Here is a 56,987-nt window from a genome sequence, read left to right as displayed (position 1 = left end):
GCGCCTCCGCGCGCGCAGGCGCCGGCAGGTCCGGACACGGAGCCGGCCCTCGAGGAGAGCATCCTCGAGGGCCGGGCGGCGCGGCTCGACAGGCCGGGGCGGATCAGCGGTTGACGCAGTTGTTTCCGAAGGCGGGGTTGAGCAGCCCGACGACGCTCACGGTGTTGCCGCAGGCGTTGATCGGCACGTGAACCGGAGCCTGGATCACGTTGCCCGACACGACGCCCGGCGACTGCACGGCCTGGCCCCCCGTGTGCCCACCGGTGGTGGCGGAGGCGACGCCGGCACCCGCGGCGACGATGCCTCCGGCGATCATGGTGACGGCAGCGGCCTTCTTCAGGTTCTTCACTTCTCTTGATCCTCCTAGCGATTGCCGCGGCCAATTGCCGCAGCACGCCATGGAGAACGGCCGACCGCCGTTCAGGATGCGCCACATGGGTGACATCCACCCGACAGTATGAATCTCAGCCCGCAAAGGAGACGGTCGGATTATTCGCTCGCGCCGTGCCGTACGGCCCACAGCGCCGCCTGCGTGCGGTCCGCGAGGTCCAGCTTCATCAGGATGTTGGAGACGTGCGTCTTGACGGTCTTCTCGGATAGCACCAGAGCGCGGGCGATCTCCCGGTTCGAGCGGCCGTCGGCGATCAGGGCGAGTACCTCCTTCTCCCGCTCGGTCAGCGCGGCCCCACGCCCCTGTGCGCCGGGCGCCTCCTCCTGGGAGAGCAGCGCGCCCGCCACCTCGGGCTGAAGGAGTACGTGCCCGGCGTGCACGGAGCGGATGGCGCCGGCCAGGGCGTCCGGGTCGACGTCTTTGTAGAGGTATCCCGCGGCACCCGCGCGCAGAGCGGGCACGGCGGTGCGCTGCTCGGTGAAGCTGGTCACGATCAGCACCTTGGCCGGATGGTCGAGCGACCGGAGCTTGCGCAGGGCCTCGATGCCGTCGGTGCCGGGCATCTTGACGTCCATCAGGACCACATCGGGCCGCAGTTCCTCGGTGCGCGCTACCGCCTCCGCGCCGTCCGCCGCCTCCCCCACCACCTCGATGTCGTCCTGCACCTCGAGGAACGTCCGCAGGCCACGCCGTACGACCTGGTGGTCGTCGACGAGCAGCACGCGAATGCTGCGGCCGGGCTCAGCCACCGGGCACCTCCATCTCGATCACGGTGCCCTCGCCGGACACCGACTCCACCGTGAGACTGCCGCCGACGCCGCTCGCCCGGTCGCGCATGGACACCAGACCGAGATGGCGGCCGGCCCGGCGCACCGCGGACGGGTCGAAGCCCTGGCCGTCGTCCGCCACCCTGAGCACCGTGCCCGGGCCGCTCCGGGTGAGGGACACGTCGACGTTCGCGGCGCCGGAGTGGCGCAGGGCGTTGTGCAGGGCCTCCTGGGCGACCCGCAACACCGCCTCCTCCTGAGCGGCGGGCAGTGCTCGTACGTGCCGGGCGGCGAAGGTGACCCGGGCGGTGTGGGCGCGGTCCAGGACCTGTATCTGGGTGCGCAGGGTGGCGACGAGGCCGTCCTCGTCCAGGGCCGCCGGGCGCAGCTCCACCACGGCGGCGCGCAGCTCGTCGGCCGCTTCGGCGGCGAGCCCGGCGACCTGCTGCAGCTCGCCCTTGGCCCGGACGGGGTCGCGGTCGATCAGGGCGGCCGCGGCCTGGGCCGTGAGCCGGAGCGAGAAGAGCTTCTGTGCGACGGCGTCGTGCAGTTCGTGCGCGAGCCGGGCCCGCTCGCCCGCGATGGTCAGTTCGCGGCTGCGCTCGTACAGCCGCGCATTGGTCAGGGCGATGGCGGCGTGCTGGGCGAGGATGCCGAGCAGCGCCTCGTCCTGCTCCGTGAAGCCGCAGCTGCCCTCGGGGTGCGGGCACTTCTTGTTCGCGAGGAAGAGGGCGGCGAGGACCTCGTCCCCGTCGGCCACCGGCAGGCCGATGAAATCGGACAGTTCGGGGTGAGCGCTGGGCCAGCCTTCGAAGCGCGGGTCCTTGCGGACGTCGCCGAGCCGTTGCGGCGTGGCCTCCTGGAGCATGGCCGCGAGGATGCCGTGCTGGCGGGGCAGCGGGCCGATGGCCTTCCACTGCTCGTCGGTCACCCCGTCGACGACGAACTGGGCGAAGCCGCCGTGGTCGTCCGGTACGCCGAGGGCGGCGTACTCGGCGTCCAGCAGCTCGCGAGCGGACGTCACGATCTTCTGGAGCACTTCGCGCACCTCGAGGTGCCGGCTCATGGCGAGCAGCGCGGCGCTCACCGCGGCGAGTCCCGACTGGGGTACGGGGCCGGTGGTCATGCTCTCACCGTACCGGCGGTGTGACCTGGGCGTATCCGGCCATCGGAGGGTCCGGCACAGGTCTACGGCCCTAGGTCGGAGACCTCTCCGGGGCCGCGAGTGATGACCGAACTGTCGCTTTCTATCCCTATTTCTAGCATTTGCCCTGGTCAGCGCCTCATTTCAGGCCTTCACGTTGTGTGCCACAGCGAATCCGCGGGGTGAGACCGCGCCCCACCCAGTGTGAGCCCGCGCACAGGACTTATATCACTTACGAGTCCCCGTAGTGGATCCGTTAAGACCGTTGACCGGGGACGAAAGGCGCGTGGACGGGCCTTTCCGGCCCCTGCTTCCACGATCTGGGGTAGTACGTCACACCTTTGCCACAAAGTTTTGCTGCCGTTAAGAATCATCTCCGTCGCAAGGCGCCGCAGATCGAGGCGGCGCTTTCTGCCGGAACGGCGACTCCCCGACTGGGGACCCTCGCATGCCGTGACCGCCCCGGCTCTGCGGCACCGAGCGATTGGAACCACCCGCATGCCCGTCCCCACGTTTTCCGGTTATCGCCGCCCGACCACGGCCCACAAGCTCTCTGCGGCCGGTATCGCCGCCACAGGAGTCGCGGCCCTGGCTTTCGCGGTCGTTCCCGGTTTCGCGGCCGAGCAGGCGCCGCCGGCCGCCAAGGCGCTCTCTGCGAATCCGGTCACCGAGCCTTCCGGCAAGCTCCAGAAGGAGAGCCTGACCGAGCAGTCCGCGCAGGCCGCGAAGAAGGCCGCAGAGGCCAAGAAGAAGGCCGAGGCCGAGGCCGAGGCGCGCCAGCGGAAGGCCGCCACAGACATGGCCCAGAAGAAGGCCGCGTACGCCAAGGCCCAGAAGGAGCGCGCCGCCAAGGAGGCCGCGAGCCGTGCGCAGGCCCGCAAGCCGGTCGCGCCCGCGTACCCGAACAACCTCGACGGCTGGATCCGCGAGTCGCTGGCCATCATGAAGCAGCACGGCATCCCGGGCTCCTACCAGGGCATCCACCGCAACGTCATGCGGGAGTCCGGCGGTAACCCCCGTGCCATCAACAACTGGGACGTCAACGCCCAGAACGGTGTGCCGTCGAAGGGCCTGCTCCAGGTGATCAAGCCGACCTTCGACGCCTACCACGTCTCGGGCACGCCCTGGGACCAGTACGACCCGGTGGCCAACATCACCGCCGCGTGCAACTACGCCGCGGACCGCTACGGCTCGATAGACAACGTGAACTCCGCGTACTGATCCGCCCCCAGCACCACAAGGGCGGCGGCACCCTCAGGGGTGCCGCCGCCCTTGTCGCGTGATCACTTGCGCATGACCTCCGGCTCATGCCGCCGCAGCAGCCGTGCGACCGCTACGCCGCATGCGACGCCCAGCAGGATCAGCGCCAACATGTCGATGCTCCACTGCCCGACGCTGTGTTCCCACAGCGGGTCGAGGTCGGTCGGTTTCTTGGCGTCCCAGGGCGCCATGGTGTGCGAAAGGTCCAGGGTCGCGCCGGCCGCGCCTATCGCCCAGCGGGAGGGCATCAGCCAGGCGAACTGCTCGATGCCCGGGGCGCCGAACACCTGGAAGAGCACACCGGTGAACACGACCTGGACGATGGCGAACATCACCAGCAGCGGCATGGTCTTCTCGGCGGTCTTCACCAGCGAGGAGATGACCAGGCCGAACATCATCGAGGTGAAGCCCAGAGCGATGATCACCAGGCAGACCTCCGCTGCCGGAGCCATGATCAGCCCTTCTTCGGGCAGTTCGCGGACCGAGAAGCCGATGGCGCAGATGATGATGCCCTGAATCGCCGTGATCAGGCCGAGGACGATCACCTTCGACATCAGGTACGCGGAGCGGGACAGGCCGGTGGCGCGCTCCCGCTCGTAGATCACCCGTTCCTTGATCAACTCTCGTACGGAGTTGGCGGCGCCCGAGAAGCACATGCCGACCGCGAGAATCAGCATGATCGTTCCGGCGTCCTGGTTGAACCGCGCCTTGCTGGTCGGGGGCGGTGGGGCCAGGCCGAACTCGGCCGGGATCACACAGCTGACCGCGCCGAGGACGGCCGGCAGGATCACCATCAGCCCCATGAAGCCCTTGTCCGAGGCGATCACCGACACATACCGCCGGATCAGCGTCCACAGCTGGGCGCCCCAGCTCTGCGGCTTCGGCGGCCGGGTCGTCGCGGGAAGCACATGGACGGACTGCGGGGCGACGGCGTCGATGTCCGCCGCGTACATCTGGTAGTGCTGGGAGCCGCGCCAGCGGCCGGCCCAGTCGTAGTCGCGGTAGTTCTCGAAAGCCGAGAAGACATCCGCCCAGGTCTGATAGCCGAAGAAGTTGAGCGCCTCCTCCGGCGGGCCGAAGTACGCCACCGAGCCCCCCGGCGCCATCACCAGCAGCTTGTCGCAGAGCGCCAGCTCGGCGACGGAGTGGGTGACGACGAGCACCGTGCGTCCGTCGTCGGCCAGGCCGCGCAGCAGCTGCATGACGTCCCGGTCCATGCCCGGGTCCAGACCCGAGGTCGGCTCGTCCAGAAAGATCAGCGACGGCTTGGTCAACAACTCCAAGGCGACCGACACCCGCTTGCGCTGGCCACCGGAGAGGGAGGTGACCTTCTTCTCCTCGTGGATGTCGAGCTTGAGCTCGCGCAGCACCTCGTCGATCCGGGCCTCGCGCTCGGCCTCCGCGGTGTCGCCGGGGAAACGGAGCTTGGCGGCGTACTTCAGCGCGGTCCGAACGGTCAGCTCCTTGTGCAGGATGTCGTCCTGCGGGACCAGACCGATGCGCTGTCGCAGCTCGGCGAACTGCTTGTACAGATTCCGGTTGTCATAGAGGACATCGCCCTGGTCCGCGGGCCGGTAGCCGGTCAGCGCCCGCAACAGCGTGGACTTGCCCGAACCGGAAGGACCGATCACCGCAATGAGCGACTTCTCCGGAACCCCGAACGACACGTCCTTCAGAATCTGTTTGCCGCCGTCCACCGTGACCGTCAGATGACGGGCCGAGAAGGAGACCTCACCGGTGTCGACGAACTCCTCGAGCCGATCCCCCACCAGCCGGAAGGTGGAGTGACCGACGCCGACGATGTCGTTCGGACCGATGACCTGGCGCTGGACCGGCTGGCCGTTGACGTACGTGCCGTTGTGGCTGCCGAGGTCGACGATCTCGAACCGGCGGTCCGGCGTCGCCCGGAACTCGGCGTGGTGGCGCGATACCTGGAGGTCGGAGACGACGAGCTCGTTCTCCAGCGCACGCCCGATGCGCATGACCCGGCCGACGGCGATCTGGTGAAAGGTCGTCGGACTGCGGTCACCGTAGACCGGCGGCGCGCCCGCACCGCCGCGCTGGTGCGGCACCTGCGCCGCCGGGGCCTGTTGCTGCCACCCCGCCCCCGCCTGCTGCGGCTGAGCGGCCCAGCCCGCAGGGGACTGCTGGGGTGCAGACATCGCAGCCGGGGCGGTGACGCCGGAGAAGCTCAGCCGCGGGCCGTCCGTCGCGTTGCCGAGGTGCACCGTCGAGCCCGGGCCGATCTCCATGTGGTGGACTCGCTGCCCCTGCATATACGTGCCGTTGGTGCTCCCCTGGTCCTCGATGACCCAACTCCGGCCGCCCCAACGGATGATGGCATGCCGCCAGGACACTCTGGCGTCCTCGGCGACGAGGCCATTCTGCGGATCACGGCCGACGGTGTACGACCTGGACGGATCCAGCGTCCAGGTCCGTCCGTTCAATTCCAGTACGAGTTCCGGCACTCCATGCCCCACTAGTCGTCCCCCGAATGACACCCGGAACGGGGAGTCTACGAACGTCGTGACGAACTATTCCAGGCTGAGTCCCCCGACCGAAAGTCGGGCCCAGCTACCTCCCCCAGACTCCGTCTGGGAGGTGCCCCCAGGGGTGCTCCCCAGCTCCCCGTGCGCGCTCAACTCATCCGAGCCCGCCCCACGGCCCCACCAGACCTGTGCACTAACCCGGCCTTCGGCGCCGGGGGGCGTCTCCCACCCGCCCACCCGCTTCCGTAGGTGCCAACGCTGAGGCACCCACGGCCCAGCGCGTCACCCTCGCCGCTCCGCGGCCTCAGGGCCACGGCCCCCGAGACCGGCAGACCCGTGGCCTGCCGTGAGGGCCACCAACGGCTGGAGCGTCGACACGTGGCCACCGGCAGGAGGGGACGGGTGGCGCTGGGGTTCCCCATGCCGAAGGCCAGGGGCGGGTGGGGGTTCTGGACGCTGACGTGTATTTGTGGGCCGGCCAAGGAACCAACCCCGCACCCGACCGACAACCGAGCCGGCCCGTAAATATACGGTCCAGAACCCCCACCCCGGAGGCCCCGGCCCCGACACCCAAACGCACCCGCGCGCGAAGCGCCCCCGCCGCGGAGCGGCCACCGCGGCGAGCGGAGCGGTCGGGGCGACATATACGGTGGGAACACCATGAGCGCATCGCAGAACCCACCCCCCACCGCCGTCCCCGGTGACGACGTCCCCACCCTGCTCGTCAAGATCTTCGGCAAGGACCGCCCGGGCATCACCGCCGGGCTCTTCGACACCCTCGCCGCCTACTCCGTCGACGTCGTCGACATCGAGCAGGTCGTCACCCGCGGCCGGATAGTGCTCTGCGCCCTGGTCACCGTCCCCACCGGGGACGGTGTCACCGAGGGTGAGCTGCGGGCCACGGTGCACAACTGGGCCGAGTCGCTGAAGCTCCAGGCGGAGATCATCTCCGGCCGGGGCGACAACCGCCCCCGCGGCACCGGCCGTTCCCATGTCACGGTCCTGGGCCACCCCCTGACCGCCGAGCAGACGGCGGCCATAGCGGCCAGCATCACCGGCACCGGCGGCAATATCGACCGGATCTTCCGGCTCGCAAAGTATCCCGTGACCGCCGTGGAGTTCGAGGTCTCCGGCACCGAGACCGAGCCGCTGCGCACCGCGCTCGTGACCGAGGCGGCAGCATCCGGCATCGATGTCGCGGTGATCTCCTCCGGGCTGCAGCGCCGCGCCCAGCGCCTGGTCGTGATGGATGTGGACTCGACGCTGATCCAGGACGAAGTGATCGAACTCTTCGCCGCGCACGCCGGCTGCGAGGAGAAGGTGGCGGAGGTGACCGCGGCCGCAATGCGCGGGGAGCTGGATTTCGAACAGTCGCTGCACGCGCGCGTGGCGCTGCTCGAGGGGCTCGACGAGTCGGTGGTCGACAAGGTGCGGGAAGAAGTCCGGCTCACCCCTGGCGCCCGTACCTTGATCCGCACCCTGAAGCGGCTCGGCTACCAAGTCGGCGTGGTCTCCGGCGGCTTCACCCAGATCACGGACGACCTCAAGGACCGGCTGGGCCTGGACTTCGCCTCCGCGAACACCCTCGAGGTCGTGGACGGAAAGCTGACCGGCCGGGTGATCGGCGAGGTGGTGGACCGCGCGGGCAAGGCACGGCTGCTGCGCCGATTCGCTGCGGAGGCCGGCGTACCGCTCGTCCAGACCGTCGCCATCGGTGACGGCGCCAACGACCTGGACATGCTGAACGCGGCGGGGCTGGGTGTGGCCTTCAACGCCAAGCCGCTCGTCCGCGAGGCCGCCCACACCTCCGTGAACGTGCCCTTCCTCGACACGGTGCTCTACCTGCTGGGCATCACCCGCGAAGAGGTCGAGGCCGCGGACACGCACGCCGACTGAGCGTCGGCGGCTGTCCCGACCGTATCCAGACGACGCCGGCGGTGCTGGCGCGAGAAGGCCCCGGCGCGCGGCCGGGGCCTTTCGTCTCACGGAGCGTGCAGCCCGCAGGCCTACTCGTGCGGAGCCCAGTACTCCAGCAGCGTGCCGACTCCATGCTCCACGGACTTCCACGAGCCGTTGAAACCGACGACCGCTATCGCAGCCGTGGGGAACCCGCCCCGGCTCATCCGCGCCAGTGCGTCCCCCTCGGCCTCCCCCGCAAGGGCGTCTGCCAGCGCGTGCATCCCCGGGTTGTGCCCCACGACCAGGAGATCCCGCACCTCGTCGGACGTCTCGTTGAGCAGGGCGATGAGCTCGCCCAGCGAGGCCTCGTACAACCGCTCCTCGTACACGGTCCTGGGCCGCTGCGGAAGCTCGTGCACGACCAGCTTCCACGTCTCACGGCTACGGGTCGCGGTCGAGCAGAGGGTGAGGTTCGGACTGATGCCGGTACCGGCGAGCCAGCGGCCGGCGACCGGTGCGTCCTTGCGGCCGCGCTCGGCGAGCGGCCGCTCATGGTCGGACACCTCGGGCCAGTCGGCCTTGGCGTGCCGGAGAAGGACGATCCTGCGGCTTTCCGTGGGTTCGATAGTGGCTTCGCGGGATGGTGCGGGGTCGCTTTCGCGGGAAGTTGCGGGGTCGCTCATGCGTCCCAGCTTCGCATGAAAACCACCGCGTGGCGCAGGGTGTTGGAGTGCTCCCCCGGCACGTGTGACCGGCGCACCCGCGTACCCGTCCTAGGGTGGCGCCGCAGCGGCAGCCCACCGCACCGCATCACGGGCTCGTGTGGTGCAGCACCTCCTGGATCCAGCTCAGGACCTGCCCGACTCCCGACGGCGAACCGGTGGCCGCATGCGCGTCGCCCGGACCGAGCAGGAGCAACAGCGCGACGAAGGCGATCACGGGGAGGGCCAGGGCCCACCACGGCAGCCGCACCTGGTAGGAGGCCTGCTGGGGAGGGGTGGACCAGCGCTGTGTACGGGCCGACATGGCGACCGCCTCCGTGAGGTCGGGTGGCGCGACGCGGCCGTCTGCCACGGCCGCGTCCACCGCTCCGTCGCGGTGTACGTCGAACCTACGGAGAGCGGGATGGCGGTCCCATCCGGTGATCCACCTACTGCACCCTGACCCTGGCCCTTAGGGGCTGGTGGGTTCACGGGTGCGGGCGGGCCGGCGCCCGACAACCCCAGGCCTGCCCCGGGGGATCCGCCCGGGCTTCTCAGGGCGAGGCGATGCTTGCGATCACGCCGACGACGACGGTGATGGCGAGCATCACGCCGAGTATGGCGAGCAGCTTCTTCTGGCCGTTGCGAGGCTGTGGGTCGAGCACTGGCATGCGGCCAGTCTCGCACCCTGCGGTCAGGACCCTGCTCGGACCCCTGCCCGGACCCCTGCCCGGGCTCCTGCCCGAGACTGCTGGAGGGTCCTCCCCCGAAGGCCCCCGCCCAGCCCCCTCGCCCCCGGATTCATGTGCCTCTCCGATCGTGGGTCACCCACACGTCGCGTATCTCCATCCAGCAGCGCCCGCTCAGCACGACGGTCCTCGCGGGCCCGGCCTCCACGGGCTTCCCGTCCACGTCCGGATCCCACCAGCGTCGGCACTCTATGTGCAGCTGGACCATGTCGCTGTCGGGGTACGGGTTGTGGCAGCTGGCGGTCACCCTCGAACCCTGGATGCTCGTCCGGCACTCGGCCCCGAACGGCGACCGGTCCGGCGACCGCTCGGACGCTCGTACGGGCGCCCGTAGCGGCGCTTGCCCGGACGCTTGCCCGGACGCGCGATCTGATACCGCCTGCTGGGCGACGGCTGCGGGACAGGCCAGTCCGGCGACGACCAGTGCCGCTGCCGCTAGACGACGGGGAGTGAGCACTGCTGAACCTCCTCGGCCGTACTGCGGCTGAGCCGCCGCTGCTGCACCACAAGGGGGTCTTACGCCATCCAGGGTGTCCGCCATCTGGCCGCGCCGCCCGTCCACTGGGCCGAACGGGCGACGCCCCGGCCCCCTCCTGCCGAGGGACCGGGGCGTCGCCCACGCGTCGTATGAGCCGGTCAGGCTCCGATGGCGTGCAGCCCGCCGTCGACGTGCACGATCTCGCCCGTGGTCTTCGGGAACCAGTCCGAGAGCAGGGCGACGACACCGCGCGCGGCCGGCTCCGGGTCGGTGAGGTCCCACGCCAGCGGGGCCCGGGTGTCCCACACGTGAGCGAGCTCCTCGAAGCCCGGGATGGACTTGGCGGCCATCGACTTGATCGGTCCCGCCGAGACCAGGTTGCACCGGATGTTCTTCTCGCCGAGGTCGCGGGCGAGGTAGCGGGAGGTGGACTCCAGCGCCGCCTTGGCCACGCCCATCCAGTCGTACTTCGGCCACGCGACCCGCGCGTCGAAGTCCATGCCGACGACCGAGCCACCGCGCTGCTCCATGAGCGGCAGCAGCGCCATCGTGAGCGCCTTGAGGGAGTACGCCGAGACCTCGACCGCCGTCGCGACCGACTCCCACCCGGTGTTGAGGAAGTTGCCGCCGAGTGCGTCCTGCGGCGCGAACCCGATGGAGTGCACCACGCCGTCGAGCGAGGCGTCGGCACCGAAGTGCTCACCGACCTTGTCGGCGAGCCCTTCGAGCTGCTCCTTGTTCTGCACGTCCAGCTCGATGACCGGGGCGGGCTTGGGCAGCCGCTTGGCGATCCGCTCGACGAGGCTGAGGCGACCGAAGCCGGTGAGGACGACCTCGGCGCCCTCCTCCTGGGCGAGCTTTGCGACGTGGAAGGCGATCGAGGCGTCGGTGAGGACTCCGGTGACGAGGATCCGCTTGCCGACGAGGATTCCGCTCATGTGATCAGTGACCCATGCCCAATCCGCCGTCAACGGGGATGACGGCTCCAGTGATGTACGAGGCGTCGTCCGAGGCGAGGAAGCGCACCGTGGCGGCGATCTCCGCGGGCTGCGCGTACCGGCCGAGCGGCACCTGACCGATGATGTCCTGCCGCTGCTCCTCGGTGAGCGCCTTGGTCATGTCGGTATCGACGAAGCCGGGGGCCACGACGTTGAAGGTGATGTTGCGGGAACCCAGCTCGCGGGCCAGGGAGCGGGCGAAGCCGACCAGAGCGGCCTTCGACGCGGCGTAGTTCGACTGCCCCGCGGAGCCGAGCAGCCCGACCACGGAGGAGATCAGGACGACGCGGCCCTTCTTCGCGCGCAGCATGCCGCGGTTCGCCCGCTTCACCACGCGGAACGTCCCGGTGAGATTGGTGTCGAGGACGGCGGAGAAGTCCTCCTCGGACATCCGCATCAGCAGCTGGTCACGGGTGATCCCGGCGTTGGCCACCAGCACCTCGACGGGGCCGTGCCGCTCCTCGACCTCCTTATAGGCCCGCTCGACCTGCTCGGCATCCGTGATGTCGCACTTGACGGCCAGGCACCCCAGTTCGGTGAGCGCCGTCGGCGGCTCCCCCGACCGGTAGGTGATGGCAACCTTGTCGCCCGCGTCGGCGAAGGCGCGCGCGATGGCGAGGCCGATGCCCCTGTTTCCTCCGGTGACGAGAACCGAGCGGCTCAACCGGATCACCCTTTCGATAGCGGTCAGGTACCACGAAAACTATCGGTCCGCAGGCCGGTCCGGGGAATCGGGCTCCGACAGGGGCATCCCGCCCGCACTGTCGGATCCCTACAGAAATCACCGATGCCCATCGGCGGGGCCCGCTTGGGCCCGGACGATGATCGGAATCCTCCCCGGGCTGTCAGTGGCCGCCGCTACGCTCAGTGGCGACTGGTTTACTCGCGCAAGGAGGCGCATCATGGTCGTGATGCTTGAACCCCCGACGATAGACGTCCTCCCCGGCTCGGTCCGCTTCCAGGCCCTGCTCCGGACGCTGCTGCAGCTGGACGTCCACCTGCCCAACGACTACCGGGCGCAGATCATCGGGGGGAACATCGTCACGTCGCCGTGGTCGCAGAAGTACTACCTGCCCATCATGCGGTCGATCCGCGCCCAACTCGAGCCGCACGCCCCGCAGGGCCACATCGCCGAAAGCTCGCCATATCTGTTCACCTTCCCAGCTGCCGAGCGGGCCTACGGGCCGGACGTCTTCATCGCCGAAGAAGCCGCCTTCAGGGGACACGGACGTTTCGTCGACGGCGAGGCCCTGTCCCTTGTGGCCGAGCTGACCTCCACCTCGACGCGTGACGCCGGCTGGGACGAGAAGACTCCGGTCTACGGCAAGAGCGGAGTGCCGGTCTATCTGCTGCTCGACATGCAGGAGAAGGCCGCAACGCTGTTCTGGAACCCGTCGGACCGTGGCTACGCCTCCCGACTGACCGTGCCGTTCGGCGAGAAGCTGCACGTACCCCCGCCGTTCGACTGCGAGCTCGACACCGCGGGCTTCGAAGCCGGACTCGAAGCCGCATCCAAGGCCGAACCGGAGGAGTAACCGCGGCCGTCCGGCGGTGTCGGGTGTGGAAATCCGTCGCTCAGGTGACGGAGAGGCAGCATGATTCCTGCGACGACGTCATGAGAAGGGAAGCCCGCTGTGCCCCACGAGGTCGATCAGTCATTCCTCGCGCTGCCGCTGCGCGCGCTGGCCGACGCGGCGCTGGCGCGCGCCCGCTCACTCGGCGCCGAGCACGCCGACTTCCGCTTCGAGCGGGTGCGCAACGCGTCGTGGCGACTGCGGGACGGCAAGCCCGCGGGCTCGTCGGACACCACCGACCTGGGGTACGCGGTGCGGGTGGTGCACGGCGGGGCGTGGGGCTTCGCCTCGGGGGTGGACATGACGCCGGACGCCGCGGCACGGGTCGCGGCCAGCGCGGTGGCGATGGCCGAACTGTCGGCGCAGGTGATCGCCGCGGCCGGGTCGGACGAGCGCGTTGAGCTGGCGCCGGAGCCGGTGCACGCGGACCGGACCTGGGTCTCGTCGTACGAGATCAACCCCTTCGACGTGCCGGACGCGGAGAAGGGCGGGCTGCTCACGGAGTGGAGCGAGCAACTGCTGGCTGCCGAGGGCGTCGACCATGTGGACGCCTCGCTGGTCACGGTTCAGGAGAACAAGTTCTACGCGGATACCGCCGGCACCTCCACCACCCAGCAGCGGGTACGGCTGCACCCCCAGCTGACCGCGGTCGCGGTTGATCCGCAGAGCGGCGAGTTCGACTCGATGCGGACCATCGCCCCGCCCGTCGGCCGCGGTTGGGAGTATCTGACGGATAGCGGCTGGGACTGGGCCGCGGAACTCGCCCAGATCCCCGAGCTGCTCGCCGAGAAGATGCGCGCTCCGAGCGTCGAGCCCGGGTCGTACGACCTGGTCGTCGACCCGTCGAATCTCTGGCTGACGATTCACGAGTCCATCGGCCACGCTACGGAGCTGGACCGGGCGCTGGGCTACGAAGCGGCCTACGCCGGTACGTCGTTCGCCACTTTCGACCAGCTCGGCAAGCTGAGGTACGGCTCCGAGATCATGAACGTGACCGGGGACCGGACCGCCGAGCATGGGCTCGCGACGATCGGCTACGACGACGAGGGGGTGGCAGGCCAGTCCTGGGATCTGGTCAAGGACGGTGTCCTGGTCGGCTACCAGCTCGACCGCCGGATCGCCAAGCTCACCGGCTTCGACCGGTCCAACGGCTGCGCTTACGCGGACTCTCCCGCCCATGTGCCCGTCCAGCGGATGGCCAACGTCTCGCTTCAGCCGGCTCCCGCCGGGCCGTCCACCGAGGAGCTCATCGGCGGCGTCGAGCGCGGGATCTACGTGGTCGGCGACCGGTCGTGGTCCATCGACATGCAGCGCTACAACTTCCAGTTCACCGGGCAGCGCTTCTTCCGCATCGAGAACGGAAAGCTCTCGGGTCAGCTGCGGGATGTCGCGTACCAGGCGACGACGACCGACTTCTGGGGCTCGATGGCGGCCGTCGGCGGCCCGCAGACGTACGTGCTCGGCGGCGCATTCAACTGCGGGAAGGCGCAGCCCGGCCAGATCGCCGCCGTCTCGCACGGCTGCCCGTCCGCGCTGTTCCGCGGCGTCAACATCCTCAACACCACGCAGGAGGCAGGCCGTTCGTGAGTGACGCACGCGCGGCCGCCGGGCCGCAGCTGACAACGACGCCCGCACCTCTGCGCCGCACGGGCGGAGAAACGAACATGGAGGCAGGATGACCCGCACGACCGCACCGTACGAGGTCGTCGAGCGCGCCCTCGAACTGTCGCGTGCCGACGGCTGCGTGGTGATCGCCGACGAGGAGTCGAGCGCGAATCTGCGCTGGGCGGGCAACGCCCTGACGACCAATGGCGTGACCCGCGGCCGTACGCTCACCGTCATCGCGACCGTGAACGGCGCGCAGGGCACCGCCTCGGGTGTCGTCTCCCGGTCCGCCGTCACGGCCGACGAGCTGGAGCCTCTGGTGCGCGCTGCCGAGGCCGCGGCGCACGCCTCGGGTCCGGCGGAGGACGCCCAGCCCCTCGTCGGGGACGTCCCGGGGTCCCCCGGATTCACCGACGCGCCCGCCGAGACCTCCCCCGAGGTGTTCGCGGTCTTCGCCCCCGCGCTCGGGGAGGCCTTCGCCCAGGCCCGTGCCGGAGGCCGCGAGCTGTATGGATTCGCCAACCATGAGGTCGTCTCCAGCTACCTCGGCACCTCCACGGGCCTGCGGCTGCGCCACGACCAGCCCACCGGCACGCTCGAGCTGAACGCCAAGTCGGCAGGTCCTGGCGTGGCCGCACCGCGGTCGGCGTGGGCGGGGCAGGCCACCCGCGACTTCACGGACGTCGACCCGGCGGCCATGGACGCGCAGCTGGCGCAACGGTTGGCCTGGGCGGAACGCCGCCTGGAGCTGCCGGCGGGCCGGTACGAAACGCTGCTGCCGCCCACCGCCGTGGCCGACCTGCTGGTCTATCAGCAGTGGTCGGCGTCGGCCCGGGACGCGACCGAGGGCCGTACGGTCTTCAGCAGGCCCAGCGGCGGCACGCGCCTCGGAGAGAAGCTGTCCGAACTGCCGCTGACGCTGCGCAGCGATCCGCACGCGCCGGGTCTGGAGGCGGCGCCGTTCGTGCTCGCCCACTCCTCCGGCGACGACGCGTCCGTCTTCGACAACGGGCTTCCGCTGGCACCCACAGAGTGGCTGCGGGATGGCCAGCTGGCCCGGCTGGTCACCACCCGGCACACCGCGAAGGTCACCGGCATGCCGGTTGCCCCGGGGATCGACAACCTGATCCTGGAGGCGGGCGGCACCGACTCCCTGGAGGAGCTGGTCTCCCGCACCGAACGCGGGCTGCTGCTGACCTGCCTCTGGTACATCCGCGAGGTGGACCCGGCGACGCTGCTGCTCACCGGGCTGACCCGAGACGGCGTCTATCTCGTCGAGCGCGGCGAGGTCGTCGGCGAGGTCAACAACTTCCGGTTCAACGAGTCGCCGCTGGACCTGCTCTCGCGGGCCACCGAGGCCGGCCGGACCCAGCGGACCCTGCCGCGCGAGTGGGGCGACTATTTCAGCCGCGCCGCTATGCCCGCGCTGCGTATCCCCGACTTCAACATGAGCTCGGTCAGCCAAGGCGTATGACCAAATAGAATCGACGCCGTATCGACCCCGTCACCCAAGCCCGTCACCCGACCCCGCCCCATTCGCCCTCCGATCCACAGGAACGCCACGATGACACGCCTCGGCGACTCCGTCGCGCGCGCCAGCGCACTGCTGGTGCAGGACCTCTCCTCCGACAAGACCGTGGAGCAGCTGCTCACGGAGACGAAGGCGAGGCGCTATCTGGACCTGTCGGACCTGTCGGCGAAGGAGCAGGCCGAGCTGATCGCCTCCCGCACGGTCGAGGTGCTGCCCGCCGTCTCGAAGCTGGCCGAGCGGATCGAGGAACGCCGGGCGGAGGGCAGGGGCCTGCACATCAAGCTCGGCATCGACCCGACGGCGACCGATGTGCACCTCGGCCACGCCGTGCCCCTGATCGTGCTCGGCCGGTTCCAGCGGCTGGGCCACGACGTCACGCTGATCATCGGTGACTTCACCGCGAAGATCGGCGATCCCTCGGGCCGTACCAGCGAGCGGCCTCCGCTGACCGACGAGGACATCGCGCGGAACCTCACGACCTACCGCGAGCAGGTGCGGCCGTTCTTCACCTTCGAGAAGGTCTCCTTCCGGCAGAACAGCGAGTGGCTGGCCCCGTACACCTTCCCGGAGCTGCTCGGGCTGCTCACTCAGGTGCCGGTCTCGCAGCTGCTGCAGCGCGACGACTTCCGTACCCGCCTCGCATCGGGCGCGGGCCTCACCATGACCGAGATGCTGTACCCGATCGCCCAGGGCCTCGACTCGGTCGCGCTGGACTGTGACGTCGAGCTGGGCGGCGCGGACCAGCTGCTGAATCTGCAGATGGGCCGCAAGCTGATGGAGCTGTGCGGGCAGCGGCCGCAGCTGGTCGTCACCATGCCGCTGATCGAGGGCACAGACGGCTCCGGCGCCAAGATGTCGAAGTCCAAAGGCAATTACGTGGGTCTGACCGCGTCTGCCGACGATGTCTTCGGGAAGATCATGTCGGTGCCGGACCGGCTGATGGAGCCCTATCTGAAGGCCTGGACCGAGTGGACGGACGAGGAGATCTCACTCGCCCGGTCCCGGCTCGAGGACAGGTCGCTGCACCCGATGGACCTGAAGAAGGTCCTCGCGGGCGAGGTCGTGGCGGCGCTGTACGACCTGGACGCAGCCATGGCGGCCCGCGCGGCCTTCGTCGCGCAGTTCTCGAAGAGGAGCTTCACCGAGGTGGAGTCGCTGCCGACAGTCGACGCCGCGCAGCACGGCGGGGAGAGCGTGGCGGCGGTGCTGACCAAGGTGCTGGAGTTCACGCCGAGCGCCTCGGCCGCGCGCCGGATCGCCAAGCAGAACGGTCTGCGTCTGGTCGTCGAGGCCGAGAACGGTCAGCAAGCGATGGTGCTGACCGAGGCCGCGGCCACCCGTCCGCTGGCGGAGGTCGTGGCGGACACCCTCTCGGACGCCGGTCTGAGCGCCGGCTCCGGAGCGGTCTACCTCAAGGCCGGGCGGAAGATCGCCGAGCTGCGGGGGCTGTGAAGCCGTAGCCCCGCTACGCCGCCTGTCGGAGGCGTGGGTACGCGCTGCGACGCAGTGGCACATACTCCTTGGGCGGTGCGCCCCCGTCTCGTACGCGGCGGACCCGCGGCGTACGGTTGAAGGTGTCCGGGACAGGGGAAACCCGGTTCGGAACGAGGTGGTGGAACTCGATGCGGAAGCACAGCGGCACCCCGGTCTTCCGGATCACCGGAGCGCGTGCCGGACTGGAGGAGGATGTACGCGGCCGGCAGCGGCGCTATGTCATCTCCATGACGGTGCGGACCCTGTCCTTCATCCTGGCCGTGGTGCTCTGGAACGTCGAGCGACATGTGGCGATCGTGGCGCTCGTGCTGGGTTTTGTCCTGCCGTACATCGCCGTGGTGATCGCCAACGCGGGCCGGGAGAACGCCCCTTCGCTCCCGCCGTCCTTCATTCCCACGCCGGTCCGGCCGATGCTGCGCGGCGGCTCGCCGGGCGAGGCACCGGAACGGGTCCCGGAAGCGGCGGGGAAGCCTCAGGACGATCGGCCTGGTGGGCAGAGCAGCTGACGCGCGATGGTTGTACAACTGTCCGCAAAGCTCAAGAAAAGCTCAGAGCAATCGCGCGGATCCAGTGCCCTGGCCAGGGTCCCCCGTGACATACTGCCTTAGCGCTCCGCATCCCCCGTCGGAGCGACGGACCGACGCCGGGCGGCTCCCCCCGTGGCCGCCCGGCGTCGCCATGTCCGCCGCCGTGTCGCCTCCCCCTGGGGGCACCTCCCGGGCCGTTAGGCCCAGGGGGACTACCGCTGGGTGGGGGTACCCCCGGCGGTAGCTGGGGGAGTACCCCCGGCCCCGGGGGCGCCCGGAGCGATCGCCAACCGGGGGCATGCAGACGATGCAGACTGGGTCTTTGTGAACGACGAGCCTGTGACCGATGAAGCGCCGATCTGCTCGGCGAAGGGTTGCCGCACGCCCGCGGTGTGGGTGCTGGCCTGGAACAACCCGAAGATCCATACCCCGGAGCGCCGGAAGACCTGGCTGGCGTGCGACGAGCACCGCGAGCACCTGTCCGCGTTCCTCGGGGTGCGCGGGTTCCTCAAGGACGTCGTGACGCTCGAGGAGTGGGAGCGGTCCTCAGCCGCCGATGGCTGACATCGGCCGGTCGGGCTGCAGGAAGGACGGGTCGTCGAGCCCCGATCCGGCCTTCTTGCCCCACATGGCGAGCTTCCACAGCCTGGCGATCTCCTCGTCCGGCGCGCCGTCTCGCAGCGGGCCGCGCAGGTCCGATTCCTCCCGGGCGAACAGGCACGTCCGCACCTGACCGTCGGCGGTGAGCCGGGTGCGGTCACAAGCCCGGCAGAACGGCCGGGTGACCGAGGCGATGACGCCGACCCGGGCGGGGCCCCCGTCGACCAGCCAGCGCTCGGCGGGAGCTGAGCCGCGCGCCTCGTCACCCTCGGGCGTGAGCTCGAAACGCGTCCGCAGACTCGCCAGGATGTCACCGGCAGTGATCATGCCGTCGCGCTTCCAGCCGTGCTGGGCGTCGAGCGGCATCTGCTCGATGAAGCGCAGTTCGTAGCCGTGGTCGACCGCCCAGGCGAGCAGCTCCGGCGCCTCGTCGTCGTTGAGGCCGGGCATCAGGACCGCGTTGACCTTCACCGGGGTGAGTCCGGCGGTGCGCGCCGCCTCGAGACCCTTCAGCACGTCGTCGTGGCGCTTGCGGCGGGTCAGGGCCTGGAAGACGTCGGGGCGCAGGGTGTCGAGCGAGATGTTCACGCGGTCGAGGCCGGCGTCCTTCAGGGCCCGAGCGGTGCGCTGGAGACCGATGCCATTGGTGGTCAGCGACATCTTGGGACGCGGGTCGAGCGCGGCGCACCGCTCGACGATGCCCACAAGACCGGGGCGCAGCAGCGGCTCACCGCCGGTGAACCGGACCTCGTTGACGCCGAGGTCACGGACCGCGATGCCGAGGAGGCGGACGATCTCGTCGTCGGTGAGCAGATCGGGCTTGGCGAGCCACTGCAGGCCTTCCTCGGGCATGCAGTAGGTGCAGCGCAGATTGCAGCGGTCGGTGAGCGAGACGCGCAGATCGGTCGCCACCCGACCGTATGTGTCGATGAGCACCTGGCCCCTCCCGATGCGGATCAATGGCTTCGAGCGTACGCGACGGATATGACATCGGCACGGACCCGATGGCACGAGCAGCGACGCGGCCGCGTCGTAGGGTCCTACGACGCGGCCGCGCACAGACGGTGACCAGATGATGACCGGTGATGACCGGGTGGTGTCAACCGGTTTCCGGGCCGGTCAGTGGGCGCCGGTTCCCGTGAGGGAGCGGACCTCCAGTTCCGCGTACTTGTCCTCGTCCGGCTGCTCCTTGGACAGGACGGATCCCAGCCAGCCGAGCAGGAAGCCCAGCGGGATGGAGATCAGGCCCGGGTTCTCGAGCGGGAACCAGTGGAAGTCCACGGCCGGGAACATCGAGGTCTCCTTGCCCGAGACGACCGGTGAGAAGAGCACCAGCAGGACGGACGAGGCGAGGCCGCCATAGATGGACCACAGTGCGCCCTGGGTGGAGAACCGCTTCCAGAACAGGCTGTAGAGGATCGTCGGCAGGTTGGCCGAGGCCGCGACCGCGAAGGCGAGGGCGACCAGGCCTGCAACGTTGAGCCCGCGTGCGAAGGCACCGAGCACGATGGCGACGGCACCGATGCCGACGGTCGCCCAGCGTGCCGCGGCGACCTCCTCCTTCTCGGAGGGCTGGCCCTTGCGGATGACGTTCACGTACAGGTCGTGCGCGAAGGACGACGAGGAGGCGAGGGTGAGGCCGGCGACGACGGCGAGGATGGTCGCGAAGGCCACGGCCGAGATCACCGCGAGCAGGATCGCGCCGCCGGTCGAGTCCGCACCGCCGCCGATCTCCTGGGCGAGCAGCGGAGCCGCCGTGTTGCCCGCCTTGTTGGAGGCGACGATCGTCTCCGGCTTGATCAGCGCCGCGGCGCCGAAGCCCAGGGCGATGGTCATCAGATAGAACGCGCCGATGATGCCGATCGCCCAGTTCACCGACTTCCGGGCGGCCTTGGCCGTGGGGACGGTGTAGAAGCGGATCAGGATGTGCGGCAGGCCCGCGGTGCCGAGGACGAGGGCGATGCCGAGCGAGATGAAGTCGATCTTCGAGGTGGCGCTGGCCCCGTACTTCAGACCGGGCTCCAGGAACGCCGCGCCCTTGCCGCTGTTCTCGGCCGCCGCACCGAGCAGGGTGGAGAGGTTGAAGTTGAACTTGAGCATCACCAGGAAGGTGATGAGCAGCGTCCCGGCGATGAGCAGAACGGCCTTGACCATCTGCACCCAGGTGGTGCCCTTCATCCCGCCGATGGACACGTAAAGGATCATCACGACGCCCACCAGCACCACGATGAGGATCTTCCCCGCCTCGCTGGTGATGCCGAGCAGCAGGGAGACCAGGGCGCCCGCACCTGCCATCTGGGCCAGCAGATAGAAGATCGACACCACGATGGTGGAGGTTCCCGCCGCCGTACGCACCGGACGCTGCCGCATGCGGTAGGCGAGCACGTCACCCATGGTGAACCGCCCGGAGTTGCGCAGCGGTTCCGCGACCAGCAGCAGCGCCACGAGCCAGGCGACGAGGAAACCGATGGAGTAGAGGAAGCCGTCGTAGCCGAAGAGCGCGATGGCGCCGGCGATGCCGAGGAAGGACGCGGCCGACATGTAGTCGCCGGAGATCGCGAGTCCGTTCTGGAAGCCGGTGAACTGACGGCCACCCGCGTAGAAGTCCTCGGTGCCCTTGGTCTGACGTCCGGCCCAGACGGTGATGGCCAGGGTCGCGGCGACGAAGACCGCGAACAGCGTGATGATCAGCGGGCGGTGCTCACCCGCTCCCCCGGCGGCGAGCTGGTACGTGATGCTCATGCGTCACCCTCCAGACGGGACTTGATCGCTTCGGCCTTCGGGTCCAGCCGGGTGGCGGCGTGGCGCGAGTACCACCAGGCGATGAGGAACGTGGTGGCGAACTGGGCGACGCCGAAGACGAAGGCGACATTGAGGTGGCCCAGGACCTTGGCTCCCATGAAGCCGCCCGCGTAGTTGGACAGCAGGACGTAGAGCAGGTACCAGACGATGAAGGCCACCGTGAGCGGGAAGGCGAAGGAGCGGTAGGCCCGGCGCAGTTCGGCGAATTCGGGGCTTGCCTGCACGTCGCGATACGGCGCGCCGGCTGACGTCTCCTCCCCGGCCGGAGTCGATTCGGTGTACACGGCTTCTCCTGTCAGTGCGGCTGCGTGGATGGGGTGTTGAGTGGTGACGTTGATCATGTCGATACCGGATTCGGCATGGTAGGGGCCAGGGGCGGGATGCGACAGAGGGCAGTGGTTGAACTCGACAGGATCGGCCGTTCGAGCCGACACCCGCTGCCGCCCGGTTCGTTGACCCCGGTGTGAGCGATCCGTCGAACCTCCCCTCTTCCGCGTCCGCCCGCCGGCCGTACGGCATGGTGCGGCTGCCCGGGCCGGTGACGGTTACACGGGCCGAGCCACGTATCGGTTCAATGGAATCCCGCCGGTGGTACGGTCCGCGGGTGCCACTGCCTCCGCTGAGCATCGAAGGCCTGCGAGTCGACTCGTCAGGCCGCTGAGCATCGCTCTTCGGCGTCGGCGTCATTACCCCGTTCTCGTCGTGTGTCCGGTTGACGCCCCCGGGCCGCCATGGTCCGGCCGTGCCCGGCCGCCAGGCCGGATGAGACCGCCGCCGGAGTGAACATTCGCCCCAAACCGGCCGAGGCTCAGGGGATTCCCGGCTTTTCACCGGAATCCATTGATCGGATGACCGGATCGGCGCTAGCTTCCGTCGTCATGTACCCGCTCATTCGCACATCCGCGCGTGGGCGGTCTCGCAGATGATGTGGAGATCCCATGGCTCACCTCCGATCCAGACGCGGGCGAGCGCTCGCGGTGCCGGTCGGGCTCGCGCTCACCGCCTCACTCGGCTTCATCCCCGGAGCCGCCACGGCAGCCGCCCCCCAGGACGCCTCGGCGCCCAGCTCCACCACGCAGGACGGTCCCAAGCTCTCGTACGTGGTGAACACCACCGCGACCGACTCCGAGACGGTCGGCCGGGTGAAGAAGGCCATCGCCAAGGCCGGCGGCACGGTGGTCGTCACACATGCGAAGATCGGCGTGATCGTCGTCCACTCGACGAACCCCGACTTCGCCAAGACCATCCGCGCCGACAAGGGTGTGCAGTCCGCCGGTGCCTCCCGCACCGCCCCGCTCAAGGCCGCCGGTACGACCGAGGTCGGCAAGCCGGAAAAGGTCAGCGAGCCGCGCTCCGCGGCCGTGCTGCGCGCCGCCGAGGCCTCCGGTGAGGAGCCGCTGGAGTCCCTGCAGTGGGACATCCCCGCGATCCGGGCCGACCAGGCGGCGAAGGTCAACCCGGGGAGCGGGAAGGTGACCGTCGCGGTCATCGACACCGGCGTCGACGACACCCACCCGGACCTGGCCCCGAACTTCTCCGCCAAGCAGTCGGCCAACTGCGTCGGCGGCGTTGCGGACACCAGCAAGGGAGCCTGGCGGCCGTACACCACGGACGACTACCACGGCACGCATGTCGCCGGCACGATCGCCGCCGCCCGGAACGGCGTGGGCGTTGCGGGCGTGGCACCGGGGGCGAAGGTCTCCTCCATCAAGGTGAGCGAGGCGGACTCGAGCCTGTTCTTCGCCGAGGCAGTGGTCTGCGCCTTCGTGTTCGCCGGCGACAAGGGCGTCGAGGTCACGAACAACAGCTATTACGTCGACCCCTGGTACTTCAACTGCAAGGACGACCCCGACCAGGGCGCCATCCTCGAAGCGGTGAACCGGGCCGCGCAGTACGCCCAGAGGAAGGGCGCGATCAACGTCGCCTCGGCCGGCAACTCCAACTTCGACCTGGCGGCGAAGGAGCTGACCGACTCCTCCAGCCCGAACGACTCGACCCCCGTCACCCGCAAGATCGACCCGAGCAAGTGCCTGGACATCCCGACCCAGCTGCCGGGCGTCGTCACGGTCTCCGCGACCGGATTCAAAGCGCTGAAGTCGTACTACTCCAACTACGGCCTCGGCCAGATCGACGTGGGGGCACCGGGCGGCGACAAGTACCAGGTGCCGGACGCCCCGGCCAAGGACGGCCGCATCCTGTCCACCATGCCCGAGGGCGACTTCGCGTATCTCCAGGGCACATCGATGGCCGGTCCGCACGTCGCCGGGGTCGCCGCGCTGATCAAGAGCAAGCGCCCGGACGCGAGCCCGCAGGAGATCCAGTGGCTGCTCAAGGCGCAGGCGGACAATCCGGGCTGCCCGACGGCTCCGTACGACCCGGACGGCGACGGCAAGGTCAACGCCGAGTGCACGGGGACGAAGCACATCAACAGCTTCTACGGCTACGGCATCGTCGACGCGCTGGACGCGGTGAAGAAGTGACGCGCCCTCACCCCCCACTCCCCACGACGACCGAAGTGGAGATCTCATGACGCAGCGCCCCGCCCTGCGCCCGCGCCGCGCGATAGCGATACCCGTCGGCATGGCGCTCGCCACCGCCCTGGCCTTCCTCCCGGCCGCGGCCACCGCCGCACCGCTGACCGAGGACGACACCACCGGCGCGTCGGCGACGACCGCCGAGGACGGCCAGAAGTCTAGCTACGTCGTCAACGTCAACCCCGGCGACGGCACATCGCCGGAGATGAAGAAGGCCATCGCCGACGCCGGTGGCACCATCGTCCACACCTATGACGAGATCGGCGTTATCGTCGTCCACTCGACGAACCCCGACTTCGCCAAGACCATGCGCACGGCGCCCGGCGTCTCGTCGGCCGGTTCGACCCGGACCGCACCGCTGCCCGCCCAGTCCACCACCGACGTCGGCAAGAAACCGAAGGTGCTGACCGCCGCGCAGGCCAAGGCCGCGGCCGTGCTGGCCCGCGCGGACGAGGACCCGATGCAGAATCTCCAGTGGGACCTGCCGGCGATCAAGGCGGACAAGGCCCACGAGATTTCGATGGGCAGCCCCGACGTCACCGTCGCCGTCATCGACACCGGCGTGGACGACACCCATCCCGACATCGCGCCCAACTTCGACCGCAAGGCGTCGGTCAACTGCGTGTCCGGCAAACCGGACGCCACCGACGGGGCCTGGCGTCCGGGGGCGCAGGAGAGCCCGCACGGCACACATGTGGCGGGCGAGATCGCCGCGGCGAAGAACGGCGTCGGCGTCGTCGGAGTCGCCCCGGGCGTCAAGGTCTCCGGGATCAAGGTGTCGACCGAGGCCGGCTTCTTCTACACCGAGGCCGTCGTCTGCGGCTTCATGTGGGCCGCGGAGCACGGGGTGGAGGTGACCAACAACAGCTATTACACCGACCCGTGGTACTTCAACTGCCAGAACGATCCCGATCAGAAAGCACTGGTGGAGGCCCTCTCGCGGGCCACGCGGTTCGCCGAGCACAAGGGCGCGGTAAACGTCGCCGCGGCGGGCAACGAGAGCTACGACCTGGCCGCCGAGTCCATCACCGACCCGGTGAGCCCGAACGACTCCACCCCGGTCACGCGCACGATCAACCCCCGTGAGTGCCTGGACATCCCGACCCAGCTGCCGGGCGTCGTCACGGTCTCCGCGACCGGAGCCAAGGCCCTGAAGTCCTCGTTCTCGAACTACGGTCTGGGCGTGATCGACATCGCGGGGCCCGGCGGCGACAGCACCACGTACCAGCCGCCCGCTCCCCCGGCGGTCAGCGGTTCGATCCTCGGCCCGCTGCCGGGCGGGAAGTACGGCTACATGGCGGGTACGTCGATGGCGTCCCCGCACGTCGCGGGGGTCGCGGCACTCATCAAGAGCACCCACCCGCAGGCCGACCCGGAGGCTGTCAAGAGTCTGCTGATGAAGCAGGCGGACGACCTGGCCTGCCCGGTGCCGTACGACATCGACGGCGACGGGAAGCCGGACGCGGAGTGCACCGGCACCAAGGAAGACAACAGCTTCTACGGCGCCGGGATCACCGACGCCCTGGAGGCCGTGGAGAAGCAGCGCAAGCAGCGCCGCAGGTGATCCTCCGCCAGCGGTAGGGCATGGCCTGCGCCCTGGGAACCCCAGGGGGTGCTGATCCCTGTGCGACAACGACGGGGCCGGGCGGCCGTAGGAGCCGCCCGGCCCCGTCGTCATACCAAGGTCAGTTCCCGACCAGGACCTTCAGTGCGGTGCGGTCGTCCATCGCCTGATAGCCGGCCGGTACGGCTTCCAGATCCACCGTCAGGTCGAAGACCGGCGACGGGTCGATCACGCCGTCCAGCACATCCGGCAGCAGCTCCGGAATGTAGCTGCGGACCGGGGCGACGCCGCCGCGCAGCGCGATGTTGCGGCCGAACATCACGGCCAGGTCGAGGCCGGTGCCGCTGCCGTGCGGAACGCCCACGTAGCCGATCGATCCGCCGTCCCGGGCGATCCCGACCGCCGTCCGCATGGACTCCTCCGTGCCCACGGCCTCGATCACCGCATGCGCGCCCTGACCGCGCGTCAGTTCACGGACCGCTGCCACCGCGGCCTCGCCCCGCTCCGCGACGACATCCGTGGCGCCGAAGGTGCGGGCGATGTCGGTACGGACCTGGTGGCGGCCCAGCGCGATGATCCGCTCCGCACCGAGCCTCTTGGCGGCCAGGACCCCACAGAGCCCGACCGCACCGTCGCCGACCACCGCCACCGTCGAACCCGGCCGGACGCCCGCGCCGACCGCCGCGTGGTGGCCCGTGCCCAGGACGTCGGAGAGCGTGAGCAGCGCGGAGAGCAGCCGCTCGTCGGAGGCCGCCGCGGCCGGCAGCTTGACCAGGGTGCCGTCGGCGTACGGGACGCGTACGGCCTCGCCCTGGCCGCCGTCGGAGCCCACCGAGCCCCAGAAGCCACCGTGCTCGCAAGAGGTGGGCAGGCCCTCGGTGCAGTAGTCGCACACGCCGTCGGACCAGACGAAGGGTGCGACGACCAGGTCTCCGGCCGTGACGCCGGTCACCTCGGCACCGACCTCCTCGACCACGCCCAGGAACTCGTGCCCGATGCGCTGCCCCGGCTCCCGCGCCGAGTCCCCGCGGTAGGCCCACAGATCGCTGCCGCAGATGCAGGACAGAAGCACGCGGACGATAGCGTCGCCCGGCCGCTGGACGACCGGATCCGGCACCTCCTCCACGCGGATGTCCTTCGGGGCGTGGATGACGGCGGCACGCATGGGTGTCCTCGGCTCCTGAGTGGGGATTCAGTACCCCCCTACGGTACGCCTGCCCCGGCGGTGGAGGACTCGGCGGGTTCCGGCCGGGCGGCCGTCGCGTTCGGCCCGGGCTGCCAGCCGGGTCCGCGGACGACCCGGCCCACGCGCTCACGCCAGCTGCGCGCCACCCGCAGGTCGCGGGCGATGGAGACGTACTCGTGGGTGGCCACCTGCAGCGGGTTGTAGGTGGAGATGTTCTTGGTGAGGCCGAAGATCGGCCGCTCCGTCTCGGGGGTGAAGGAGCGGAACACCCGGTCCCAGACGATGAGAATGCCGCCGAAGTTGCGGTCCAGGTAACCGCCCTGGGAAGCGTGGTGGACCCGGTGATGGGAGGGGGTGTTGAAGACGAACTCGACCGGCCGGGGCAGCTTGTCGATCCGTTCGGTGTGGATCCAGAACTGGTAGACGAGATTGGCGGAGGAGCAGAAGGCCAGCGCCGCCGGATGCATGCCGAGCGCGATCAGCGGCACGTAGAACGGCCACACGGTCAGGGTGGTCCAGGGCTGGCGCAGCGCGGTGGTGAGGTTGAACTTGCGGCTGGAGTGGTGCACTACATGGCAGGCCCACAGGATGCGGATCACATGGTGGCCGCGGTGGGACCAGTAGTAGAAGAAGTCCTGGGCGAGCAGCATCAGCGGCAGGGTCCACCACAGCACGGGCACGCGCAGCGGCGTGAGCTCGTACACCGCGGCGTAGATCGCGACGATCGGGATCTTCCACAGCGCGTCGAAGACAAGGCTGCCGAGGCCCATGGTGATGCTCGTCGCGGCGTCCTTGGCCTCGTAGCCCGCTGCGTCGTCGTCGGGGTGCAGCCGGTAACTCACCATCTCCAGGACGGTGAGCAGGACGAAGGCCGGAATGGACCACAGCACGACATCGGGCAAGTGCGGCATGTCCGCACCATAGAGGCGGCTCCCAGGGCACCGCTAGAGGTTGTTACCGATCGGTATTGGTCAGCGTTAACCCGCGGTTCACCGTCCCGCGGGTGCTGCCATGCCCCCGCCGCGCTCATCGGACGTTCACCCCCGCGCGGACCGGGGTGAGCGCGAGAACCGTCGGGCACCGGCTTACGAGGTCCGCGCGGTGTGGCAGTTGGACCGCGCGAGCTGCGGGAGCACGGCCGCATCTGGCTGCTGCGCCCGCAGCTTGACGGGTCACCAGAAACCGACCGGGCCGCAACAGCGCTGTCGGCGGCGGCCCGTATCCTCATGGACCATGCTCGAAGACCGTACGGCGCCCGCATCGTCTTTTCCGCACCAGCAGGCACCGCCGGCGCCCGCGTGGCCGGAGGCGTATCCGGAGGGCTATGCGGTGGTCGACGTGGAGACCACCGGGCTGGCGCGCGACGACCGGATCGTGTCGGCGGCGGTCTACCGGCTCGACGCGCGGGGCGAAGTGGAGGACCACTGGTACACCCCGGTCAACCCGGAGCGGGATCCCGGCCCGGTCTGGATCCATGGTCTGACGAGCGAGCTGCTCGCCGACGCACCCCTCTTCCCCGAGATTGCCGACGCCCTGTCCGAGCGCCTCGACGGCCGGGTGCTCGTCGCCCACAACGCCGTCTTCGACTGGTCGATGATCGCCCGCGAGTTCGCGCGGGCGGGGCGTGCCGTGCCCGTACGCCGACGGCTGTGCACCATCGCCCTCTCCAAGGAGCTCGGACTGCCGCTGCCCAACCACCGACTGGAGTCACTGGCCGCGCACTACGGCGTCGTGCAGCGCCGCGCGCACCACGCGCTGGACGACGCCCGGGTGCTCGCGGAGGCGTTCCGGCCGAGCCTGCACCGGGCCGCCGAGTCCGGGGTGCGGCTGCCGCTGCTGGCCTGCCGGCCGATCACCGAGTGGTCGGACCCGCCGCGCGCGGTGGGGTACCAGCGCTCGTACCGGCCGGGCGGCACCTGGCGCGCGAACCGCAAGCGCCCTGCCTGTCCGTATCCGAACCCGGGACGGTACGAACCGGGCAAGCCGCTCGTCCAGGGCATGCGCGTGGCGTTCTCCGGCGACACCTCCGTGGACCGCGAGCTGCTGGAGGACCGGGCCTTCGACGCGGGGCTGCACATCGCCACCAGCGTGTCCCGGCTCACCAGCCTGCTGGTGACGAACGACCCGGACTCGGGCACCTCGAAGAGCGTGAAGGCGCGTTCCTTCGGCACGCCGGTGGTCGACGAGGCGGCCTTCATGCAGCTGCTCCAGAACGTCGCCCCGGCACGGCCCTCCGGGTGACCCACGAGGACACGCGCGGTGCTCGCCCGCGCTGCGGTGCCCTGGCCCCACCCCGCCCGACGGACACCCCGCCACCGAGTTGTACGGTCGTGGGGTGTACCGCTTCCTGTTGTCCCGGCAGTGGGTGATGCTCACCCTCGTCGCGCTCGTCCTCATCCCTGTGATGATCGAGCTGGGCTTCTGGCAGCTGCACCGCCACGAGCGCCGCGTGGCGCAGAACGAGCAGATCGCCCGGAGTCTGCGCGCCCGGCCAGTCCCGGTCGGCGAACTCACCTCCCCAGGCCATGCGGTCCCCCGCTCCGCCACCTGGCGGCCGGTCTCCGCCACCGGCTCGTACGACACGGAGCACGAGACCGTCGTCCGCCAGCGGACCGCGGCCGACGACCGGAGCATCGGCTACTACGTCCTCACTCCGCTGGACATGAAGGACGGCCGGACCGTCCTGGTCAACCGCGGCTGGATCCCGGCCGGCGGCGACCTCACGAAGTTCCCGGAGGTCCCCGCCGCCCCGACCGGCGAGGTCACCGTCACCGGCCGCCTCATGCCCGATGAGACGACCGCGAGCAGCGGCATCAAGGACAAGCCGGGCCTTCCGCCCCGTCAGATCATGCTGATCAACAGCACGGCGCAGGCCGAAGCGCTCTCCCGGCCCGTCCTCGGCGGGTACCTCGAACTCGCCGCCTCCTCCCCGAAGGGCACGGGTCAGCCGGAGCCCGTGCCGGAGCCGGACCACAGCGGTATCGGTGCCCATCTGGCGTACGCGATCCAGTGGTGGCTGTTCGCCGCCGGCGTCCCGGTCGGCTGGGTGGTCCTGTTCCGCCGTGAGTGCAAGGATCGTCGCGCCGCCCGGCAAGCGGCACAGAGCGTTCCCGCCCCGGCCTGACCCCCGTCGGGCCATCCGCGCTGAACGCACCGGGCACGCTCCGGGCAGCGGACGTCACGTAACCGTTGAAGGGCTTACGCCGTGCCGGGACAGATCGAGGACTACGCGCTCATCGGTGATCTGCAGTCCGCCGCGCTTGTGGGCAGGGACGGATCCATCGACTGGCTGTGCCTGCCGCGCTTCGACTCGGGGGCGTGCTTCGCGGCGCTCCTGGGAGACGAGGACAACGGTCACTGGCGCGTCTCGCCCGCGACCGGCGGCGCATGCACCCGGCGCTCGTACCGCGGCGACACGCTCGTGCTGGACACCTTCTGGGAGACCGACACCGGCACCGTCATGGTCACCGACTTCATGCCGCAGCGGGACCGGGCTCCCGACGTCGTACGGATCGTCGAGGGCGTCTCGGGCTCGGTGGAGATGCGCAGCGAGATCCGGCTCCGCTTCGACTACGGCAACATCACTCCCTGGATGCGCCGCGCCGACGACCACCGCATCGCCATCGCCGGGCCCGACGCCGTCTGGTTCCGCAGCGAGCCCCGGGTGACCACGTACGGCAAGGACTTCTGCACCTACGCGGACTTCCATGTCGCACAAGGCGAGCGCGTCGCCTTCGTGCTCACCTGGCACCCCTCCCACGAGAAGCGGCCGCGCCTCATCGACCCGTACCGCTCGCTCGCCCAGAGCCTGGACGGCTGGGAGACCTGGTCGGCGCAGTGCAGCTACGACGGTCCCTGGCGGGACGCGGTCATGCGCTCGCTGATCACCCTCAAGGCCCTCACCTACGCCCCGAGCGGGGGCATCGTCGCCGCCGCCACCACCTCCCTCCCCGAGGAGATCGGCGGGGTACGGAACTGGGACTACCGCTTCTGCTGGCTGCGTGATGCGACGCTCACCCTCAACGCCCTCCTTTCCAGCGGCTACCTCGAGGAGGCCGTCGCATGGCGCGACTGGTTGCTCCGCGCGGTCGCCGGCGATCCGGCCGACCTGCAGATCATGTACGGGCTCGCGGGCGAGCGGCGGCTCCCCGAGTACGAGGTGCCGTGGCTGTCGGGCTACGAGGGCTCCGCCCCGGTCCGGGTCGGCAACGCAGCCGTCAAACAGCTTCAGCTCGACGTCTACGGCGAGGTTCTGGACTCGCTCTTCTTCTCCCGCTCGCAGGGAATTCCGCCGCAGGAACACGCCTGGAGGATCCAGGCGGCGCTCCTGGACTTCCTGGAATCGCGGTGGCGCGAACCGGACGAAGGGCTGTGGGAGGTGCGCGGGCAGCGCCGGCACTTCGTCCACTCGAAGGTCATGGCGTGGGTCGCCGCGGACCGCGCCCTACGCACCCTGGAGCGGTTTCCGCACCTGGACGGGGACACCGCGCGCTGGAAAGCGATGCGCGACACCGTCCATCCGGAGGTGTGCCGCCGCGGCTACGACCCGGACCGCAACACCTTCACCCAGTACTACGGCTCGACCGGACTCGACGCCGCGACGCTGCTCATCCCCCAGGTGGGCTTCCTCCCGGCATCCGATCCCCGCGTGATAGGCACGGTCGAGGCGGTCCGCCGCGAGCTGGGGTACGGCGGTCTGGTTCGCCGCTACACCCCCGATCACGTGGACGGAGTGCCCGGCAGCGAAGGCGCCTTCCTCGCCTGTTCCTTCTGGCTCGCCGACGCCCTGTGGGCGACGGGGCGACGCGAGGACGCCCGCGAGCTCTTCGAGCGGCTGCTCTCCCTCCGCAACGACGTCGGTCTGCTCTCGGAGGAGTGGGACCCGGTCGCGCGGCGCCAGCTCGGCAACTTCCCCCAGGCATTCAGCCACGTCGGTCTGGTCAACACGGCCCTCGCGCTCTCCCGGGCCGATGGGACACCATGAGCGCATGGATCTTGCACTGAAGGACCGGGTGTACGTCGTCACCGGAGGCACCCGGGGGCTCGGCCTGGCCGCCGCACGCGAACTGGTCGCCGACGGGGCCAAGGTGGTGCTCAGCGGGCGCGACGAGGCCTCCACCACGGCGGCCGCCGCGGACCTGGGGCAACACGCCACGGGCATCGCCGCCGACAACGCCGACACCGGCACCGCCGACCGGCTCATCGCCACCGCCCGCGCGCGCTTCGGCGGCTTCGACGGCATGCTCATCAGCGTCGGCGGGCCGCCGCCGGGCCTCGGGACGGAGAACACCGACGAGCAGTGGAGAGCGGCTTTCGAGTCCGTCTTTCTGGGCACGGTCCGCCTGGCCCGGACGGCCGCGGCCGAACTCGGCGACGGCGGTGTGATCGGCTTCGTCCTCTCGGGCTCCGTGCACGAGCCCATCCCGGGGCTGACGATCTCCAACGGCCTGCGGCCGGGCCTGGCGGGCTTCGCCAAGTCCCTCTCCGTCGAACTGGGGCCCCGCGGCATTCGCGTCATCGGCCTGGCCCCTGGCCGCATCGACACCGACCGGGTCCGCGAGCTGGACGCGCTGTCCGGCGACGCGGACGAGGCTCGCGCCCGGGTCAGCGCGGGCATCCCGCTGCGCCGCTACGGGCATCCCGAAGAGTTCGGCAAGGCCGCGGCCTTCCTGCTGTCCCCGGCGGCCTCCTACATCACGGGCGTGGTGCTCTCGGTCGACGGCGGCTCTCGTCACAGCTTCTGACCCGGCCTCCGGCCGGGAGTTCGTCCCACCGCGGAGCGGCCGGCCCGGCGAGGCCTAGGCGACCCGTTCCGGGCCGTGCCGCACCGCCCGTACGCGGACCTCCGCGGGAAGCCGGTCCAGACCCGCCGAGTCGCGCGCGTGCCCGAGCGCGTCGCTGGTCAGGCGGCCCAGAGTGTCCGCCGGTCCCGCGTGAGGCTCCAGCAGCAGTCCCACCCGCGCCTCCGGCGCCGTCCGGCGGCGTCCGGTCAGCAGGACTCTCACCCGCGAGACCCCCTCCATCGCCTCCGCCTCCGCCGTCAGCACTCTCTCCAGGGCACTCCCCCGCAGCAGCGCCCCGACGCCGTCACCGCTGTCCACCAGCACCTCGCCGAGCCGTCGTCTGCGCAGTTGGGCCAGCAGCCACCACAGCATCAGCACGAGCAGCACCGTCAACACCGCGAAGACGACCGGCCACCACCATGTCTCGTCCCGGTACCGCGTCCGCCCGGCGTCCGACAGCACGACGTCGTCCGCCCCTCTGAAGGGCCACCAGCCCGGCAGCTCGAAGCCCCAGTGCCGGGGCAGATCGAGCGCACCCACCAGGAGACCACCCCCCAGCGCGAACAACCCGAGCCCGCCCAGCCCCAACACCACGCGATTGACCGTCCTGAGCATGTGTCACGTCACCTCTTCGCCGGGCGTCGGACATGCACGGACAGCGTGGGCTGCCGGACGAGGCCCAGCTCCTGCAGGCCGACGGCCAGCGCCGCGTCCAAGTCGCTGCGCACCTTGTCGAGTTCGCGGAAGTGCGCAAGCGCTCGAGCCCGTACCCGGCCTCGGCGGACATCGACGCGTACGGACTGCACGCCGGACACCTCCATCGCCCGGTCCCGTAGCACCAGGGCCGCCGCGTCCCGATGGATCCCGGCCTGGACGTCGTCCGCATCGGCGGCCTCCGAGGGCGGCAGCATCGGGAGCAGCCGGCGCAGTCCGGGGGTGAGTGCCAGCACGATCAGCCACAGCCCCAGGACCATCGCGGCCACCGCCCCGCCGATCATCCAGGGGTCGTCCAGCGGTCGCTCCGCCAGTTCGTCGGCCAGCCGACGCCGCCACTCCATGGCGGTCCGGTCGGCACGCACCGCGGCGACGTCGTACAGCAGCAGCCCCAGTCCCGCGACGCAGAGGGCCGCGACGATCGCGGCCGGCACCCGCCGTTCGGACCAGAACCGCCGTACGCGCTCGCTCTCGCCGCCGCCTTCGTACACCGCCGCGGAAGCGGACTGCTCCGGACCGGAGGCGCGCTCGACCGGCGGCATCCGCCCGGTGTCCCGCGCGTCCCGCTCGTCGTCGGTCATCTGACCCTCCCCTGCCCCACCGCCTGCGAGTACGCCGAATGCAGTCGCTCGACGGTCACTGCGACCTCGGGCACATCCATGCCCGCCAGGGCGCGTACCCGCTCGGTGACCGCACGACGCACCGCCCCGCATTGTGCACCGATGTCGGAGGGATAGCCCAGCTCCACGGCCACCCGCACCCGCGCCTCACCGTGCAGGGCGCCCGCCTCCCCGGGCGCGGACCCGCGCCGGACGACCGACACCGTCGCGTGCGGTCGTCCTCCGGCCGGCACCTGTTGCGCCTGCGGCGCCTCCCGCAGCACCTCCCGGGCCGCCTGAGAAGCGATCTTCGCGACGACCCGGTCCGCGATCCGCGTCGCCCCCCGCTCGCCTGCCGGCACCAGCTCCGCCGTGGCGGCCTCCTGCGCCACCCGCGCTCACCGCCGCCGCTCGTCGCGCCCGCGGGGACGGAAGAAGTCGCCGAGCTCCAGGTCCCCCTCCAGGAGCCTCCCGAACACGAATCCGACGGCGCCGAGCGCCGCCACCAGCAGGAAGGCGCCGAAGCCGCCGAAGTAGCCGGCGAAGCCCAGCGCCATCCCGGCGATCAAGCCGATCACGGCCATGCTCATCCTGCCGTCCTCCACTCCGATCAGGTCCGGCTATCGGATCCGGGGCTGTTCCTCTTCTTCCTCTTCCTCCTCGGGGAGCTTCACATCGCTCACCGCGATGTTCACCTCCACGACCTCAAGGCTGGTCATCCGCTCGACCGCGGAGATCACATTCTCCCGCACGGCACCCGCCACATCCGCGATCGAGACGCCGTAGTCGACGACGATCTCCAGATCGAGTGCCGTCTGCACCTCGCCGACCTCGGCGTTGACGCCCCGGGTCACGGACCGCGTGGTACCGGGCACCCGTTCCCGTACAGCGCCGAAGGTACGGGCCAGCCCGCTCCCGAGGGCGTGCACGCCCACGACATCACGCGCGGCGAGCCCGGCGATCTTCTCGACTACACCGTCGGCAATGGTGGTCCGGCCGCGGGAGGCAGGGTCTCCTCCGCCACGCCTCTGTGGCGACGGCTTGGCGAGCGGCTCTCCCCCGGCTCCGGTGCCGGGTACCTCTGGGCGTTTTGCCTGCGTGGAGTCGGACATCACCGGTCATCCCTTCCGAGAGAGCGGAGAACGTCGGAGAAGCAGCATTCCGCTCCGCTGTCCACAATAAGTGTGAATGCCCCCTGGCGCTGCGGGGATGCGGCGAGCGTGGGACAGACCCCGGCGGCCGTGACTGCGGCAGGCTTGACTCAGCAGACGACGACGAGGAATGAGGAGCCGGTGGCGGTGGTGAACGGATGGGTCGAGGCCGTACGACAGCAGCTCAGCCTGGGCCGGCTGCTGCCGCTCGGCGGACCGGCCGACGGCGCCTGGATCACGGAGCACGCGGCGTCCGGTGCGCTGCGACGGGCGGTCGCCGGGCTGGGCGGCGTACGGCTCGACCGGGTGCGGATCTCCCTTGCGCCCGCGGAGGCGGGCGCGGCGACGAGCGCACCCCACGAGACGCCCGCCGAGGCGGCGGTTCCGCCCCCGGCGAGCGCGTTGCCGCCGGAACCGCTCCGCATCGAGGCCGACTGCGCGGCATCGACCCGGCTGCCGCTGCCGGAGGCGGCGGAAGAGCTGCGCGGCGCGCTGTTCGGCGCGGCGGCGCACGCCCTGGGGCTGCGCGTGAGCCTGGTCGACGTGCGGGTGACCGATCTGCTGCCGGAGGCGCCTGCGGCGGCCGGCGCGGCGCCGGACGCCGAGCCGCAGTCGGACACGGGCCCGGCACCGTACGCCGGCGCCGGCCCTGCTCCGGAATCGGAGGCCGCGGGGCCCGGTCCTGAAACGGCAGAGGAGGCCGCGGGGCCCGGCCCGTTGCTCAACCCCCCGCAGCGCGCGGTGGAGCAGCCCTCCGGCGATCCGGCCGTCCCGCTGGCCGCCGCGGCCGCCGCAGTACCCGGTGTGGTCCGGCTCGCCCCGGCGCTCGGGGGGTTGGCCCGCCCGGTGCGGGTCGTGGACTCGGCCGACCCTGAACGGCGTCATGTCCAGGTGCAGTTGGCGGTGGCCACCACCCACCGCGCGCTGGACGTCACCGGCGCGGTTCGGGCGGCGGTAACCGCCGCGGCGGCCGCGGACACCTCGGCTCCGGTGACGGTCGCGGTCCTCGTGACGGCGGTCGAGCCTCCCTGACGCCTCGCCGCCGTCACCGAACAGCACACCTAGTCCCTGACGCCCGCCAGGTCCCGGAGCCGCCGTGCCTGCGCGGCCCGCTCCGCCACGCGCTGCTCCTCGTACGTCCGCTCCACCGCACCGCGCAGCAGCGCCTTGGTCTCGATGACGGCGTCGCGCGGCGCGGCCAGCAGCGCCGCCGCCAGGTCGTGCACCGCGCCGTCGAGTTCGGCCGCGGGCACGACGAGATTGGCCAGACCCGTGCGCTCGGCCTCGTCGGCCTGGACGAGCCGCCCGGTGGCGCAGATCTCCAGCGCGCGGGCGTACCCGACGAGCCCGACGAGCGGATGCGTACCGGTGAGGTCCGGGACGAGGCCGAGGCTGGTCTCGCGCATGGCGAACTGCGCGTCGTCCGCGCAGATCCGCAGGTCGCAGGCGAGCGCCAGCTGGAAGCCCGCGCCGATCGCATGCCCCTGTACGGCGGCGATGCTGATGAGGTCGTTCCGCCGCCACCAGGTGAACGCCTCCTGGTACTCCTCGATCGTCGCGTCGAGGTCCGCGTCGGAGCCGCGCGCGAGGTCGAGGAACGACGGCTCGCCGTCGAAGCCCTCGGGGGTGAACGCCTGCCGGTCGAGGCCGGCGGAGAAGGACTTGCCCTCTCCGCGCAGCACGACCAGCCGGACCGTGCCCGGGAGCAGCCGCCCCGCCTCGGTCAACGCGCGCCACAGGGCGGGCGATTGCGCATTCCGCTTCGCGGGGTTGGCCAGCGTCACCGTGGCGACAGTCGTCGCGTCGTCGACGGTGAGCCGTACGCCGTCCTTGTCCAGCAGGGTCATGGGTGCCTCCGGCGGCCGCGGTCAGCCAATTGGTTGACTGCACAGTAACCACCCGGGCGACCGATCGATCGACCGGGTGGCACTGCCCAAACCTGCCGCCTGCCGGGGGCGCCTCGTCAGGCTGTTGTCGCCTTCTTGCCCCGCGTGGCTCCACCGCGACCACGGAGGGTCACGCCGGACTCGCTGAGCATCCGGTGGACGAACCCGTACGAGCGGCCGGTCTCCTCGGCCAGCGCCCGGATACTTGCACCGGAGTCGTACTTCTTCTTCAGGTCAGCCGCGAGCTTTTCGCGCGCGGAGCCGGTCACCCGGCTGCCCTTCTTCAGAGTCTCGGCCACCCGTGCCTCCTCATGGGAAGTGCGCTCTGGACTCTCATGATCACCCCTCTGAGCCGTCCTGGCCACCCATTCGGCAAGGTCCGTGCGACAACCTTTGCGCCGCCGATCCGCACCGGCACGAACGGAATGATTCGTTCCGCAGTGGTGGGAAACTCGTCACTGTCCGCAGCCACCGGCGAAGGTCCAGGTCACAGCGGGTCGCTCAACGCCGTGGGCCCGGAGGCCGGGTCATACACCGCCGGTCCGGGCGTACGCCGGGACGACGCGCCGGGGTACGACCCGGACTCACTCAGATGATGGATCAAGGGTCGGCCGAATGATCCAGTAGCGGAGATCCGGATCGCCGCGATCAGGCCAGCGCGACGAGATCTGCGTAGTCCTCGCCCCAGAGGTCCTCGACCCCGTCGGGCAGCAGAATGATCCGCTCCGGCTGGAGTGCGTCGACCGCTCCCTCGTCGTGGGTCACCAGGACCACCGCGCCGGTGAAGGTACGCAGGGCGCCCAGGATCTCCTCCCGGCTGGCGGGGTCGAGGTTGTTCGTCGGCTCGTCGAGCAGCAGGACGTTCGCGGACGAGACCACCAGGGTGGCCAGGGCCAGCCGCGTCTTCTCGCCACCGGAGAGCACTCCGGCGGGCTTGTCGACGTCGTCTCCGGAGAAGAGGAAGGACCCGAGCGTCTTGCGGATGTCCACGAGGTCCATGTCAGGGGCGGCCGAGCGCATGTTCTCCAGAACGGTGCGGTCCGGGTCGAGCGTCTCGTGTTCCTGCGCGTAGTAGCCGAGCTTCAGGCCGTGGCCGGGGGCGACCTTGCCCGTGTCGGGCTGCTCGACCCCGGCCAGCAGCCGCAGCAGCGTGGTCTTGCCCGCGCCGTTGAGGCCGAGGATGACCACCCGGGACCCCTTGTCGATGGCCAGGCCGACATCGGTGAAGATCTCGAGCGAGCCGTAGGACTTCGACAGGCCCTCGGCGGTGAGCGGGGTCTTGCCGCACGGCGCGGGGTCGGGGAAGCGCAGCTTGGCGACCTTGTCGGACTGCCGTACCTCCTCCAGGCCGGCCAGCAGCCGCTCCGCACGCCGGGCCATGTTCTGTGCGGCGACGGTCTTGGTGGCCTTGGCCCGCATCTTGTCGGCCTGGGAGTTCAGGGCCGCGGCCTTCTTCTCGGCGTTGGCCCGCTCGCGCTTCCGGCGCTTCTCGTCCGCCTCGCGCTGGGTCAGGTACTGCTTCCAGCCCATGTTGTAGATGTCGATGGCGGAACGGTTGGCGTCCAGATAGAACACCTTGTTCACCACGGTCTCGACGAGCTGGATGTCGTGGGAGATGACGACGAATCCCCCGCGGTAGGTCTTGAGGAAGTCCCGCAGCCAGAAGATCGAGTCGGCGTCGAGGTGGTTGGTCGGCTCGTCGAGCAGCAGGGTGTCGGCGTCCGAGAAGAGGATCCGAGCGAGCTCGACGCGGCGCCGCTGGCCGCCGGAGAGGGTGTGCAGCGGCTGGCCGAGCACCCGGTCGGGGAGGTTGAGGCTGGCCGCGATGGTCGCGGCCTCGGCCTCGGCGGCGTACCCGCCCTTGGTCAGGAACTCGGTCTCCAGACGCTCGTACTTCCGCATCGCCCGCTCGCGAGTGGCGCCCTGGCCGGTGGCCATCCGCTGCTCGTTCTCCCGCATCTTGCGGAGCACACTGTCCAGGCCGCGGGCGGACAGGATGCGGTCGCGGGCCATCACCTCGAGGTCGCCGGTACGCGGGTCCTGAGGGAGGTAACCGACCTCTCCGGTGCGGGTGACCGTGCCGCCGGCAGGGATGCCCTCGCCGGCCAGCACCTTGGTCATGGTGGTCTTGCCTGCGCCGTTGCGGCCGACGAGACCGATGCGGTCGCTCCGGGCAATACGGAAAGAGGCGTTCTCGATGAGGACGCGGGCGCCTGCGCGCAGCTCGAGGCCGGTGGCGGTGATCACGGAAGGACTCCAGGGCAGAAAGGGGCGTCGGGACGGAGGGCGAGGTGGGCGACGCCTTTTAATGCGCAAGGAGAATGGCCATGCAGAGAAGTCTAGCGGGGCACGCAAACGCATTTTCGGCCGTGCCCGGGACCTCGCTTCGGCGGAAGCAGCCGCCTTCACATCCGGCCGGTCGGCGGGCGTGGAGCCGGTGCACCGGGCCCGGATACACCACTGTGCGGCAGGACGAAGTGATGCATTTCACCCATACTCGAGAGGGCGGCCGACTTCGAGGAGGGTGAACGTCATGACGCGTACCGGCACCGACCGGCCGACCGTCTACCCGACCCTGCTGTACGCCGACGCACAGGCGGCCATCAAACTGCTCACGGAGGCGTTCGGCTTCACGGCCGACGCGGTGTACACGGGCGAGGGCGACATGGTGACCCACGCCGAGCTCAGTTACGGCAACGGCGTGGTGATGCTCGGGTCGAAGGGCAGGGCGGGGGTGTTCGCCGAGGCCATGGGAGAGGGCGGTCCCGCGGGGATCTATGTGGTCGTCGAAGACGTCGACGCGCACTACCGGAAGGCCGCGGCGCACGGCGTCAAGATCCTCATGCCGCCGACCGACCAGGACTACGGCTCACGGGACTACATGGCGCGGGACGCCGAGGGCAACGTGTGGAGCTTCGGTACGTACGCTCCTGCGGGCGGCTCCGCGTAGGGGACTCCCCGGAGGGCTCCGAGCGCGAGTGGCCGAGCCGCCGGGTGCCCCGGGAACACCAGCGTGGTCGCGTGAGCCACGGTGGGCAGCGGACCATCCGGGAGACGGCCCCCAGCGGGTGGCGATCGGCCGCGAGGCGCCCGGCGGGGCTATCCCTACGCTTCTCCGGTGTGGACCTGGAAGGCCGCGCGGCGCACGGCCTTGGCAAGCGCCGGGTCGGGGTGCGCGGCCGCCAGGGCCACGAGTACCTGAACGGTTCGGGGATGACCGACGGCACGTACCTCGTTGAGCAGCGCGGGAACGGTTCCCTGCACCGCCGTCTCGAGGTGGCGTACGAGCAGCGGCCCCTCGCCGTGGTCGGCGACAGCGGCAGCGGTGTCCACCCACAGCCAGGTGGCCTCTTCGCGGGTGAGCACCTCCAGAGTCGCCTCGGGGTCGCCGCCCTCCAACTCCGCCAGCCAGAGCAGTGCGTAGGGCCGCAGGCCGGGCTCGTCGGCCACCGCGCGCACGGCGGGTTCGGCGGGCGCGCCGACGACGCGCAGCGCCTCGAAGGCGAGACCGCGCAGCAACGCGTCCTCGCCCCGGGCCGCGTCGAGGAGTTCGGTGACGGCGCTGCCGACCGGGCGGGCCGCCAGCCAGGCGCGGTACTCGTCGCGCGCCGGTCCCGGGGTGAGCCGGGAGCAGCCGCGGAGCATGTCCTCGGCCGACTGCTCGATGTTGCCGACGGGGCTCTGGGCGGCGACGCAGATCTGCTCGAGCTTGACCCAGACGGCCCAGTTCCCCAGTGGGGTGAGGGTGGCCTGGCCGTCGTCGAGCGTCAGCGCCCCGACCGAGGCGAGGGCGTCGAGCGCCCAGTCGAGCAGCGCGACGGGCGGGGGCCCGTCGACGGTCGGTACGTCCCCCGACGCACTCCCGTCCGGACCGAACGGGACCTCGCAGCGCTCGGTGCGCAGCTCGGCGACGCGCTGTTCGAGCATGTCCAGCAGCGCGGAGACCGGAACCGGTCCGGCGGAGAGCTGGAGCAGGGAGAGGAGTTGGGGCACGGCCTCGACGACTTCTCCGACCGAGGTAGGCGCGAAGGCGGCGGGCGCGGGGTGGGCCAGGGACCAGGCGTCGAAGAGGGCGACCCAGCCGCGCAGCGCGGCGCTGTCGTCGCGGTCCCATGCCCGCAGCCGCCAGCCGGGGCGGGCGGTGCCGCAGTGCAGCTCGACGAGACCGGCGAGCCGTGCCCGGTCCCAGTCGGCTCGGACCTGGCACGGCGTCAGTTTCAGTGCGACGGCCGCCCTTTCGGCGGCTTCGGCGTCGAGCGCGCCGGTGCCCGCGGGGCGCAGCTGGTTGCCGCGGGCCCGCTCCGCATCGGCCCAGCGGGCGATCCGTACGGCGCCCGCGAGGCCTTCCCTCGCCCGGTCGGCCAGCTCGGCGCGCGGCGGGGTGCCCGCCGGAGGGCGGGGCGCGGGCCGGGCACGTCGGCTCGTCACAGCCCGGCGGGCGGCGACGATCGGTCGTCGGGGGACAAGGCGGAGCCGGGAGTCGCGTGGGGTACGGGACGTCACGGGAAGCAGTCTTCCCGCTGACGCCCCGAAAGCCCAATCGGGATCCTCCCCCAGCTACCTCCCCCAGCTAACGCTGGGTGGTACCCCCAGGGAGGTGCCCCCACGCGCGGATTCCGCACTGCCCCAGCCCCCGACTGCCGTCGGTTCCGCGCCCGGCGCCTCGCGCCGGAGGTTTTCCCCACCTGCCCGGCCTTTCAAGGGCGGGCAGGTGGGAACAGACCGCGCCGTAGGCGCGGTGGACGGCGGGGCGCCCTGGGCTACAGCAGGGGGGTCAGGAAGCGGCGCAGGGCTTCCTCGTAGGAGTCCGGCGCCGCGTTCCACATGGCGCCGTGCGGTGCGTGCTCCACCGTGTGCAGCGTGACCAGATCCGGGCGGCGATCGGCGAGCGCCCTGGAGGCGCCCCAGGGCGCGATCGCGTCGTCCGGACCGTGCAGCAGGAGCGTGGGAACGGCCAGTCTGTCCGGATCGGACGCCTCGGGCAGACCGGTGCCGCCCAGACCGGTGCGCCCCTGCACGGCGCGTACGGCCAGCGGCAGCAGCACCGCGGGCGAGCCGTCGGCGGCGGTGAGCGCCCGTACGGTCGCCCGCCAGTCGAGGACCGGCGAGTCGAGCACGATCCCGGTGATCCGCCTCCGCAGCGCGGACTCTGCGGCGGCGTGCAGGGCCATGGTGGCGCCCGTGGACCAGCCGTACAGCACGACGGACTCCGCGCCGTACCGCACCGCGTAGCGGATCGCCGCGTCCAGGTCGCGCCACTCCGTGGCACCGAGGTGGCCGATGCCGTCCGGGAGGCGCGGCGCGCCGAGGTCGCCGCGGTAGGCGAGATCCAGCACCGGGACGCCGCACCGCTGGAGGAAGGGCATGACGACCATGGGGTGTTCGCGGCTGGTGCCGAGGCCGTGCACAGTGATCACCCAGGTTTCGCGCGCACCGGGCACGAACCACGCGGGAAGCAGGCCGAGTTCACCCGGCACGTCCACGTCCGCGTGGTCGAGGCCGAGCGCGTCCCGCGGATTGCCGATGTGCAGCTGCGGGGTGAGCCACATCCTGGCTCCCGGCCGGAGCGCGCCGTGCGTGACCCGTTCGAGGCGGCGGACGACCACGTCGGGAGGGTGTGGCGTCGTATCCAGCACGGGCCCGACGATCGCATGTCCTTCGTCACCGGTCAGGCCGTACGTGCCGGGCCGCAGGGAAGCCAGGCTGCGCGTCAGGCCGATGTGTCCGGCGGCGACCTCGTGGACGGTCAGCTGGGGATCGGAGGGGAACGGCCGCTGACGCGAGGGCTTGAGGGCAGCGTCACTGGCGTACCGCCCGGCCGCCACAGCGGCCGCGCCGGCACCGAGCACGGTGATGACGGCCGAGGCCGCAGCTGTACGCAGGCGCATCCTCCCCAGTGTGGGCGGGGGCGAAGACCCGGGCCAGTGGGCGGACGCGGCCGGGTGACCGGTTCGCGCGCCCTCGCCCACGGGGCGGCCGAGCGCAGGCGACGGGCAGCCGACTCGGTGTCAGCTGCGCTGTCCGTAGCCGCGCAGCCGCTCCGCCACGGCCCGCAGTTGACGCCGGGACAGCAGGCGCGGAGTGTGCCCCGGCACGGAGCTCGCGGCGAGCCAGACCCGGCACATCCACTCCAGCTGAGCCGTGCGGTCGTAAGCCTGGTCGAGCGTGCTGCCGTACGCCACGGTGCCGTGGTTCTGGAGCAGACATGCGCTGCGGTCACGGAGCGCGCTCAGCACGTTCCCGGCCAACTCGTCGCTGCCGTACAGGGCGTAGCCGGCGACGCGTACGGGACCTCCGAGCGCCGCCGCCATGTAGTGGATGAGCGGCAGCTCGTCGACGATGGTGGAGACCGCCGTGGCATGGACGGCGTGGGTGTGGACGACCGCCGCAGCGTCGGTGCCGCGGTAGACCGCCAGGTGCATCGGCAGCTCGCTGGTGGGCTTCAGCTCGCCGAGGACCTGGCGCCCGTCGAGGTCGACGCCGACCACGTCGTGCGGGGCCAACCGGTCGTACGCGACGCCGGTCGGGGTGACCAGCACGGTGTCGCCGACACGCACCGAGACGTTGCCCGAGGTGCCGACCACCAGACCGTCGGCGACGGTCCGACGCGCCGTGGCCACCAGTTCGGCCCAGGCCGGTACCAGGTCCTCAGACGGCTGTCGGGACTCTTGGGGCCCACGGGACGCCGATGGGGTTCGCTCCGCCATGTCCTCACCCATGTGTCCTCACCTCCGCTGCCGATCCTGACAGGCCCCGGTGTGCCCGGACCTGTCAGGAGTGCCTGCGGCTCGAGCGCGCGACACGACCCGGCCGGAAGGGGTGGCATGGAGCACGGGGTTCAGCGACAGGTATCCGGCAGACCTGAACGGCGGCCGGTGATCTGCACCACAGCCGGGTGGCGGAGCGAGGGCACCGGGCAGGAACGAGATCCAGGCGGGCACCCCCGCCCTGGGGCCGGAACGCATCCTTCCATCGCGGCCTGTACGGACCCCGGCACATAGCAGCACCTGGACACCCCCTCCCGTTAACTTTCCGTTCACCCCGTGTCCCTACGGTCGCAACGCCACTGACCTTCGAACTGATTGCCTGGGTGAATGGAACACATCACGCTTCTCATCGGGATCGTGATCATCACGGCCTTGGTGTTCGACTTTACGAACGGCTTCCACGACACCGCCAACGCCATGGCCACCACCATCTCCACCGGGGCTCTCAGGCCCAAGACGGCGGTGGCGATGTCGGCGGTCCTCAACCTCGTCGGCGCGTTCCTCTCCGTGGAGGTCGCCGCGACGATCTCCAAGGGCATCATCGACGAAACCGGGATCCAGCCCGAAGTGATCTTCGCGGGTCTGGTGGGCGCGATCGTCTGGAATCTGCTGACCTGGCTCGCCGGCCTCCCCTCGAGTTCCTCGCACGCCCTCTTCGGAGGCCTGATCGGTGCCACCGTCGCCTCGGTCGGCTTCGGTGCCGTCCATGGCGACGAGGTCGTCATGAAGATCCTCATCCCGGCCCTCGCCGCGCCGGTCGTCGCCGGCCTCGCCTCCATGCTGGCCACCCGGTTCACCTACCGCGCGGCCCGGCACGCGGACCCGGAGGCCACCGCCAAGGGCTACCGAGCCGGCCAGATCACCTCCGCCGCCCTGGTCTCCCTGGCCCACGGCACCAACGACGCGCAGAAGACCATGGGTGTGATGACGCTGGCGCTGATCACCGGCGGCGCGCTGGCCCCGGACGCCGACCCGCCGCTGTGGGTCATCGCCTCGGCCGGCATAGCCATCGCCCTCGGTACGTACCTGGGTGGCTGGCGGATCATCCGCACCATGGGCAAGGGCCTCACCGACATCCAGCCGCCGCAGGGCTTCGCCGCCCAGACCGGCGCCGCGGTGACCATCCTGGCCTCCTCCCACCTCGGCTTCGCACTCTCCACCACCCAGGTCTGCTCCGGCTCGGTGATGGGCGCGGGCCTGGGCCGCAAGGGCTCTGTGGTGCGCTGGTCGACCGCGGGCCGGATGATCGCCGCCTGGGGTCTGACCCTGCCGGCCGCCGGGCTGGTCGGCGGCGCCGCCGCCCTGCTGGCACAGCAGGGCACAGCGGGCGTCACCGCCGTCGCCGTGCTGGCCCTCGTCGCCTGCGCCGCGATCTGGATTGCCTCGCGGCGCAAGCCGGTCGATCACACCAACGTCAACGACGTGGAGCCCGCGGGTGTCGTCACCGCCGCCATCCAGGCGGTCTCCCCGCCCCCCGTCGGCGCCCCGGTCTCCGCCGAGCCCGACGAGCGCGCCGAGCCCGACCCCGTCGGCGAGTCCCAGCCCGCCACCGTCCAGGTCACGGCCTAGCTAAGGAACCCTCCTTTCATGAACATCGACTGGGTAGCACTCGGCCAGGTCTTCGGCGTCAGCCTCGTGGTGACCGTCGGGGTCGTGGGTCTGTTCACCCTCGGCATCGTCGGCACCTCTCGCAAGCCACGGCCACACACCGACGGCAGTGCCGACACGACCGGCACGAGCGCCGCGACCGGTGCCGCCACGCTGCTTGCGCGCACCGGCGGATACGCCTGCTTCGCGCTGTGCGCGGCCGCCATCGCGTACGGCTTCCACCTGATCGTCGCCTGACGACGGATCCGGGGCCACGGCCCGCGGGGCGGGAGACACCACCCGTGTCTCCCACCCCGCGGGCCGTCGTTGTGTGTCTGGGCACACTCTCCTCTCGCAGGTCACAGGCAAGTTGACGGGCCTTCGCGGGGCGTGGTGGACTGCCGACGCCAAACGGCGGCAGGAGAGGAAGCCGGTGCGAATCCGGCGCGGTCCCGCCACTGTCACCGAGGAGCGCTCCCCCACCCGATACGTCACGGCCCGTCCTGCGGGCTGGAAGGCCGGGGAGGGGCGCACCGACCGGGAACACGGATGAAGGAGCGGGTCGAGACCAAGTCCGGTACGGCGTTGTGGAGGTCCCCCGGCCGAAGTCCCGGGGGCAGCGGCAGCGATGCTGCGCGCGACGAGCACAACGCAGAGCCGGGCGAGGGCCATCGACCCGTGACGCCGTGAGCCCTGTTGGCGCGCCTCGTGAGCGCCGATCCGGGAGCCAGGAGACTCTCACCGCCGGTACGTCGAGCCAGGGCGCGGACCCTGAGTGAGGACATGTCGCCATGCCGGGCTGCCGCCGCACGTCACAAGCCGTCCGTACGTCATCCCGTGGTCGTTGTCCACGCCGCGGCACGACGCGGTGTCCACGCCGAGGCACGACGGCGGTCTGAGCCGATGCCTGCCGAACACACCTCATTCGTGTGCGGCGCCGCGCTCGGCTTCGTCTGCGACCTCGTCGTGGGCGACCCCCGGCGCGGGCACCCCGTTGCCGCGTTCGGGCGCGCCGCGGCCGCCGCGGAGCGCCGACTGTGGCACGACCACCGCGGGTACGGGGCGCTGTACGCCGCCGTCTGCGCGGGCGGCGCGGTGGCGGTCGCCGCCGGGCTGCAGCGCGCCGTACGCCGTTCCCCCGCGGCGGTGGCCTCGCTGACGGCGGTCGCCACCTGGGCGGTGCTGGGCGGCACATCCCTGGGGCGTGAGGCACGGGCCATCGGCGCCGCGCTGGCCGCGGAGGACATCGAAGCGGCGCGCGAGCGGCTGCCGCACCTGTGCGGCCGGGATCCCCAGTCCCTCGACGAGCAGCAGATCGCACGGGCCGTCGTGGAGTCGGTGGCCGAGAACACCTCCGACGCCGTCGTCGGCGCGCTGGTGTGGGGCGCCGTCGCGGGAGTGCCGGGCCTGGCCGGCTTCCGCGCCGTCAACACGCTGGACGCCATGGTGGGCCACAAATCGCCTCGCCACCGCCGTTTCGGCTGGGCCTCGGCCCGGCTCGACGACGTGGTGGGCTATCCGGGTTCGCGGCTCACGGCCGTGTTGACGGTGCTGGCCGGGCCGGACCGGCGAGGAGCCGGGCGGGTGTTGCGCCGAGACGCGCGCGAGCACCCGAGCCCCAACGCCGGGCCGGTCGAGTCCGCGTTCGCGGGAGCGCTGGGCGTCCGCCTGGGCGGCACCCTCGCCTACGGCGGCCGGGTCGAACACCGGCCCGTACTTGGTGCGGAGAACCGGCCGGTGGACACCCCGGACATCGAGCGCGCGGTGCGACTGTCACGGCGCGTCAGTCTGCTCGCACTGGCGGCGTGCGCCGCCGGACGCCTGATCGTGGGCCGCCTGACGGAACGCGCCGCGCGCCCCGCGGGTAGGGGCACGTCACCCGCTGGGGAGGGGAGCGTATGAGCTGGGGGCATCTCCCAGCAGTAGCTGGAGGGAAGGTCCGTGGTCGCCGCGGCGGCGGTCTGCTGGTTGCGGGGACCACGTCCGACGCCGGGAAGAGCGTCGTCACGGCGGGGATCTGCCGGTGGCTGGCCCGCAAGGGCATCTCCGTCGCGCCGTTCAAGGCACAGAACATGTCACTGAACTCCTTTGTGACACGGGAAGGTGCGGAGATCGGCCGGGCGCAGGCCATGCAGGCGGCGGCCGCGCGAATCGAACCGACGGCGCTGATGAACCCCGTGCTGCTCAAGCCGGGCGGCGACCGCAGCAGCCAGGTCGTACTGCTGGGCAAGCCGGTGGGCGAGTTGAGCGCCCGCGGGTACTTCGGGGGGACCGGCGGATCCGGGAGGCCCGGGCCCGCCACGACGCCGCAACCGGACGCCGTATCCGCCGGGACGACGCCGTACAAGGGGCGGCAGGAGGAGCTGTTCGGCACCGTACTGGAGTGCCTCGAGGAGCTGCGGGGCAGGTATGACGCGGTGATCTGCGAAGGAGCGGGGAGCCCGGCCGAGATCAATCTGCGGCGCACCGACATCGTCAACATGGGCCTCGCGCGGGCCGCGGAACTGCCGGTCGCGGTGGTCGGGGACATCGACCGGGGCGGCGTCTTCGCGTCCTTCTTCGGCACGACCGCGCTGCTCAGCCGGGAGGACCAGGCGCTCGTCGCCGGGTATCTGGTCAACAAGTTCCGCGGCGATGCGTCCCTGCTGGAGCCGGGTCTTGAGATGTTGCGCGGGCTGACCGGGCGGCGCACCTACGGCGTGCTGCCGTTCGCGCACGGGCTCGGCATCGACGAGGAGGACGGGCTGCACATCTCGATGCGGGGAGCGGTCCGGGAGTCGTCGGTCGCTCCGCCGCTCGGCGAGGACGTGCTGCGGGTCGCCGTCGCCGCCGTGCCGCTGATGTCCAACTTCACCGACGTCGACGCGCTGGCCGCCGAACCGGGTGTGGTGGTGCGGTTCGTGGACCGGCCCGAAGAGCTGGCCGACGCCGATCTGGTCGTGCTCCCCGGGACCCGCGGCACCGTGCGGGCGCTGGCGTGGCTGCGCGAGCGCGGCATCGCGGACGCGGTGCTCCGGCGGGCCGCGGAGGGCCGGCCGGTGCTGGGCGTCTGCGGCGGCTTCCAGATGCTCGGCGAGCGCATCGAGGACGAGGTCGAGTCCCGGGCGGGGGCGGTGGACGGGCTCGGACTGCTGCCGGTACGGGTCCGGTTCGCGGCCGAGAAGACCCTCGCGCGGCCGGTGGGCGAGGCGTTCGGGGAGCGGGTCGAGGGCTACGAGATCCACCACGGGGTGGCCGATGTCGGCGCAGCGGACGAGGCGTTCCTCGACGGTTGCCGGCGGGGGGCCGTCTGGGGCACCCACTGGCACGGCTCGCTGGAGAGCGACGGCTTCCGCCGGGCCTTTCTGCGCCGGGTGGCGAAGGCGGCCGGGCGCCGCTTCGTCCCGGCCCCGGACACCTCGTTCGGAGCGCTGCGCGAGGAGCAGCTGGACCGGCTCGGAGACCTGATCGAGGAACACGCCGACACGGACGGTCTGCTGCGGCTGATCGAGCAAGGCGTTCCGTCCGGTCTGCCCTTCATCGCACCTGGAGCACCATGACACGCGCCACGAACGCTTCGGACAGCGGAGCACTCCACGGCCGCCGGGCCGCTGGGAGAGAGGGAATGGAAGCCGCATGACCACGACCGCACATGTTCCGCACTACCCCTTCACCGCGATCGTCGGCATGGACGACCTGCGGCTGGGGCTGCTCCTCAACGCGGTCTCCCCGGCTGTCGGCGGTGTGCTCGTGCGCGGCGAGAAGGGCACGGCCAAGTCGACGGCAGTACGTGCGCTGGCGGCGTTGATGCCCTCGGTGGACGTCGTGCCGGGCTGCCGCTTCTCCTGTGCTCCGGCCGCTCCCGACCCGGCCTGCCCCGACGGGCCGCACGAGTCCGGCCCGGGCACCACCCGTGCCGCGCGGATGGTCGAACTGCCGGTCGGCGCCTCGGAGGACCGGCTGGTCGGCGCGCTGGACATCGAGCGAGCGCTGTCGGAGGGCAAGAAGGCGTTCGAACCAGGCCTGCTGGCGGACGCGCACCGCGGTGTGCTGTACGTGGACGAGGTCAACCTCCTCCACGACCACCTGGTCGACCTGCTGCTGGACGCGGCCGCCATGGGGGCCTCGTACGTCGAGCGCGAGGGCGTCTCGGTGCGGCACGCGTCGCGGTTCCTGCTCGTCGGCACGATGAACCCCGAAGAGGGCGAGCTGCGGCCGCAGTTGCTCGACCGCTTCGGTCTGACGGTCCAGGTCGCCGCCTCGCGGGAGCCGGACCAGCGGGTCGAGGTGGTCCGGCGGCGGCTCGCGTACGACGAGGACCCAGCCGGTTTCGCGGCGCGCTGGGCGGATGAGGAGACGGCGCTGCGCGAACGGATCGCCGCGGCCCGCGCGCTGCTGCCCGCGGTACGGCTCGGGGACCGGGCGCTGCGGCGGATCGCGGCCGTATGCGCGGCGTTCGAGGTCGACGGCATGCGCGCGGACATCGTGACGGCGCGGACGGCGACCGCGCTGGCCGCCTGGGCCGGGCGTACCGACGTGCTGGAGGAGGACGTCCGGCAGGCGGCGCTGCTGGCACTCCCGCACCGGCGGCGGCGCAACCCCTTCGATGCGCCGGGGCTGGACGAGGACAAACTCGACGAGGCGCTGGAGGAGTTCGGCAGGGACGACGATCCGGACCCGGAGCCGGGCGGACCGGACGGCCCGGGGGGAGGGCAGCCGCCGCAGGACGGTCCGGACGCGCCCGATGTTCCCGACGCGCCCGATGTTCCCCGACCGCGCGAGGCACCTCCGGCCGAGGCCGAGCAGCCGGAAACCTCGGACGGCGCGCAGGAAGTCCCGGACGGCGCACGGCAGGAACCGCACGCCCCGGAGGCAGCGGCCGACGCCGCCCAGGAATCCCAGGAAGGCGGGCGACGGGCCGGCGGTGGCGACGAGTCCGCCGTGGCGCCGGGAGAGCCGTTCGCGACCCGGACGTTCAGCGTTCCCGGTCTGGGTGACGGGGCGGCCGGCCGGCGGTCGCGGGGGCGTACGGCGTACGGGCGCACGACGGGGGCGCGTCGGCCCCGGGGCGCGCTGACCGGGCTGCATCTGACGGCCACCGTGCAGGCGGCCGCGCCACACCAGCACACGCGCGGGCGCCGCGGCCCGGGACTTCTCGTACGGCGCGACGATCTGCGGCAGGCCGTCCGCGAGGGGCGCGAGGGCAACCTGGTGCTCTTCCTCGTGGACGCCTCGGGCTCGATGGCCGCCCGCAAGCGGATGGGTGCGGTGAAGGGTGCCGTGCTCTCCCTGCTGCTGGACGCCTACCAGCGCCGCGACAAGGTGGGCCTGGTGACCTTCCGTGGCACGGACGCGGAGCTGGCGCTGCCGCCCACGTCGTCCGTCGAGGCGGGCGCGGCGCGCCTGACGTCGCTGCCGACGGGCGGTCGGACGCCGCTGGCGGCCGGACTGCTGAAGGCCCGGGAGGTACTGCGGGTGGAGCGGCTGCGGGACCCGGCACGCCGGCCGCTGCTGGTCGTCGTGACCGACGGGCGGGCCACCGCGCCCGGTTCGGGGCGTAGGGGGGTGCCGGGGGCCGGCCCGGCGGCGCGGGGATCGCAGGGCGAGGCGCTCACGGCGGTGGCACGCGCCGCGCGTCTGCTGGCCGCCGAAGGCACCGCCTCCCTGGTGGTGGACTGCGAGTCCGGGCCGGTGCGTCTCGGGCTGGCCGGTGCTCTCGCCCGCGACCTCGGCGGTACGGCCGTGACCTTGGACGAGCTGCGGGCGGACAGCGTCGCCGGGCTCGTCCGCGATGTGCAGGGAACGAGGAGGGCGGCGTAATGCCACAAGGACAGCCGAGTGTCGTGCCGAACGACGGACTGACGACACGCCAGCGGCGCAACCGGCCGCTGGTCATGGTGCACACCGGCATCGGTAAAGGGAAGTCGACCGCCGCCTTCGGGATGGCGCTGCGGGCGTGGAACCAAGGGTGGTCGGTCGGTGTATTTCAGTTTGTGAAGTCGGCGAAGTGGCGGGTCGGAGAGGAGCGTGCGCTGCGCGTCCTCGGCGACTCGGGCGAAGGGGGGACCGTCGCATGGCACAAGATGGGCGAGGGCTGGTCCTGGGTCCAGCGGGACATCGCCTCCAGCGAGGAGGCCGCGCGGGAGGGCTGGGAGCAGGTCAAGCGCGATCTGGCCGCCGAGGCGTACGGCTTCTACGTACTGGACGAGTTCGCCTACCCGCTGCACTGGGGCTGGGTGGACGTCGCAGAGGTGGTGTCGGTGCTGCGGGACCGCCCGGGGACGCAGCACGTCGTCATCACCGGCCGCAACGCCCCTCAGCCGCTGATCGACTTCGCCGATCTGGTCACGGACATGTCGAAGGTCAAGCACCCGATGGACGCGGGCCAGAAGGGCCAGAGGGGCATCGAGTGGTGAGATCCGCCGTTCCGCGTCTGGTCGTCGCCGCACCGGCCTCGGGCAGCGGAAAGACGACCGTCGCCACGGGGTTGATGGCGGCCTTCGCGGAGCGCAGACTCACCGTGTCGCCGCACAAGGTCGGCCCGGACTACATCGACCCCGGCTATCACGCGCTCGCCACCCGGCGGCCGGGCCGCAACCTGGACGCGTATCTGTGCGGGCCCGAGCGGATCGCACCGCTGTTCCTGCACGGCGCCGCCGGTGCTGACCTCGCGGTGATCGAAGGCGTGATGGGGCTCTACGACGGGGTCTCCGGCCAGGGCGAGCTGGCCTCGACGGCTCATGTCGCCAAGCTGTTGCGGACCCCGGTGGTGCTGGTGGTCGACGCGTCCTCGCAGTCCCGCTCGGTGGCAGCGCTGGTGCACGGCTTCGCCTCGTGGGACCCCGAGGTTCGGATCGGCGGTGTGATCCTCAACAAGGTGGGGTCGCAGCGGCACGAAGAGCTGCTGCGCGAGGCGCTGGACGAGTCGGGCGTCCCGGTGCTCGGCGCCCTGCGACGCGCCGAGCAGCTCCGTACGCCATCCCGCCACCTGGGTCTGGTGCCGGTCGCCGAGCGGCGTCCGGAGGCGGTCGAGGCGGTGGCCGCACTGGCGGCGCGGGTGCGCGAGGGCTGTGATCTGGACGCACTGCTGGCCCTGGCGCGCAGCGCGCCGCCGCTGACGGGTCCGGCGTGGGACCCCGTCGCCGCCCTCCGGGAGGCGACAGCGGGCCCGTCCCCGACGGGCCGGCCCGTGGTGGCGCTCGCCGGCGGTCCCGCGTTCACCTTCTCGTACGCGGAGCATGCGGAGCTGCTGACCGCCGCCGGCGCGGAGGTGGTCGCCTTCGATCCGCTGCGGGACGAGGCACTGCCCGAGGGGACCGCGGGACTGGTCATCGGGGGCGGCTTCCCGGAGGTCTACGCCCCGGAGTTGTCGGCGAACGAGCCCTTGCGCACCGCGGTCGCAGAGCTGGCCGCGTCCGGCGCGCCGGTGGTGGCGGAGTGCGCCGGGCTGCTGTATCTCGCGCGGTCGCTGGACGGTCGGCCGATGTGCGGCGTGCTGGACGCGGAGGCACGGATGTCGGAGCAGCTCACTCTCGGCTACCGGGACGCGGTGGCGGTCTCGGACAGCGTTCTGGCGTCGGCCGGGGTGCGCATGCGTGGGCATGAGTTCCACCGCACGGTGATCGAGCCGGGTGCCGGCGCGGCGCCGGCCTGGGGACTGGCCGTGCCTGAGCGCCGCGTCGAAGGATTCGTCGAGAAAGGGGTGCATGCCTCGTACGTCCATGTGCACTGGGCCGGTGCACCGGACGCGGCCCGGAGGCTCGTGGAAAGGTGTGGCGCATGCGCGACGACGCCTGTGGGGTGACACGTTCCGCCCGCACCCCCCCGGCCGACGAGGCCGCAGCCCTGCAGGTCACCGGTCAGGCCGCACCGCCCGGGGAGCACCCTGCGGAGTCACCGGCCGCGCTGGCGGCGGGGGTTGGGGCGAGCCGTGGTGTCGCCGCCGACGAGGTGCTGGGGCTCCTGGAAGAGGCGCTGGCCTCGGCAGGGCTGTCGCTGCGCTCCATCGCCGCGATGGCGACCGTCGATGCCAAGGTCGGCGAGCCGGGGCTCGTCGAGGCGGCCGAGCGGCTCGGGCTGTCGCTGCGGACGTACCCGGCACAGGCCCTGGCGGCCGTCGACGTGCCCCACCCGTCCGGTGCACCGCTGGCCGCCACGGGCACGCCCAGTGTTGCCGAGGCGGCCGCGCTCCTCGCCGCCGGGCCCGGCGGCGAACTCCTCGTGCCCAAGTGGAAGTCCGCGCCCAGAGGACGCCCCGCGATGGCCACCGTGGCCGTCGCCCGGCGCCGGCCGAGCCGCGCGCCGATCGTGGCGGGTCCGGATACCTGCGGGCGCCAACACGGCGGCACCGAAGCGTCGCAGCACCAAGAGCCCCTACTCGAGAACGAACCGCAAACCCTCGGTAACGTCTACGGGAAGGGAGGCCCTGCGGTCGCCGCGACTGTTCGCGACGCACCGCTCCCCCCACCACATTCCCCACCGGCCACCGCCCCCCGCACCGAGGAGTTCTCGTGACCACTCCGCCCGCGCTGCTCATCACCGGCCACAGCACCGACGAGCCTGCGGCCGAGGCCTTCCGTGCCTTCGTACGGGAACTCGGCCGGCGCAACCCCGAACTCCCCGTCGCGGGCTTCTTCGAGCTCGCCTCACCACCGCTGGCGGAGGCGCTGTGCGAGCTCGCCGAGCGGGGCGTGAGCCAGGTCGCCGCCGTACCACTGATCCTCGGGCCTTCGAAGGGCGACGTCCCGGCTGCGCTCACCCGGGAGTTGGCGCAGCACCCCGGGGTCTCCTGTTGGTACGGCCGCCCGCTCGGACCGCACCCCAAGCTGCTGACGGTTCTGGAGCGCCGACTCGACGAGGCACTGGGCACTCATGCGCGTACGCCCGCCGACCGCGCGTACACCACCGTGCTGCTGGTGGGCCGGGGCTCGACGGACCCGCACCAGAATGCCGAGGTGCACAAGGCCGCCCGGCTGCTGTGGGAGGGGCGCGGCTTCGCGGGCGTGGAGACCGCCTTTCTCTCGCTCGCCGCTCCCGATGTGCCATCGGGCCTGGACCGTTGCCTCAGGCTCGGCGCGCGCCGGATCGTCGTGCTGCCGTACGTCCTGTTGACCGGCACCGTCCCCGAGCGGGTGCGGATGCAGACGGAGGGCTGGGCTTCGGCCCATCCCGAGGTGGAGGTGCTGTCGGCCGATGTCGTCTGGCCCGCCGAGGAGTTGGTCGACGTGGTGATGGAGAGCTACCGCGAAGTGGTCGAGAGCGAGGGCTATGCGCACCGGATCCCCCGCATCGCGCCGACCGGTACCGGACCCGGGGCGGTCGGGTCGTGGCCGGACCACGACCCGGACGACCCGGACGACGCGGCCGTCCAGGTCGCCGAACACGACCGACCCCGACATCTCCACGGCACCGGTGGCCACGCCCATGCTCGCTGACCCGGAGACTCCGGGGGCTCCGGGGGCTCACCCCGAACCGGACCTGCGGCATCATGGCGACGCCGAAGTGCGGGACGCCGGGGCCGGCTTGACCGATCTCGCGGTCAACGTCCGGGCCGGCACTCCCCCGGCCTGGCTCAAAGCCCGGATCGCCTCCTCCCTCGAGGATCTCGCCGTTTATCCGGACCCGAGGTCCGCACACCATGCCGTGGCCGTACGGCATGGACTGCCGCCCGGCCATGTGCTGCTGACGGCGGGGGCGGCGGAGGCGTTTGTGCTCGTGGCACGGGCGTTCACCGCCCGGCGACCGGTTGTCGTCCATCCGCAGTTCACCGAACCGGAGGCCGCCCTGCGGGATGCCGGCCACCGGGTGGAGCGCGTCCTGCTGGACGCACGGGACGGCTTCCGACTCCGGCCGGAAGCCGTCCCCGAGGAGGCCGACCTCGTCGTGGTCGGCAATCCGACCAACCCCACCTCCGTGCTGCACCGCGCCGAGGATCTCGCGCTGCTGGCCCGTCCCGGCCGGGTCCTCGTCGTGGACGAGGCCTTCATGGACGCGGTGCCCGGCGAGCGCGAGTCGCTGGCCGGGCACACGGACCTGCCGGGTCTGGTCGTTCTGCGCAGCCTCACCAAGACCTGGGGCCTCGCCGGACTCCGGATCGGCTACGTCCTCGCCGGGCCCGACCGGATCGCGGCGCTCAAGCGGGCCCAGCCGCTGTGGCCGGTGTCCGGCCCCGCCCTGGCCGCGGCCGAGGCGTGCAGCGAGCCGCAGGCGCTCGCCGAAGCCGCGCACGCCGCGCACCGCATCGCCGCCGACCGGGCCCATCTCGTGGCCCGGCTGGCCGAGTTCGACGGCCTGCACGTCTGCGAGCCGGCCGCCGGGCCGTTCGTGCTGATCCGCCTGGCGAACGCCGTTGCGGTGCGCGAGCGACTGCGCGGTCTGGGCTTCGCGGTCCGCCGCGGCGACAGCTTCCCGGGCCTCGGACGCGACTGGCTGCGGCTGGCGGTGCGCGACCGGGCCACGACCGACCGGTTCGCAGTGGCGCTGGCGAAGGCGCTTGCCGAGAGCCGAGCCACGAGCCCGCGCGGCAACGGGATCCGGGTCAGCTCCGGCGCCGCCGACGGGTGAGCACCAACGCCCCCGCACCCCCGGCGATCAGCAAGGCCGCGGCTCCAGCCACGTAGGGCGTGGTGGAACTGCCGCCGGTCTCGGCGAGGTTCTCCTTCTCTCCCACCGGGCCGGTCTGCGTGCTGATGTCCGGCTCCTCGTCCTGAGGGTTCGCCGCCCCGGGCTTCTCCGCCTCCGGCTTCTCCACCTCCGGCTTCTCCGTCTCGGGCTTCTCCGCCCCAGGCTCCTCCTGCCCCGGCGCGGCCTTCGGCCGCTCGCACGTGGCCTCGACGAGTGTGACCCGCCCGTCGACCGCGGCGACGTTCCGCTTCAGCGGTTTGACGGAGACCTTCAGGTCGAGCGCAGTCGCGGCGGCCGAGTGCGAGGTGGTGTTGGCCCTCGAGAGCTCGAGTCGCACCGTTCCGACACCCGGTACCACCACCGTCGCCGTCCCGCGCGCGCTGAGCCTGGCCTCCTTGCCGAGGACCCGCACCGTGCCCAGGAGATTCGACTCGGCTGTCGGCTTCTTGCCCGCCGCGCAGACCGCCCGGGCCGTGACCTGTTCGACCTCGATCAGCGACAGCAGGGGCAGTCCCGGGACATGGGCCTTGGCGCGTACGAGTTTCGCGGAGCCCTCGGCCTTGTGCGGGTCGACGGTGGCGCGGGCACTGGCCACGTCGGCACGCAGCACGCTGACCGGCCTGCCCTTGTCCACTCCGTCCACCTTCACGGTCAGCGCGGTCTTGTCCGCACTCGCCGGTGCGTGCACCTCGTTGAGGGAGGCGTCGAGCGGGACATCGGCCGTCTTGTCGAGCAGATCGACATCGAGGGCGGCGCGCAGCACGACGGCACCGGCCTTTCCTTCGCCGCCCGTGGCCTGGGCGGCAGGCGCGCCGACGAGGACCGCGGGACCGACGGCCAGTGCGGTGGTGGTGAGCACAGCGGCCGCACGGCGTACGGGCAGGCTGAAGGCAGAGCTGTTCACGGTGAAACCCCCACAGGAGACATACTTTTCAGTCGCCGGCTTCGCCCTCGGCTGACACGACACCCGGGACAGGAGCGCCGACGACCTCGACGCCCGACATACTTACGCACTGAGGGTGAATGAACAGAGACCTGAAGCGAGTTCATCCCAAAGGGTGGTTTCCGCGCCCATATTCGAATCCAACGGCACACACGTAGCCTGCAATCACCTGTGCACCAGCACCCGGCCGCTCACCCGAGCACATTCAACGACGCGCTTCCCGCGCGCGTCACGCTCGGTCAATCCCGCGACGGCGCGGAGGCCTCCCGCTGCCCGCGGTCAGCCGTGGACGCGGCCGCGCAGAACCACCCGCCGTGGCGCGGTCAGCACCCGTACGTCCGCGCGGGGATCCGTCTCGTAGACCACCAGGTCCGCCGACGCGCCCTCGGTGAGCCCCGGCCGCCCCAGCCACTCCCTGGCTCCCCATGTCGTGGCGGACAGCGCCACGACGGGCGGGATACCGGCCTTGACGAGCTCCTGGACCTCCGACCCGACGAGTCCGTGCGCGAGCGAGCCGCCCGCGTCCGTGCCCGCGTAGATCGGGATCCCGGCGTCGTACGCGGCACGCACGGTGTCGTAACGGCGGGCGTGCAGCCGTCGCATATGGCCCGCCCAGAGCGGGTACCTGGCCTCGGCGCCGTCCGCGAGCCGGGGAAACGTCG

53 protein-coding genes, 1 pseudogene and 1 riboswitch (1 of these 55 only partly in view) are annotated in these 56,987 nt (G+C 71.3%); of the genes and pseudogenes, 26 read left to right on the top strand and 28 right to left on the bottom strand.

What is annotated here, in order from left to right; translation table 11 throughout:
* Positions 1–103: 103 nt before the first annotated feature.
* From ACTWQI_RS11090 to ACTWQI_RS11080, 3 genes are all read right to left on the bottom strand, one after another.
* Positions 104–349 (bottom strand): chaplin, encoded by a 246-nt coding sequence (locus tag ACTWQI_RS11090; protein WP_443269619.1) that lies wholly within the window; start codon positions 347–349, stop codon positions 104–106.
* 140 nt (positions 350–489) lie between these two features.
* A complete protein-coding gene (locus ACTWQI_RS11085; protein WP_443269618.1) occupies positions 490–1,140 on the bottom strand; it encodes a response regulator in 651 nt (216 codons plus the stop codon).
* Positions 1,133–2,284: a GAF domain-containing sensor histidine kinase gene (locus ACTWQI_RS11080; RefSeq protein ID WP_443269617.1), complete on the bottom strand. Its 1,152-nt coding sequence runs from the start codon at positions 2,282–2,284 to the stop codon at positions 1,133–1,135. The genes ACTWQI_RS11085 and ACTWQI_RS11080 overlap by 8 nt, the downstream gene beginning before the upstream one ends.
* A gap of 516 nt (positions 2,285–2,800) precedes the next feature.
* On the opposite strand from ACTWQI_RS11080, the gene ACTWQI_RS11075 reads away from it, so the two are divergent.
* Positions 2,801–3,523, top strand: coding sequence for a transglycosylase SLT domain-containing protein (locus ACTWQI_RS11075; protein ID WP_443269616.1), 723 nt, complete (start codon positions 2,801–2,803; stop codon positions 3,521–3,523).
* 62 nt (positions 3,524–3,585) lie between these two features.
* Here the strand turns inward: ACTWQI_RS11075 and ACTWQI_RS11070 are convergent, their stop codons facing one another.
* A complete protein-coding gene (locus ACTWQI_RS11070) occupies positions 3,586–6,042 on the bottom strand; it encodes an FHA domain-containing protein (protein WP_443269615.1) in 2,457 nt (818 codons plus the stop codon).
* A 669-nt stretch (positions 6,043–6,711) separates the two neighbouring features.
* Here ACTWQI_RS11070 and serB point away from each other — a divergent pair.
* Entirely contained in the window at positions 6,712–7,947 is a 1,236-nt protein-coding gene (serB, locus tag ACTWQI_RS11065) for a phosphoserine phosphatase SerB (protein WP_443269614.1), read from the top strand.
* A gap of 110 nt (positions 7,948–8,057) precedes the next feature.
* Here serB and ACTWQI_RS11060 read toward each other — a convergent pair whose 3' ends face one another.
* From ACTWQI_RS11060 to fabG, 6 genes are all read right to left on the bottom strand, one after another.
* A complete protein-coding gene (locus ACTWQI_RS11060) occupies positions 8,058–8,633 on the bottom strand; it encodes a SixA phosphatase family protein (protein ID WP_443269613.1) in 576 nt (191 codons plus the stop codon).
* Between the two features lie 127 nt (positions 8,634–8,760).
* Positions 8,761–9,024 carry a hypothetical protein gene (locus tag ACTWQI_RS11055; protein WP_443269612.1) on the bottom strand — a complete coding sequence of 88 codons (264 nt, stop codon included), beginning with the start codon at positions 9,022–9,024 and terminating at the stop codon, positions 8,761–8,763.
* A 181-nt stretch (positions 9,025–9,205) separates the two neighbouring features.
* Complete coding sequence (locus ACTWQI_RS11050; protein ID WP_443269611.1) at positions 9,206–9,322, bottom strand: SGM_5486 family transporter-associated protein; 117 nt, start codon at positions 9,320–9,322, stop codon at positions 9,206–9,208.
* Positions 9,323–9,452: 130 nt separating this feature from the next.
* Positions 9,453–9,857 carry a hypothetical protein gene (locus ACTWQI_RS11045; RefSeq protein WP_443269610.1) on the bottom strand — a complete coding sequence of 135 codons (405 nt, stop codon included), beginning with the start codon at positions 9,855–9,857 and terminating at the stop codon, positions 9,453–9,455.
* 179 nt (positions 9,858–10,036) lie between these two features.
* Positions 10,037–10,816: an enoyl-ACP reductase FabI gene (gene fabI / locus ACTWQI_RS11040; protein WP_443269609.1), complete on the bottom strand. Its 780-nt coding sequence runs from the start codon at positions 10,814–10,816 to the stop codon at positions 10,037–10,039.
* 4 nt (positions 10,817–10,820) lie between these two features.
* The gene (gene fabG / locus ACTWQI_RS11035; RefSeq protein WP_443269608.1) at positions 10,821–11,540 is read right to left on the bottom strand and encodes a 3-oxoacyl-[acyl-carrier-protein] reductase; all 720 of its coding nucleotides are present in this window, start codon (positions 11,538–11,540) and stop codon (positions 10,821–10,823) included.
* Positions 11,541–11,778: 238 nt separating this feature from the next.
* Here fabG and ACTWQI_RS11030 point away from each other — a divergent pair, with 238 nt between their 5' ends.
* The 6 genes from ACTWQI_RS11030 (at position 11,779) to ACTWQI_RS11005 (ending at position 18,171) form a co-directional block, all read left to right on the top strand.
* Entirely contained in the window at positions 11,779–12,411 is a 633-nt protein-coding gene (locus ACTWQI_RS11030) for a Uma2 family endonuclease (RefSeq protein ID WP_443269607.1), read from the top strand.
* A gap of 99 nt (positions 12,412–12,510) precedes the next feature.
* Positions 12,511–14,037 carry a TldD/PmbA family protein gene (locus ACTWQI_RS11025; RefSeq protein ID WP_443269606.1) on the top strand — a complete coding sequence of 509 codons (1,527 nt, stop codon included), beginning with the start codon at positions 12,511–12,513 and terminating at the stop codon, positions 14,035–14,037.
* Between the two features lie 88 nt (positions 14,038–14,125).
* Complete coding sequence (locus tag ACTWQI_RS11020) at positions 14,126–15,529, top strand: metallopeptidase TldD-related protein (RefSeq protein WP_443269605.1); 1,404 nt, start codon at positions 14,126–14,128, stop codon at positions 15,527–15,529.
* 90 nt (positions 15,530–15,619) lie between these two features.
* On the top strand, positions 15,620–17,038 hold the full coding sequence (gene tyrS, locus ACTWQI_RS11015) for a tyrosine--tRNA ligase (protein WP_443269604.1): 1,419 nt from the start codon (positions 15,620–15,622) through the stop codon (positions 17,036–17,038).
* 170 nt (positions 17,039–17,208) lie between these two features.
* Positions 17,209–17,586 (top strand): DUF3099 domain-containing protein, encoded by a 378-nt coding sequence (locus tag ACTWQI_RS11010; RefSeq protein WP_443269603.1) that lies wholly within the window; start codon positions 17,209–17,211, stop codon positions 17,584–17,586.
* A gap of 345 nt (positions 17,587–17,931) precedes the next feature.
* Positions 17,932–18,171 (top strand): hypothetical protein, encoded by a 240-nt coding sequence (locus ACTWQI_RS11005; RefSeq protein WP_443269602.1) that lies wholly within the window; start codon positions 17,932–17,934, stop codon positions 18,169–18,171.
* Here ACTWQI_RS11005 and moaA read toward each other — a convergent pair.
* The 3 genes from moaA to ACTWQI_RS10990 all read right to left on the bottom strand — a co-directional run bounded on the left by moaA (position 18,154) and on the right by ACTWQI_RS10990 (position 21,293).
* Positions 18,154–19,143, bottom strand: coding sequence for a GTP 3',8-cyclase MoaA (gene moaA / locus ACTWQI_RS11000; RefSeq protein WP_443269601.1), 990 nt, complete (start codon positions 19,141–19,143; stop codon positions 18,154–18,156). The genes ACTWQI_RS11005 and moaA overlap by 18 nt on opposite strands.
* Before the next feature lie 183 nt (positions 19,144–19,326).
* The gene (locus ACTWQI_RS10995) at positions 19,327–20,949 is read right to left on the bottom strand and encodes a solute symporter family protein (RefSeq protein WP_443269600.1); all 1,623 of its coding nucleotides are present in this window, start codon (positions 20,947–20,949) and stop codon (positions 19,327–19,329) included.
* A complete protein-coding gene (locus ACTWQI_RS10990) occupies positions 20,946–21,293 on the bottom strand; it encodes a DUF485 domain-containing protein (RefSeq protein WP_443269599.1) in 348 nt (115 codons plus the stop codon). Before ACTWQI_RS10990 ends, ACTWQI_RS10995 begins: the two co-directional genes overlap by 4 nt.
* Positions 21,294–21,947: 654 nt before the next feature.
* On the opposite strand from ACTWQI_RS10990, the gene ACTWQI_RS10985 reads away from it, so the two are divergent.
* Positions 21,948–23,489 carry a S8 family peptidase gene (locus tag ACTWQI_RS10985; RefSeq protein WP_443269598.1) on the top strand — a complete coding sequence of 514 codons (1,542 nt, stop codon included), beginning with the start codon at positions 21,948–21,950 and terminating at the stop codon, positions 23,487–23,489.
* Positions 23,490–23,535: 46 nt separating this feature from the next.
* Entirely contained in the window at positions 23,536–25,107 is a 1,572-nt protein-coding gene (locus ACTWQI_RS10980; protein WP_443269597.1) for a S8 family peptidase, read from the top strand.
* Between the two features lie 121 nt (positions 25,108–25,228).
* On the opposite strand, the gene ACTWQI_RS10975 is transcribed toward ACTWQI_RS10980, so the two are convergent.
* Positions 25,229–26,272, bottom strand: a complete 1,044-nt coding sequence (locus ACTWQI_RS10975; protein ID WP_443269596.1) for a zinc-dependent alcohol dehydrogenase family protein — start codon at positions 26,270–26,272, stop codon at positions 25,229–25,231.
* Positions 26,273–26,310: 38 nt separating this feature from the next.
* A complete protein-coding gene (locus ACTWQI_RS10970) occupies positions 26,311–27,204 on the bottom strand; it encodes a sterol desaturase family protein (RefSeq protein ID WP_443269595.1) in 894 nt (297 codons plus the stop codon).
* A 322-nt stretch (positions 27,205–27,526) separates the two neighbouring features.
* On the opposite strand from ACTWQI_RS10970, the gene ACTWQI_RS10965 reads away from it, so the two are divergent.
* From ACTWQI_RS10965 to ACTWQI_RS10950, 4 genes are all read left to right on the top strand, one after another.
* The gene (locus ACTWQI_RS10965; RefSeq protein ID WP_443269594.1) at positions 27,527–28,534 is read left to right on the top strand and encodes a DEDDh family exonuclease; all 1,008 of its coding nucleotides are present in this window, start codon (positions 27,527–27,529) and stop codon (positions 28,532–28,534) included.
* Between the two features lie 94 nt (positions 28,535–28,628).
* Positions 28,629–29,417, top strand: coding sequence for an SURF1 family cytochrome oxidase biogenesis protein (locus ACTWQI_RS10960; RefSeq protein ID WP_443269593.1), 789 nt, complete (start codon positions 28,629–28,631; stop codon positions 29,415–29,417).
* Between the two features lie 81 nt (positions 29,418–29,498).
* Positions 29,499–31,277 carry a glycoside hydrolase family 15 protein gene (locus tag ACTWQI_RS10955; RefSeq protein WP_443269592.1) on the top strand — a complete coding sequence of 593 codons (1,779 nt, stop codon included), beginning with the start codon at positions 29,499–29,501 and terminating at the stop codon, positions 31,275–31,277.
* A gap of 4 nt (positions 31,278–31,281) precedes the next feature.
* Positions 31,282–32,037, top strand: coding sequence for an SDR family oxidoreductase (locus ACTWQI_RS10950; protein WP_443269591.1), 756 nt, complete (start codon positions 31,282–31,284; stop codon positions 32,035–32,037).
* A 54-nt stretch (positions 32,038–32,091) separates the two neighbouring features.
* Here ACTWQI_RS10950 and amaP read toward each other — a convergent pair whose 3' ends face one another.
* The 5 genes from amaP to ACTWQI_RS10925 are packed head-to-tail and all read right to left on the bottom strand — an operon-like array spanning position 32,092 to position 34,501.
* Positions 32,092–32,691 (bottom strand): alkaline shock response membrane anchor protein AmaP, encoded by a 600-nt coding sequence (gene amaP / locus ACTWQI_RS10945; RefSeq protein WP_443269590.1) that lies wholly within the window; start codon positions 32,689–32,691, stop codon positions 32,092–32,094.
* A gap of 8 nt (positions 32,692–32,699) precedes the next feature.
* Positions 32,700–33,371, bottom strand: coding sequence for a DUF6286 domain-containing protein (locus ACTWQI_RS10940; protein WP_443269589.1), 672 nt, complete (start codon positions 33,369–33,371; stop codon positions 32,700–32,702).
* Positions 33,368–33,781 (bottom strand): hypothetical protein, encoded by a 414-nt coding sequence (locus ACTWQI_RS10935; RefSeq protein ID WP_443269588.1) that lies wholly within the window; start codon positions 33,779–33,781, stop codon positions 33,368–33,370. Before ACTWQI_RS10935 ends, ACTWQI_RS10940 begins: the two co-directional genes overlap by 4 nt.
* Positions 33,782–33,787: 6 nt before the next feature.
* On the bottom strand, positions 33,788–33,979 hold the full coding sequence (locus tag ACTWQI_RS10930; protein ID WP_443269587.1) for a hypothetical protein: 192 nt from the start codon (positions 33,977–33,979) through the stop codon (positions 33,788–33,790).
* 30 nt (positions 33,980–34,009) lie between these two features.
* Positions 34,010–34,501, bottom strand: coding sequence for an Asp23/Gls24 family envelope stress response protein (locus ACTWQI_RS10925; protein ID WP_443269586.1), 492 nt, complete (start codon positions 34,499–34,501; stop codon positions 34,010–34,012).
* A gap of 186 nt (positions 34,502–34,687) precedes the next feature.
* Between ACTWQI_RS10925 and ACTWQI_RS10920 the strand changes: the two genes are divergently transcribed.
* On the top strand, positions 34,688–35,572 hold the full coding sequence (locus tag ACTWQI_RS10920) for a hypothetical protein (protein WP_443269585.1): 885 nt from the start codon (positions 34,688–34,690) through the stop codon (positions 35,570–35,572).
* A 29-nt stretch (positions 35,573–35,601) separates the two neighbouring features.
* On the opposite strand, the gene ACTWQI_RS10915 is transcribed toward ACTWQI_RS10920, so the two are convergent.
* The 3 genes from ACTWQI_RS10915 to abc-f form a co-directional block, all read right to left on the bottom strand.
* Positions 35,602–36,387, bottom strand: a complete 786-nt coding sequence (locus tag ACTWQI_RS10915) for an enoyl-CoA hydratase/isomerase family protein (protein ID WP_443269584.1) — start codon at positions 36,385–36,387, stop codon at positions 35,602–35,604.
* Positions 36,388–36,503: 116 nt separating this feature from the next.
* The gene (locus ACTWQI_RS10910) at positions 36,504–36,725 is read right to left on the bottom strand and encodes a helix-turn-helix domain-containing protein (RefSeq protein WP_443269583.1); all 222 of its coding nucleotides are present in this window, start codon (positions 36,723–36,725) and stop codon (positions 36,504–36,506) included.
* A gap of 349 nt (positions 36,726–37,074) precedes the next feature.
* A complete protein-coding gene (gene abc-f / locus ACTWQI_RS10905; protein ID WP_443269582.1) occupies positions 37,075–38,673 on the bottom strand; it encodes a ribosomal protection-like ABC-F family protein in 1,599 nt (532 codons plus the stop codon).
* A 286-nt stretch (positions 38,674–38,959) separates the two neighbouring features.
* Between abc-f and ACTWQI_RS10900 the strand changes: the two genes are divergently transcribed.
* Positions 38,960–39,376, top strand: coding sequence for a VOC family protein (locus ACTWQI_RS10900; protein ID WP_443269581.1), 417 nt, complete (start codon positions 38,960–38,962; stop codon positions 39,374–39,376).
* A gap of 155 nt (positions 39,377–39,531) precedes the next feature.
* Here ACTWQI_RS10900 and ACTWQI_RS10895 read toward each other — a convergent pair whose 3' ends face one another.
* From ACTWQI_RS10895 to ACTWQI_RS10885, 3 genes are all read right to left on the bottom strand, one after another.
* Complete coding sequence (locus ACTWQI_RS10895; protein ID WP_443269580.1) at positions 39,532–40,929, bottom strand: hypothetical protein; 1,398 nt, start codon at positions 40,927–40,929, stop codon at positions 39,532–39,534.
* A gap of 257 nt (positions 40,930–41,186) precedes the next feature.
* Positions 41,187–42,314, bottom strand: coding sequence for an alpha/beta hydrolase family protein (locus tag ACTWQI_RS10890; protein ID WP_443269579.1), 1,128 nt, complete (start codon positions 42,312–42,314; stop codon positions 41,187–41,189).
* A 120-nt stretch (positions 42,315–42,434) separates the two neighbouring features.
* The gene (locus ACTWQI_RS10885) at positions 42,435–43,145 is read right to left on the bottom strand and encodes a class II aldolase/adducin family protein (protein ID WP_443269578.1); all 711 of its coding nucleotides are present in this window, start codon (positions 43,143–43,145) and stop codon (positions 42,435–42,437) included.
* A gap of 375 nt (positions 43,146–43,520) precedes the next feature.
* On the opposite strand from ACTWQI_RS10885, the gene ACTWQI_RS10880 reads away from it, so the two are divergent.
* The 10 genes and pseudogenes from ACTWQI_RS10880 (at position 43,521) to cobC (ending at position 55,322) form a co-directional block, all read left to right on the top strand.
* A complete protein-coding gene (locus ACTWQI_RS10880; RefSeq protein ID WP_443269577.1) occupies positions 43,521–44,762 on the top strand; it encodes an inorganic phosphate transporter in 1,242 nt (413 codons plus the stop codon).
* Positions 44,763–44,780: 18 nt separating this feature from the next.
* Positions 44,781–45,038, top strand: coding sequence for a hypothetical protein (locus tag ACTWQI_RS10875; protein ID WP_443269576.1), 258 nt, complete (start codon positions 44,781–44,783; stop codon positions 45,036–45,038).
* 168 nt (positions 45,039–45,206) lie between these two features.
* Positions 45,207–45,332: riboswitch (cobalamin riboswitch) on the top strand.
* A gap of 351 nt (positions 45,333–45,683) precedes the next feature.
* Positions 45,684–46,682, top strand: coding sequence for a cobalamin biosynthesis protein (locus ACTWQI_RS10870; protein ID WP_443269575.1), 999 nt, complete (start codon positions 45,684–45,686; stop codon positions 46,680–46,682).
* On the top strand, positions 46,679–48,319 hold the full coding sequence (locus ACTWQI_RS10865; RefSeq protein ID WP_443269574.1) for a cobyric acid synthase: 1,641 nt from the start codon (positions 46,679–46,681) through the stop codon (positions 48,317–48,319). Before ACTWQI_RS10870 ends, ACTWQI_RS10865 begins: the two co-directional genes overlap by 4 nt.
* 76 nt (positions 48,320–48,395) lie before the next feature.
* Positions 48,396–50,579 (top strand): putative cobaltochelatase, encoded by a 2,184-nt coding sequence (locus ACTWQI_RS10860; protein ID WP_443269573.1) that lies wholly within the window; start codon positions 48,396–48,398, stop codon positions 50,577–50,579.
* Positions 50,579–51,175, top strand: a complete 597-nt coding sequence (gene cobO, locus ACTWQI_RS10855) for a cob(I)yrinic acid a,c-diamide adenosyltransferase (protein ID WP_443269572.1) — start codon at positions 50,579–50,581, stop codon at positions 51,173–51,175. Before ACTWQI_RS10860 ends, cobO begins: the two co-directional genes overlap by 1 nt.
* Complete coding sequence (locus ACTWQI_RS10850; RefSeq protein WP_443269571.1) at positions 51,169–52,563, top strand: cobyrinate a,c-diamide synthase; 1,395 nt, start codon at positions 51,169–51,171, stop codon at positions 52,561–52,563. The genes cobO and ACTWQI_RS10850 overlap by 7 nt, the downstream gene beginning before the upstream one ends.
* 101 nt (positions 52,564–52,664) lie before the next feature.
* Positions 52,665–53,075 (top strand): annotated as a pseudogene (locus tag ACTWQI_RS10845) (cobalamin biosynthesis protein); the annotation flags it as partial.
* Between the two features lie 194 nt (positions 53,076–53,269).
* Complete coding sequence (locus ACTWQI_RS10840; RefSeq protein ID WP_443269570.1) at positions 53,270–54,193, top strand: sirohydrochlorin chelatase; 924 nt, start codon at positions 53,270–53,272, stop codon at positions 54,191–54,193.
* Complete coding sequence (cobC, locus tag ACTWQI_RS10835; protein ID WP_443269569.1) at positions 54,183–55,322, top strand: Rv2231c family pyridoxal phosphate-dependent protein CobC; 1,140 nt, start codon at positions 54,183–54,185, stop codon at positions 55,320–55,322. Before ACTWQI_RS10840 ends, cobC begins: the two co-directional genes overlap by 11 nt.
* Here the strand turns inward: cobC and ACTWQI_RS10830 are convergent.
* Both ACTWQI_RS10830 and ACTWQI_RS10825 read right to left on the bottom strand, forming a co-directional pair.
* Positions 55,297–56,286, bottom strand: coding sequence for an SCO1860 family LAETG-anchored protein (locus ACTWQI_RS10830; protein WP_443269568.1), 990 nt, complete (start codon positions 56,284–56,286; stop codon positions 55,297–55,299). The genes cobC and ACTWQI_RS10830 overlap by 26 nt on opposite strands.
* Before the next feature lie 318 nt (positions 56,287–56,604).
* Positions 56,605–56,987 carry the end of an amidohydrolase family protein gene (locus ACTWQI_RS10825; protein WP_443269567.1) on the bottom strand. The gene runs 709 nt beyond the window's last position, so only the last 383 of its 1,092 coding nucleotides appear in the window; the start codon falls outside the window, past its right edge — the gene reads right to left on this strand; the stop codon is at positions 56,605–56,607.

Source organism: Streptomyces sp. KR80 (assembly GCF_052245555.1).
Taxonomy (GTDB): Bacteria; Actinomycetota; Actinomycetes; order Streptomycetales; family Streptomycetaceae; genus Streptomyces.
The sequence above is the reverse complement of the archived record's forward strand: the minus strand, read 5'-3'. Positions and strand labels throughout refer to the sequence as shown.

Bases quoted from the DNA above. Each gene is read 5' to 3' on its own strand.
- ACTWQI_RS10865 (WP_443269574.1), top strand. From the start codon at position 46,679: ATGAGCTGGGGGCATCTCCCAGCAGTAGCTGGAGGGAAGGTCCGTGGT.
- ACTWQI_RS10880 (WP_443269577.1), top strand. From the start codon at position 43,521: ATGGAACACATCACGCTTCTCATCGGGATCGTGATCATCACGGCCTTG.
- serB (WP_443269614.1), top strand. From the start codon at position 6,712: ATGAGCGCATCGCAGAACCCACCCCCCACCGCCGTCCCCGGTGACGAC.
- ACTWQI_RS11030 (WP_443269607.1), top strand. From the start codon at position 11,779: ATGGTCGTGATGCTTGAACCCCCGACGATAGACGTCCTCCCCGGCTCG.
- ACTWQI_RS11020 (WP_443269605.1), top strand. From the start codon at position 14,126: ATGACCCGCACGACCGCACCGTACGAGGTCGTCGAGCGCGCCCTCGAA.
- ACTWQI_RS10975 (WP_443269596.1), bottom strand. From the start codon at position 26,272: ATGCGTGCCGCCGTCATCCACGCCCCGAAGGACATCCGCGTGGAGGAG.
- ACTWQI_RS10915 (WP_443269584.1), bottom strand. From the start codon at position 36,387: ATGACCCTGCTGGACAAGGACGGCGTACGGCTCACCGTCGACGACGCG.
- tyrS (WP_443269604.1), top strand. From the start codon at position 15,620: ATGACACGCCTCGGCGACTCCGTCGCGCGCGCCAGCGCACTGCTGGTG.
- ACTWQI_RS10950 (WP_443269591.1), top strand. From the start codon at position 31,282: ATGGATCTTGCACTGAAGGACCGGGTGTACGTCGTCACCGGAGGCACC.
- ACTWQI_RS10925 (WP_443269586.1), bottom strand. From the start codon at position 34,501: ATGTCCGACTCCACGCAGGCAAAACGCCCAGAGGTACCCGGCACCGGA.
- ACTWQI_RS10970 (WP_443269595.1), bottom strand. From the start codon at position 27,204: ATGCCGCACTTGCCCGATGTCGTGCTGTGGTCCATTCCGGCCTTCGTC.
- cobO (WP_443269572.1), top strand. From the start codon at position 50,579: ATGCCACAAGGACAGCCGAGTGTCGTGCCGAACGACGGACTGACGACA.
- ACTWQI_RS10940 (WP_443269589.1), bottom strand. From the start codon at position 33,371: ATGACCGACGACGAGCGGGACGCGCGGGACACCGGGCGGATGCCGCCG.
- ACTWQI_RS10930 (WP_443269587.1), bottom strand. From the start codon at position 33,979: ATGAGCATGGCCGTGATCGGCTTGATCGCCGGGATGGCGCTGGGCTTC.
- ACTWQI_RS10860 (WP_443269573.1), top strand. From the start codon at position 48,396: ATGACCACGACCGCACATGTTCCGCACTACCCCTTCACCGCGATCGTC.
- cobC (WP_443269569.1), top strand. From the start codon at position 54,183: ATGCTCGCTGACCCGGAGACTCCGGGGGCTCCGGGGGCTCACCCCGAA.
- fabI (WP_443269609.1), bottom strand. From the start codon at position 10,816: ATGAGCGGAATCCTCGTCGGCAAGCGGATCCTCGTCACCGGAGTCCTC.
- ACTWQI_RS10870 (WP_443269575.1), top strand. From the start codon at position 45,684: ATGCCTGCCGAACACACCTCATTCGTGTGCGGCGCCGCGCTCGGCTTC.
- ACTWQI_RS11050 (WP_443269611.1), bottom strand. From the start codon at position 9,322: ATGCCAGTGCTCGACCCACAGCCTCGCAACGGCCAGAAGAAGCTGCTC.
- ACTWQI_RS10875 (WP_443269576.1), top strand. From the start codon at position 44,781: ATGAACATCGACTGGGTAGCACTCGGCCAGGTCTTCGGCGTCAGCCTC.
- ACTWQI_RS10985 (WP_443269598.1), top strand. From the start codon at position 21,948: ATGGCTCACCTCCGATCCAGACGCGGGCGAGCGCTCGCGGTGCCGGTC.
- ACTWQI_RS10965 (WP_443269594.1), top strand. From the start codon at position 27,527: ATGCTCGAAGACCGTACGGCGCCCGCATCGTCTTTTCCGCACCAGCAG.
- ACTWQI_RS10980 (WP_443269597.1), top strand. From the start codon at position 23,536: ATGACGCAGCGCCCCGCCCTGCGCCCGCGCCGCGCGATAGCGATACCC.
- ACTWQI_RS10885 (WP_443269578.1), bottom strand. From the start codon at position 43,145: ATGGGTGAGGACATGGCGGAGCGAACCCCATCGGCGTCCCGTGGGCCC.
- ACTWQI_RS11010 (WP_443269603.1), top strand. From the start codon at position 17,209: ATGCGGAAGCACAGCGGCACCCCGGTCTTCCGGATCACCGGAGCGCGT.
- ACTWQI_RS10890 (WP_443269579.1), bottom strand. From the start codon at position 42,314: ATGCGCCTGCGTACAGCTGCGGCCTCGGCCGTCATCACCGTGCTCGGT.
- ACTWQI_RS11080 (WP_443269617.1), bottom strand. From the start codon at position 2,284: ATGACCACCGGCCCCGTACCCCAGTCGGGACTCGCCGCGGTGAGCGCC.
- ACTWQI_RS10900 (WP_443269581.1), top strand. From the start codon at position 38,960: ATGACGCGTACCGGCACCGACCGGCCGACCGTCTACCCGACCCTGCTG.
- ACTWQI_RS11075 (WP_443269616.1), top strand. From the start codon at position 2,801: ATGCCCGTCCCCACGTTTTCCGGTTATCGCCGCCCGACCACGGCCCAC.
- ACTWQI_RS11060 (WP_443269613.1), bottom strand. From the start codon at position 8,633: ATGAGCGACCCCGCAACTTCCCGCGAAAGCGACCCCGCACCATCCCGC.
- ACTWQI_RS10995 (WP_443269600.1), bottom strand. From the start codon at position 20,949: ATGAGCATCACGTACCAGCTCGCCGCCGGGGGAGCGGGTGAGCACCGC.
- amaP (WP_443269590.1), bottom strand. From the start codon at position 32,691: ATGCTCAGGACGGTCAATCGCGTGGTGTTGGGGCTGGGCGGGCTCGGG.